A 57,512-nucleotide genomic window follows, 5' to 3' on the forward strand; every position below is an offset into this window, starting at 1 on the left:
GGTCAGGATCGGGTCGAGCAGCGCGTACATGGTGAGGACCACGACCAGCGCCGGGAAGAGCATCCGTTCCGGCGCGCGGGCCAGCAGTTCGGAGCCGCCGACACCGAGCAGCACGAACCCGACGCCGAGCGCGGCGGCGACGGTGCCGCTGAGCAGGAAACCGCCCACCACGAGCGAGCGGGTGCGGCTGCCCGCGACCGGGAGGAAGCGCTGGTAGCTGCCGCCCAGCGAGAGGCAGGCCAGCGAGCTGAGCACGGTCGCCGTCGAGATGAACGCCGAGGCCCGCCCGACCTCCACCGTCGGGTAGAGCCGGCCGGCCACCACCCAGTAGCAGATGCCGAGCGCGCCGGTGGCGACCGACGACGCCATCAGCGTGACCGCGCTCGCCGCCATGCCGGGGCGCGCGCGACCCCGTGTCACGAGGGGTAGCACCGTCATGGTCAGCCGGCGAACTGGTAGGACCGGTCGTCGTGCCCGTCCCTGGTGGTGGGACGCCAGCGCCACTCGGTGAGGATCGTGCGCAGCACCCGGACGCCGTCGCGTACCGCGTGCAGGTTGCTCACGCCGTGGATCCGCCGCCGCTCGTGGCTCGGCACCTCGCGCACGGCCAGGCGGGCGGCCGCGGCCCGGCAGTTGAGGACGGTCTCGATCTCGAAGCCGTCGCCCCAGACCGCGGTGCCCGGCGGATCCGGTTCGGGGAGCCGCAGTCGCGGTAGGACGTCGGCCCAGAACGCGTTGTACCCGTAGCACAGGTCGCTGTAGCGGGTGCGGAAGAGCAGGTTCGTCAGGACCGTCAGGGCCCGGTTGCCGAGGTCGCGCAGCCGGGTCAGGTCGTCGCTCCCGCCGCCGGGCCGGACCCGGCTGCCCTTGGCGAAGTCGGCGCCGTCGCGTAGCGCGGCCACGAAGCGCGGGATCTCGGTGGGATCGGCGCTGCCGTCGGCGTCGAACATGACGATCACGTCGCCGGTCGCCGCGGCGAAGCCACAGACGAGGGCGTTGCCCTTGCCGTACCGGGTCTGGCAGATCACCCGGGCCGACGGCAGCACCCGGCGGACGGTGCGGTGCGTGTCGTCCGGCGAGTACCCGTCGACGACGATCACCTCGTGCACGGACGGTAGCGACGGCAGCACCTGGGCCAGGTTGCGGGCCTCGTTGAGGGCCGGGATCACGACGGTGACCCGGGGTTCGCGCGAGCGGTTGCGGCTGGACCCCAACAGACAACTCCGTTCTCGATCCGGCCCCCGCGCCGGTCATCAGACATCTGATAAAGGTAAGCCTTACCTTAGTTATCGGAAGCGTGGTGTCCATAGGCTGATCCGGGGATTCGGGATCGTTACTCCAGTCACACGGGCGGCGCCGGGGGCACGCGGCTATCCCGTCTCCGACCGGTACAGCCGGGCGACCATCTCCAGGTCGGGGCGGAGATCGCGGGCGGTGCCGGCGCCGGTCACGACACCGGCGGCCAGCCGTTCGGCCAGCAGCGCGAGCACCCGCCCGACATCGGCCGACACGTCGGGGTCGGTGGAGTCCACGGTGCACTCCGGCAGGCCCACGACGGAGACCCGACGGATCCAGCCGCCGACGGCCGGGATCGAGACGATCTCCACGGTGTGTCCCACCGGCCGGCCGTCCACCGTCACCGCCCAGCCGGCGGCGCGGACCCCGCCGCCTCGCCCTGCGCCAACCCACGCACCTCGTGCCACCCGGTCTCCTCGTCGACCAGCATCGACGGGTACGGGCAGGCCTGGCGCTGGTCCTCGACGAGCACGCCGGGCGGCCGGATCGTGGCGTCCTTCTCCAGCGCCGTCGCGGCGGCGAGCAGGACCCGGCGGGTCGCGACCACCCCGGCGTCGGCCGAGCCGAGACGCTCACTGCTGCGGTCCATCCGCGACCCGAGGGCCGCGAGGGTGCCCGGCATGTGCGGCCCCATGTTCTCCTGCACCGCGGCGTCCTGCATGCCGACGTTGGAGATGCCGGTCATCGAGGCGCTCGCCTGGAGATCCCGGTTGACCAGGTAGTCGTTGTCGCGGTTCATGGTCGGGGTCAGGGTGCCCGGGATCAACGGCGCGTGCAGCCCGCCACCGGCCCGCCAGCGGGCCACCTCCTGCCCGTCCAGCGGCCGGTCGGCACGGAAGCTGAACGTCCAGGTGTACGTCCGATGCTCGTCCACCGGCACCCAGGCGTGCCCGGAGCCGGGCGCGTCCGGCTCCTGGCTCAGCACCACGTACCACGGGAGCACGACCTGCGTGAACCGCCAGTACGCCTGCCCGCCCGCCATCCGCCGCCGCGCGCCGATGGTCAACCCGAAGTCGGTCTGCTCCACATAGAAGCGCGGGGCCTTGTCCACCGCGATGCCGCCACGCACCCGCTTGAACTCGTCTCCGGCGTCCCACAGCCCGATGTCGCTGTGCAGGATGCCGACGTGGCTGGCGTCCACCGCCCCCTCGAACGCCTGGATCGAGTTGCAGAGCTGCAACCGCACCGAGGCGTACACGTGCTCCGCGGGCAGGATCGTCCACGGCAGTTGGGGCGCGTCCGGGCGCAACCGCGGATCCCCGAGGTACGCCCAGATCACGCCGGCCAGTTCCCGGCAGGGATACGCGGCACGGGCGCGCACCCGGTTACGGAACGTCGACTCCTCCGGCTCGTTGGGCATGTCCAGGCAGGAGCCGTCGACGTCGAACTTCCAGCCGTGGTACACGCACCGCAGCCCGGGACCGGTCGGCGAGTCGGCGCGCTCGTTGCGCCCGAAGTAGAGCGACGCGCCGCGGTGCGGACACCACTCGGAAAGCAGTCCCGGCCGCCCGGCCCCGTCCCGGAAGAGCACCAGGTCCTCGCCGAGCAGCCGCCGACGGATCGGTGGGCCGCCGGCCAGCGGCACCTCCTGCGACAACGCGACCGGGATCCAGTGCCGCCGGTACATCGCGCCCATCGGGGTCCCCTGGGCGGAGGCGGTCAGGGTCTGGTTGCGTTCGGCGCTGAGCATCGGCTACCCCCGCACGCTGACATGGACCAGGTCGCTCCGGCCGGCGGCCGAGGCGAGTGCGACGAGGACGTCGTGCAGGCCCTCCAGCTCCACGATCCCGCTGCACATCCGGCCGAGCCGGGCGGCGTCGCGGCGGACCAGCTCGATGGCCCGCCGGATCGACGCGTCGTCCCGGCCGCGGACCGTGGTGACGGTCAGCCGCTTGCCGGCGAGCGCCGGCAGATCGACTCCGGTCCGGCCGGGCGGCCACTGCGCCAGCGCGAGCGTCCCGTCAACGCCGAGCAGGTCGACGGCGAGGTCGAGGGTCTGCGCCGTGCCGGACGCCGTCTCCACGACCGCGTTCGCCATCCGGCCGCCGGTCGCCTCGGCCACCACCCGCCGAAGGTCGGCCGGATCGGTGGTGGCGTGGTCCGCGCCGAGACGCCGCGCGAGCGCGAGCCGCGCGTCGTCGCCGTCGCGTCCGAGGACCGTGATGTGGGCGACGCCGGCGGCGCGGGCGGCCACCACGCAGGAGAGCCCCATCTGGCCCGGACCGATCACCACCACGTGGTCGCCCGGCCCCGCCCCCGCCGCCCGCACCCAGGTGATGCCGTTCGCCAGTGGGAAGACCAGGGTGGCCAGTTCGGTCGGCAGGTCCGGCGGCAGCCGGTGGGTCATCGCCCGCTCGTCCAGGTAGAGGTACTGGCTGTAGCCGCCCCAGAGGCCCGGGCCGACGGTGACCGGGGTCGAGCCGTACCGGCGGGTGTCACCGGTCGGCGCGGACGCCGGACAGAGCCGGGGCGCTCCGGAGCGGCAGGGCACGCAGACGCCGCAGGGCAGGTACTCCTCCACCATGACCCGGTCGCCGGGCGCGAGACCGAGCCGTTCCGCGGCCGGCTCGGAGATCTTCTCGACCGTGCCGACCACGTGGTGACCGAGGACGACCGGCTGCCGGGTGGGGAGGTCGTCGGCCGCGTACCAGGCGACGTCGGCTCCACAGACGCCGGACGCCTCCACCCGGAGCAGGCCACCGGCGTCGCGCACGTCGGGCAGCGGGAGACGGCGAAGCCGAGTCCTGCCGGGACCGGTCTTGACCGCCGCGAGGCACTCCCCGGCCGTCATGCCGCCTCCCGGACGCCGTCGGGACGGGCGCCGCCGGCCAGCGCGGACCAGACGTGGTCGGCGAGCGCGACGAACTCCGGCGTACGCCGCAGCGCGGTGTCACGCGGACGCTCGAACGGCACCGGCACCTGCTCGCGTACGGTGGCGCCCGGTCCGGCGGCGAGCACCACGACCCGGTCGCCGAGGAAGACCGCCTCCTCGATGTGGTGGGTGACGAAGAGGACCGAGGTGTGGCTGCCGGCCCAGATCCGCAGCAGCTCGGCCTGCATCGCGTCGCGGGTCTGGGCGTCCAGGGCGGCGAACGGCTCGTCCATCAGCAGCACCGCCGGGGCCAGCGCGAGCGCGCGGGCCAGGTTCACCCGCTGCTGCATGCCGCCGGAGAGTTCGTGCGGGTATCGCGATGCGGCGTCGGCCAGTCCGACCAGTTCGACCATTGCCGCCGCTCGGACGCGGGCCTCCCGCTTTGGTACCCGGCGCAGCTCCAGGCCGTACGCCGCGTTGCCCAGCACGGTACGCCACGGCAGCAGCGAGGCGTGCTGGAAGACCACGGCCAGCTCGCGCCCCGGGCCGGTGATCGGCTCGCCGCCGAGGCTGATCGTGCCGGCGACGGCTGGGACCAGGCCGGCGACCGCGTGCAGGAGACTGGTCTTCCCACACCCGCTCGGCCCGACGACGCTGACGAACTCCCCCGGCGCGACGGTGAAGGACACCCCGTCGACCGCGCGGAACGCCGTGCCGTGTTCGCGGTCCGGGTATTCGATCGCGACGGAATCGAGGCGCAACTCAGGCATGGCTCTCCGGCCTCCACCTGTCCAGTCGCCGTTCCACCGCGCGCACCGCGACGGTCATGAGCACACCCGCGCCGGAGACCACGAACAGGGCGACGAACATCAGGGGTGTCTGGAAGGTGTTGCCGGCGTACAGGATCGTGTGACCGAGCCCTTCGCTGGACGCGATCAGCTCGCCCACGACCATGCCGACCAGCCCCACGCCGATCGCCAGCCGGACGCCGGTGACGATCGACGGGACGGCGCCGGGCAGGATGACGGTGCGGAAGAGCTGACGCCGGTTGGCGTCGAAGGCCCGGGCGAGAGCCAGCAGGCCGGGGTCGGCGGTGCGTACCCCGGTCCGGGCGCTCAGGATGATCGGGAAGACCGCGGAGATGAAGACCACCGCGACCTTGGAGCCGAGGCCGATGCCGAACCACACGACCAGCAACGGCACCAGGGCGATCCGGGGACTGGCGTACGCGAAGCTGACCAGCGGCTCGGTGAGCTGGTCCAGCCAGCGCCACCAGCCGATCGCCAGCCCGAGCGCGAGGCCGACGACCAGCGCCAGCCCGAATCCGGCGAGGAACTCGGTGGCGCTGACCATCAGGTCTCGCCAGCCCGTGCCGGTGGTGAAGTAGGCGCGGCCGGCCACCAGGATCTCGCTCGGCCGGCTGGTGAACAGCTCGTCCACCACGCCGAGCGCGGCGCACAGCTCCCAGGACAGCAGCGCGATGGCGACGCCCAGCGCGCCGAGCGCCGCTCCCCTGCGCCGCGGCGGCACTGGGCGCCTCCGGGCGGCAGCCTTCCCCCGCGGCAGGACGATGTCGCCTCGGACGCGGGGAATGGCGTGGCCGTTGACGGCGGGCGGCGAGGTCATCTCGCCACCGGCTCGGTGCTGGCGCCTGCCTCGACGACGAGGGCGTCGTCCAGGAAGTCGGCCAGCGGGCGCGAACGGAGCTTCGCGTCCGGGCTCGCCGCCATGATGGCCTCGGCCCAGTCCCGCGGGTACGGGCTCACCTCCCAGCGTGGCGCCGCCTCCTCGAAGCTGCTGGGCACCAGGGCCACGTCCACGTCGGCGTTGGCCTTCACGAACGACGCCGCCAGCCCCTGCGGGTCGGCCCTGGCCGCCCTCGTCGCCTCGGCCATCGCGGTGGCGAACGCGAGCACCGCCGGGCGGTGTGCGGCGAGGTAGTCGTCGCGGACCGCGAACACCCCGGGTGCGGTCTGGTCCGCGATGTTCGCGACCAGGTGGAACCCGTCCTGTCGTGCCTTCACCGTGGCCGGCGGCGACAGCAGGACCGCGTCCACGTTGCCGGCCCGCAGCGCGGCGTACTGCGCGGCCACCGTCTGTAGGTACACGACCTTGACGTCCCGGGCCGGGTCGAGGCCGGCGTCCCGCAGGGTCTTCGTCAGCGCGCTGGAGAACGACGAGCCGGGCGTGGTGGACGAGATCGTCTTGCCCCGCAGCTCGGGCACGGTCAGCGGCTGGTCCGAGAAGATCGCGAAGGGCAGGCTCCCGGAGGTCATGAAGACCTTGCCGCGCCCGGCCGCCGCGACCGCGCGCATGAGTTCGTCGCCGTCGTACGCCACGTCCACGTCACCGGCCAGGAGGGCGGCCTGCGCCGCGGCCGGTGTGAGGTAGGTGATGTGGATGTCCAGCCCATTGCGCTGAAAGATCCCCTTTTCCTCGCCGTACAGAAAGACCGCGCTGGCCATGGACGACTTGGCCGCGCCGTCGGCCAGCGCAAGCCGCCACGGGCCGGTTTGGTCGACATCGCTGGTGGCTGTGCCTCGCCCGGAACATCCGGCGAGCGCGACGGACAACCCGACGACGACGGCGGCGGCGACAACGCGTCTGCTGACGCTTCCCATTCGCCTGGTCCTCTCCGTGCGTTCCGCCGGACGGAACGGCACGAGTAGCTGGTCACGAAATTCAGGCGCTGGAGGACTCCCGAACACCTCCGCAGCCCTTGAATTAGGGTAGGCTAACCATAGTCTGATCTTTCTGCAATGGGTCGCCCCGCAGGATGCGACCATGGCGCTCCAGGAATCCGGGCACGGCCGGGGCTGACCTTTCGTGTCCCGGTCGGCGTCGCCGGCACGCCAGGTGCGCCGGCGGCACCCGCGGGCAGTAAACCGGCAGAGATCCATTGATCATCGAAGTTCTCTACGCTCTGTAACCGATGGAGTCCCGCGCCTGCGCTGCCATCTCCGTTACGCGAACCCGCCCGGGTCCAGTTCACCGCGTTGTGACCCGAACAGCCCGAGTTCGACTCGGCGCATCCGTTGAGCTGCCATCGTCGACGGATCCCGGCGGGCGTAGCGGTGAGGACTTCCAGGATCTGCTGATGGGGGGCGCTGGCTATCGTCTCGTACGTCGGCAGCGCCGCCCGAATCTGCGCGATGCCCTCGCTGCGCCTGGCCACTTCGACGGACCAGGCGTCGGGGTCGCGGCGTCGACCTGTAGTTTCGCCCCTCGTGGTCAGCGCGGTGAGTTCACCGTGGGCCGCGATCGCCACCGGCCCGCGCTGTAGCCAATCAGGTGTGCGCCCCGGGCGCGCCGGCGAGTCTGCCGTGCATCTCGGTGGCAATCTGCGCCGCGTCGAGGTTCGCCAGCGCGGTCGCCAGAATGTCCGCGTCGAAGGTGCCGTGGTCGCGCGCGTCGAGCAGCGCCGACCGTTGCGCTGCGATGACCGCGAGCCGGTGTCTTTTCGCCGTCTCGAACTGCTCCGGCGTGGCGTCGCCCTCGGGATGTGGTGGCTTCGGGACCGTTTCGGCACTCGTCCTCAGGAGTTCGATGATCCGGGTCCGCTCGGCGGTGGTCTGCCTGTCGGTCGCGGTTTGGTCTGCCTTTGGCGTGATGAGGCGGAGCAGGGGGCCGATGGTGCCCCCCTGCCCGAGGAGCGACATCACCGCGACCGCGTAGGCGACGAGCACGAGCACCGATCGCTGCGGGGTGTCCTCAGGGAGCGTCTGCGCCGCGGCCACGGTGATCGCTCCGCGCATACCCGCCCACACGACAGCGGTTCCCTCGCGCCAGCCGAGCGGCTCGCGGAGGAAATACTCCATGTCCGCGAGCACCCGCGTGACCCGCACGGCGAATCGGTCGAGGTCGCGCTCGGAAACCTTGCGCCCCCGGCGGGCGTTCAGCTTGTCGAAGGCCTCTTGCTTGCCCTCCGACGAGTTCATCTTTTCCTGCACGCCCTGGAGCCAGTTCTGCAACCGCTGGGCGCGCCGGGACCGACTCTTGAGGACGCCGAGAAGCGGCGTTATGTAAGCCGCCCGGACGAGGATCGTCAGGGCGAGGGCGCCGGCCGCGACGAAAACGGCTGTCCCGACCCCGGCGTGGTCGCGCTCTACGTTCGTAACGATCGACTTGATCTGTAGACCCATCGTCAGGAACACCGCGCCCTCGAGGACGAGTTCGACGGTGCGCCAGTTTTGCGAGTCCGACAGGCGGTGCTGCGGTGAGAGATCGCGCGGGGCACGGATCCCCGTGACGAGGCCGGCGACGACGGCCGCGACAAGACCGGATGCTTCGAGGAGCTCGGCGGGCACGGATGCGAGGAAGGGCACCGTGAAGGAGATGACGGTGTTGACGGTCGGGTCGGTCACGCGCTTGCGGACCACGAGGTTGAGCCATCCGACGGCCGAGCCGATGACGACTGCGACGACGACCGAGTACGCGAACGTCCCGACCGCTCCCCAGAACGAGAACGACGCAACCGCCGCGACGATCGCGGTGCGGAGCAGCACCAGCGCGGTCGCGTCGTTGAGAAGGCTCTCGCCATCGAGCATCGCCACGACGCGCTTGGACACCGACGTCTTCTTGATGATCGACGTCGCCACCGCGTCGGTCGGGCTGATGATCGCGCCGAGGGCAACCCCCCACGCGAACCCGAGCCCCGGAATGACGAGCATGAAAAACAGGCCGAGCAGGAGCGCACTGGCGAGAACGAGGAGCACGGACAGGCCGCTGATCGCGCCGAACTCGCGGCGGAAGTTCATCGCCGGCATCGACACCGCGGCCGAGTAGAGCAGTGGCGGCAGCACGCCCGCGAGGATCCACTCCGGGTCGATGTGCGTCGACTCGAACATCGGCAGGAAGCTCGCTGCGACGCCGATCGCGACAAGCATGAGGGGCGACGCGATTCCCAGGCGCGGACCGACGACGGTCGTGGCGGCGATCACCATGAGCCCGGTCACGCTCACGACGAGCAGTTCGATCATGTGTTCATACTGGCAGCAACCTGGGTTGGATCCCGAGTTCTCCGCAAGCAGCCGTGCTTGACGTCGAGACCGCGGTGTGGCGGTTCCTGCCTGCCTCAGAGCTACGCCCTGCCGAACTGCCCGGGCAGAGTCAGAAGATCCCGGTCGTCGCCCTGTGTCTGCTGGCCGCGGCCGGTCTGGGAATGCAGCTCGCGGTAGCGGAAAGAATCGGCTCTCGTAGCCGAGCCCATAGTCGCCGTACAACGGTGAAGACAATGCAGATCTACCGTCTAACCGTTCCGCCCGAGGCGGGTGTGGTGAAACGACGTGCTGTTTCACCACACCCGCCGGTTCGGCGTCTGCGCCGCAGCAGGTCCTCGCTCGACTCGGCCTGTCCGGGATCCGCTTACCGGGGTGTATCGGGCTCCGGGACGAGTCGACGTTCCGGCCGATCCTGGCCGGTGTCGACGCCGACGGCAAGACCAACGAGCTGACCTGTTTCCAGCCACTGCTGGCACCGCTCGACCTGCCCTCGGTGGTCGTCACCGCCGACGCGCTGCACATTCAGCGCGAGCACGCCCGTTGGCTGGTCCAGCACGGCAGGCAAAGACGACCCGACGGATTATGTGACGGCACGTTTGCAGGCTGTAGGGTGGCGGGCGTCTTTCGTCGTGAGAGACGCAGCGCGGAGGTGAGGCCATGCCGATCACAGGGCAGCGCGTCGTACGTCGCACTCTGGGCCGGCGGCTGACCCGGCTCCGGGTGGCCTGCGGCAAGAGCCGGCGCGAGGTCGCCGAAGCGAAGCTGGGCATCTCCGAGCCGACGCTGCACCGGATCGAGACCGGCAAGGTCCCGGTGACCGCGGCGAACGTCCGGGCGCTCTGCTGGCTCTACGGCGCCGACCAGAGCATCACCGACGCGCTGGCCGAGCTGGCGTTGGGCACCTCTCAGCAGGAGTGGTGGGACAGCAGCCCGGTGATCCCTGACTGGTTCAAGCTCTACGTGGGTCTGGAGGCCAGCGCCAGCCAGATCTCAACCTACTACGGCGAGGTCATGCCCGGGGAACTACAGACCGAGCAGTACGCGCTGGCCGTCTTCGAGGCCGAGAAGCCAGCCGACGCCGAGGCCGCGCACCGGCATGTCAAGCTGCGGATGCAGCGGCAGAAGACGCTGTTCACGCGCACCCCGGCCCCGCGGATCGTGACCGTTCTCGGCGAGGACGTGCTCACCCGGTCCGTAGGCGGCAAAGCCGTTCTCGACGCTCAGGTCGAGCACCTGCGCCGGGTCGCGAAGCTCGACTCGGTGGACATCCGGGTGCTGCCCTTCTCAGTCGGCGCGCACGCCGCGATGGCCGGCGCGTTTCGCATCCTGGACTTCGACGACCCGGACGACCCGAACACGGTGTACCTGGAATCCCACATCGGCGCGCTCTACCTGGAGGAGCCGCGCGAGATCGACGAGTACCGACGGATCTTCGCGCTGGTCCGCGACGCCTCCGTCCCACTGGACGCCTTCCGATAAGGTGCCGCGGGTATGGTCCCCCTCGGGCCCGTCGGGGGCAGGGCCGCATGGCGACACCCATCATGGAGGGCGGCACCGGTGTCTGGTGTAGACGATGTCGGCGGAGCGAAGCCGGCGACTGCGGCGAGGATCTACGACTACCACCTCGGCGGGACACACAACTTCCCCGCCGACAGGGAAGCCGCCAAGGCGATGACACGGATGTTCCCGTTGGCACCGGTACTGGCGCGTACCAACCGGGCGTTCCTGCGGCGGGCCGTGCGCCACCTGACCGAGGCCGGGGTGCGACAGTTCCTCGACATCGGTTCGGGCATCCCGACCGAGGGCAACGTCCACGAGATCGCCCAGCAGCTCGCGCCCGACGCCCGAGTGGTCTATGTGGACATCGACACGGTCGCCGTGTCGGAGAGCCTTGAGATTCTCGACGGCAACGATCGGGCCACCGCCGTCCGGGGAGATCTGCGGGAGCCGCAGGCCATCCTGGGGCACCCCCAGGTGCGGGCGCTGCTCGACTTCGACCGGCCGGTCGGCCTGTTGTTGGGCGCGGTCCTGCACTTCGTACCCGACGACGACGTGGCGTACGACGTGGTGGGCCAGTTGCGGGCGGCGCTCGCGCCGGGCAGCTACCTTGTGGCGTCGCACGCCTCCGCCGAGGGCGGCGACGTCGACCAGGACGACGTGGAGACCGCCCAGGGACTGTACCGGCGGAACACCGCGACCCCGTTCCACCTGCGCACCCGACGGCAGTTCGAGCGGTTCTTCACCGGCCTCGACCTGGTCGAGCCGGGCGTGGTGTGGCTGCCGCAGTGGCGGCCCGCGCCCGAGGACCCGACGGATTTCGTCGACGATCCGGCCCGCAGCTCCGGCCTGGTGGCCGTCGGCCGAAAGCCGTAACCGGCTGGGCGGCGAAAGGTGGCGCCGCCCGCCGCGATCAGCCTCTACCCCATTCCAGCCCCGGCGCCCGCCGATCTGTCTCGGCGGGCGCCGGTGTCTCGTGGTCACCGCGTCGTCGAGCCGACGTCGTACCGTCGGCCACGCCGTTCAGTCAGCGAGTAGCTCGTCGAACTCCCCCCGCTTGGCGCCGAAGAGGAACGAGTCCCACTCCTCGGAGGTGAACCGTACGCTGCCGGCGGACGGGCTCTTGCTGTTGCGGACCTCGATCAGACCATCGTGGCGGCGCGCCTCGACACAGCTGCCGCCGTTGCCGGTCGACCTGCTGGACATGATCCATCCGGTGCTTTCGTGCATCGGTTACTCCTCCATGGACGGCGTGCTGGTGACCGGCTCTGTGGTCCTGGATACCGGCCGGGCGCAATCACGTCCCAGCGCGGTCACTTTCCGTTCGTGTCCGTCGACGGATAGCGAAAGCCAGCGTGCCTGAAGTCCCAGGTAGACGGCCTGAACCTCCATACCTCGCAATGACAGGACCTTTCACGATGAAATAACGGCCGACACAGCGTAACCGACAGCCGAACCCGCGCAGGATCTCGCCATGATGTTTTGTCGCCGTGAAATCTTGCACGCGCTCCCCTGCGCTGCCATGCTCTTGGTGGCACCGGCCCACCAGTGCCAGGTGATGAACCGCCGACCGCTCCGAGCAGCAACGACCGTAGCCGGTCCGCGACGAAGGGTGAGATCATGTCTGCGCCGCACCATGGCACACCGACCGTCACGACCCCGTCCGGCGAGTTCTGCCCTGGGGACCGGGTCTGGGTGCACCGTGGCACGTCCTTGCGCCCCGGCATCATCCTGCAGTCCTCGGCAGAGGCGTCGACCGTCCGCTACCGGCCGGCCGAGGCCCGGGGCACCGGCGTGGACACCGTCGTCGCCAAGAATCTGACTCCCCGCGATGACGACGACCCGCTCCTCGACCGGGCGACCGAGCCCACCCTGGCCGTTGGCATCGAGCGCGCCGCCTGATCGCTGCGGCCCACTGAACGACCTGCGACCAGCCGCACCGACGGCACCCATCCAGGCAGCGGATCATTCCGCACGCCACCTGGGAAATCCGCGTAGGCGAGACCGGGCAGGGGCGTCGACGCCCCTGCCCGGTCTCGTGTCACGTGAGGATCAAGCTGGTCAGCGCAGGCCGAACGCCCGGTCAACCGTCTGATCGATACGGTGCCCGACCGCGTCGGAGGCGACCGTGCGCAGGCTGACGTACCCAGAGGTCCGCTTCCTGGGCGGGATCACCATGGTGGTGGCGCCGTCGGCGGCCACGGCAAGTTCCGTCCAGCTGCGGCCGTCGTCGAAGGAGACCCAGGTACGGACGGACGTGATCGCCGGATCGGCGGCAGCCGTCGGGGTGGCCTGCACCGTGAAGGTGAGCGGCCTACCGGCCGCGACCGAGTTCGTCAGGTCCACCGATACGTGGTATTGGAGTCGCGGTAGTGGGATCGTCCGGTGTCCGGTGGCGGGGCCAGGGATGCCGAACGTCCACGTTGTGATGGTGTGTGGCGAGTACGCCCAGCCGTCGAAGGAGCGGGTGGCCTCCAGAACCGTGCGGTAGGTGCCGGGCGCGGCGTCGAAGTTGACCGTCGTGGTGAAGTAGCCGGCGCTGCCGATCAGCTCGTCACCCCGGTAGATCCTGATGCCGGTGACGTCGGTGGCATCGGGAATGGAGAGATGGGTGGGGTCGCTGTCCGGGAACGGTGCGGCACCCACGCTGAGGTAGTTGCCGCGCACCGACGAGTACGACTGGTAGAAGTACGTGTCCGTTCGGGTCGGGTTGGCGACCTGCTTGAACCAGTCGACGACCGGCCGTGTCCCGGGGGTGTAGGAGTGCCACGTGCGCTCGAACATCGCGAATCCGGTGTCACCGAGAGCCACGCCGCTCTGGTAACGCACGTTCGGATCCGCGGTGACCCACTGCTCGTGTGGCCGGCCAAAGGCGATGCTGGTGTCGACCGCACCGTAGAAGAACGCCCATGCGGGCTTGCTCGCCTGCTTGAACGTGCCGGTGGCGCGACCGTGGGCGTACATGTTGGCGGTGATCCTGGCCGTGTTGGTGTCGTCGGTGGTGAACCGCAGCTCACCCTCGGGCACGCTGTCGCGGAACGTGTTGACCAGGTCGTACTGGTAGGGGCTGTACGGGGTTCCGGTCAGGGTGACCCGCACGGTCCGCTGCTTCTTGACCGCGGTGGCCAGTACCGTGCCCTGCGCGCCGGTGAGGGCGAACGCTGGGACGGCCTGCGAGCCGGCGACGGCGACCAGGCGGCCCGGGGTGCGGTTGGCGACGGCGACGGCCGCCGCACCGCTCTTCGCGGCGTTCTCGATCGCGGTCGCGACGGGCACCTCCGTCGAGTGGGTGACCAGGGCCAGCTTCCCTCGCGCGTGTCGGGCCACCGCGCTGCCATCGCCCAGGTCGGCCACCTCCAGGGTGCTCGTGCCGTCGAACGGTTTCGCGCCGGCCAGGGAATCGGGGGTCAGGGTGAGGCCCCTGGCGGTGGCGGTCAGCACCGGCGCGGTCAGCGTGGTGGAGATCGCGATCTGCTGCGTGCCGTTGACCGGAGCCGGTGCCGGGAACATGTAGAGGTGCTTCACGTCGGCCGGCAGCAGCGTCGCCTGGTCGTCGGTGACGGTGGCGCTGCCCCGCTGCCACATCCGCTGGTAGAAAACGGCGCTGCCCCGCAGTTCGGTGGCCCGACCGGTGTCGATCCGTACCTCGGCGGCCTCCCGGGCGTCGTAGGTGAACGACACGTCGGCGTCGACGGCCAGGGAGGGGCGGGTGCCGGTGGCGATGTCGGCGATCCAGTTGCGGTCGGCGTCCGGCGTGAAGATCTCGGTGGTCAGGGTGTAGGTGCCGGGGCGCACCCGGGCCCGGGCGGTGCCGTCGGCGTCGAAGTAGGTGCGATAGGCGAAGTAGGAGGTGGCGGTTTCGCTCAAGAGCGTGACCCGGCTGACCCCGCCGGCCGCGATGCCGTCGCGGCCGATGCCGCTGACCGCGACCTCGTGCAGAAGCGGTTCCAGATGGATGGTGTACGGGAACCGCAGCGCCGCGTCGGCGGCGGTGGCCGTGAGGACGCCGCTGTAGTAGGTGTCGATCGGCAACACGTTCGGGTCGACGGTGAACGTGACCTGCCCGGTGCCGCCCGCCGGGACGGTCACCGAATCGGGCAGGTCGAACGCGGCGGCCGGCGTGGCTGCGCCGACGGCGTTCACCCCGGAGACGCCGAGCGTGAAGGTACGGTCGTGAGTCGCGTCGTTGTGCAGCGAGACCGTCCTGGAAATCGGTTCATAGGATCCCGACTCCCGGTACGGGACCGCGCCGAGGTTCAGTGCCGCCGGCACCCCGTACGCCTGCTGCGAGGTCACCCGCGCCACGTCAACGCGCCCCGCGCCACCCTGCGCCGCCGGATAGGTCGCGGCCCTGGCCGTCGTCACCAGCGCCGCCTTGAGCCGGGCGGCGGTCCACGACGGATGCTGCTGTTTGAGAATCGCCGCCGCGCCCGCGACGTGGGGGGTGGCCATCGAGGTTCCGCTGGCCTTCGTGTAGCGCTCGTCCACCGGTGCGCCCATCGTGGTGCCGGCTGCCCGGGCGGCGACGATGTCCACACCCGGCGCGGTGATCTCCGGCTTGACCGCGAAGTCACCGATCCGTGGTCCCCTGGTCGAGAAACCGGCGAGCGCGTCGGACCTGTCGACCGCCCCGACAGTGAGGGCCTCGGAGGCCGAGGCCGGACTGCCGATGCCCTGGACGCGGCCACTGTTGCCGGCAGCGACCACGAACAGCACCCCACTCTGCCGGGTGAGCCGGTCGACGGCGGCGCTCAGCGGGTTGCTGCCGTTGTCCGGAGTGGAGGTGCCGAGGCTCATGTTGACGATGTCGGCGCCGGTGTCGACCGCCCACTCCATGCCGTCGATGATGTCGGACAGCTGGCCGCCACCGTCGTCGCCGAGCACCTTGCCGTTGAGGATCCGCGCCTTCGGTGCCACACCTCTGACCCCGGTACCGGCGATGGTGGCCGCCACGTGCGTGCCGTGCCCGAAGTTGTCCCCGGTCCCCGGTGAGGTGCTGAAGTTCTTCGCGGCGGTCACCCGTCCGGCCAGGTCCGGGTGCTGCGCGTCGACGCCGGTGTCCAGTACGGCGACCGTGACGCCGTCGCCCTCCAGGCCGGCCGTCCACGCGGCGGGTGCGCCGATCTGCGGAACCGACTGGGTCAGGTCGGCAGTGACCTGCCGGTCCAGCCAGATCTTGTCGATCTCGACGGACTTCCGTTCGGCGGCCGTGTCGTGGCCGCGCCAGAAGTCGTGGGCGTCCTTCTTGGCGATGCTCACGGCGACCGCGTCGATGCTCTCCAGGGTGTGCTGTCGAGTCGTACGTCTCGCGGCGGTCCGGGTTCCGGACAGGATCACCGGGATGGCGGCGGCGGCCCGGTCGTCGTACCCACTGCGCAGCAGTTCGTCGACGTTGAAGAGTTGATCGTCGAGGGACCCGCTGGCGATGCCAGGCCGGGCGACCAGGGGTACGGCGTACATGTCGTCGTTCTCGCGGTAGAGGCTCACTCCGCCCCGCGACGGGCCGTTCGGGTCGGCGCTGACGGCGCGCTCACCACCCGGCAGCGTGCGAACGGTGATCGTGTCGCCGGTGATCAGAGTGATGGGGGTGGCCTGGCCGGCGTCGGCCGGGCGGGATTCGGTGACCGGTTCGGCATTGCCCGCCTGCGGCACCGCGAGAAGCGATGCCAGCGTGACGGTGACGGCGAGGGCCGCCGCGCGTATCGGAGTCCTCATGGGATCGGAGAATGTCGAAGGATGGCACTTTAGGACAAGGGATCTCCGGTTCACCTTGCGGACAGTGTCCGCTTCAGGAAATCCTGGCCGGGTGCTGACCGGAATCGACATGCCGCCCGGCGCCGAGGCCGTCTACCTCGTCCTGCTCGACCGTCGGACCGCCGCCCTCGACGAGTTGAGTGCCGCCGTCGGGCTGGCGCTGGCGGAGACGTCGGCGATGCTCGGGTGGCTACGGGAGCACCGCCTCGTGCTGCGGTCGAACGGCACCGGCGACGAGTGGGCCGCCGCCGACCCTGGTCAGGCGCTGCGCGCCCTGCTCCGGGCCCGTGAGGACGAGCTGCACGGCCTGCGCACTGCCCTGCCCGACCTCCGGGAACGATACGTGCGGTCGCGGCGGGGCGAGGGCACCGGGCAGGTGCTGGAGCATCTGTCGACCTGGGAGGTGATCGGCAACCGATATCACGAACTGCTACAGGGTGCCCGCCGGGAGGTGACGCTCTGGGATCACGCGCCCTATGTCACCGGGCCGCCCGCACCGGCCGAGCAATCCGTCCTGGACCGGGGTGTGCGGTTCCGGATCCTCTGTGATCCGGCTGACCTGCCGCCCGACTACGCGAGCGATCGGGGTGTGCAGGTACGGGTGCAACCTGAGCTGCCGTTCCGGGGTGCCGTCGTGGACCGTTCGACAGCTTTGATCATGCTGGATCGGGAGTCGCCCAACGAGCGAGGCCTGCTGGTGCGGGCGTCGCCGTTGCTGGACGCGCTGGCCCTGCTCCATGAGATCAGCTGGAGCCGGGCCGTCCCGATGGCCGGACGCCACGAAAGCCTCACCGGACCGGAACTGAAGGTGATGACGCTGATGGCGGCCGGTTTCAAGGACGAGGCCATGGCCCGCCACCTGGACGTGACGACCCGTACGGTCAGACGCCGGGTTCAGGCGGTGCTGACCGCGTTGAACGCCCGGAGCCGCTTCGAGGCCGGCGTCGAAGCGGCCCGCCGTGGCCTGGTGTGAGAGCAGAAGTAGCGGCGTCCGCCGAGAGGACGGGCAGCGGAGACGGTCGGGTTGCCGGGTCAGGGGCTAATGCAGGTGACCGTCTGTGTCGATGGGGATCCACCGGCGAGGAATCCGAACGTCGCCGTCGCGCTTGCATCCAGGGAGCCGATCCAGCTCACGTTGCGTACAGTCGCGGCGGAGCCGCTGACCACCAGCGTGCCGTTCCAGAGCTGGCTGATCGTCTGACCGCTCGCCAACGTCCAGCGTGCCGTCCAGCCGTTGATCGGAGCACCAGGTGGGGCCGAGCCGCCCCGGTCGCCAATCAGGCCGGCGGCGTTGCGGTCAGGTGTGGTCAGGTCGCGTAAGGTGAAGTTCAATTGCGACAGGCGGGTGGAAACCTGTCGAGGCGGGACCGATCGGGAGTGGGCGTGCACGGTGCCGACGAGGCCAGCAGTCGCGACGCCGACGCGGGCGGGCAGCCGCCCAGACCACTCCCGGTGTCGAACGCGTTCTCTGGCTCCGGTGCCGCAGGCGCGGTGGTGCAGGTCGGCCATCAGGTCGGCGACGTGATCGTGTCGTTGCCGCCGGTCGCGGCTGAGGTGGTGCGGGTGCCCCGGCAGGTGCCGGCGGCGGACCGGTACTTCGTCAACCGGGTCCGGGAACTGGGCCGGCTGGCCGATCTCGGGCTGCCCGTTGACACCGGCACCACGCCGGTGCGGATCTCGGTGCTCAGTGGACTACCGGGGGTGGGCAAGACAGCGTTGGCGCGGCAGGTCGCGGAGCGGGTGGGCGCCCGGTTCCCGGGTGGCGAGTTGTTCGTCGACTACGCGGCGCTGCGGTCGGCGGTGGGTGGCGAGGCGGCAGTGGCCGAGGCGCTGGCCGGGTGTCTGCGTGACCTCGGCGTGGACGGCAGCCGCCTTCCGGCGGGGGCTGCGGAGCGGGTGAATCTGTTCCGGACCTGCACGGCGGAGCGGCCGGTGCTGCTGGTCCTCGACGACGTGACCGAGCCCCGGCAGGTCCGGACGCTGCTGCCGAAGGCACCGGGCAGCGCCGTCGTGGCGACGAGCGCGCACCGGGTCGGTGAGCTGCAACTGGACGGCGCGGAGCTGCTGATGGTCGATCCTTTGGATGAGACGAGCGCCCGGGAGGTGCTGGTCGCGGTCTGCGGCGCGGATCGGCTCGGCGGCGACGCCGCTCTGGTGGACGAGCTGGTCGAGATGTGCGCCGGTCTGCCGATCGCGCTGCGGGTCGCGGCGGCACGTCTGGTGGTCGAGCCGACGTTGGGCGTGCCGGAGTTCGTCGCGGAGCTGCGCGACGGGCTGGACGCGCTGTCGCTGGACGGTCGGGCGGGTGTGTCGATGGTCTTCACCGCCGCCTATCAGGCACTGCCGCAGGACGCGACACGGTTGTACCGACTCGTCGGCCTGGCACCGGGTCTGGAGTTCGACGCAACGGTGGCCGCCGCGCTGCTCGACGTGCCCGTGCCACGGGCGCGCACGGCGGTGGCTGCGCTGCGGGCGGCGAACCTCGTCGAGGAGTTGCCACACGGCCGGTGCCGGTTCTTTGGCCTGGTCGCGCGGCACGCCGGGGAGCGGGGCCGGGCGGACGAGACGCCGGAGGCCGCGAGGGCGGCGCTGCGGGCGCTGGCCACTTTCTACCTGGTGCGGGCCGCGTTCGCCGACCGGGCCGTGATGGGTACGCGTTTCCGCCTCGCCGACCACGGCCGGCTCCTCGCCACGACGGTCGACCCGTTCGCCGCCGACGCGGCAACAGCGCAGGAGTGGTTCTCCCGCGAGCGCACCAACCTGATGGCGGTGCTGCGGCTGTGCGCGGAGCGGGGCTGGCCGGAGTGGGTGTGGCAGTTGGCCGAGTCGTCGGCCGCCCTGCACCTCAACGAACGACGTCCGGGTGAGCTGGTCGACGTCTGCAGACTCGGCGCGCTGGCCGCGCAACACCTGGGCCGGATCGACGTCGAGGCGCGGATGCGGACGATGGCCTCCCGAGGGCTGCTGGACCTCGGTCAACTGGACCGGGCCCGGGACGAGTTGGTCCTGGCGCTGGCGCTGGCGGAACGCAGCGGCAATCCGGTGTTGCTGGCCTCGGCGTGGGAATTCTGGGGCCGCTACCTGGACCGGACCGATCCGCCGCGGGCCATCGCCGCCTACCAGCGGTCGATCGAGGCGAACCAGCAGATCGGTGGCGCGGACGGCCGGCGGGGCGCGGCTCTGGCGACCTACTTCCTCGGCTGCTCGCTCGACGCCACCGGCCAGCACGAGCAGGCGCTTACGCCGCTGACAACGGCGCTCAACGAGCTGCGTGCGATAGGCGACGTGCGGATGTCGGCGCGGGCGCTGGCGAGCCTCGGCGCCACCTACGCGCATCTCGGCCGCGACCTACAGGCGGCCGGGGCGCTGACCGACGCGGTCCAGACACTCGCCGCCCGAGGAGCGACCCACTACGAGGCGCAGGCGCTGGAGACGCTGGCCGCCGTCGCGGAGCGGCTCGGCGATCGGGAAACCGCCCAACGGTCGCTCACCCGGGCCGCGCAGATCCTGGTAGCAACCCACGACCCGCGCGCGGCGGAGCTACGCGCCAGGCTCACCCGTCAGGCCGATCCGGCGGACCCGTGAACAGCCCCGTTCCGGTCCCACGGGGAGTTGGTCGAGTCGCCTTCAGACCGGATGTACGCGCAGCAGGAAGGATCGCTCGTCGCCGCCAACGCGAACCGTGACCGCGCCGTCGCGGAGCCTCCCGATACGAAGCAGGGTATAGATGGCCGTTGCCGGCACCATCGGATCATGCGACTCGACCGATGTCGCGGTGATCCGGCGGTTGTCGTCGAGGACGGCGACGCAGGTGTGGCCGGAGGAGGCGGCGGTGAGCCGTACGCCCGGGTTGCTGCTCAACTCGGCCGTGGCCCAGGCCGTGGCGGTCGCCTCGTCGCAGGTGTCCCGGCGCACGATGACCGAGGCGTTCTCCACCGAGCGTAGATCCGGCTCGTCGTCGTAGACCGCACGGTGCCGTAGCAGCCGCTCCGTCTCCTCCTCCGGGTACGGCGCGACCGCCGCCGGATACCGCCGCAGCACCACCACTGCGGCGTCCAGCTGGCTGTAGACGACGAACGAGGCGACCGGCGCATGTTCCGGGACCGGAACCGGCCACGCGCGTACCGGCGGCGGGCCGGGAAGGGGCGGCAGCCTCAACCGCTCGTACAGCAGGTCCCGTAGCGTTGCGCCGGCCTGCCCGACCAACGTGAACGCCTCCCCGGCCAGGCCGGCGAGACGGCCCGGCCGGTGGCCGGCCATCGCCTCGTCGAGCTGCTGTCTCACCGGCAGTCCCGGATCGAACCGGCTGGCGAGACGCCGCAGGTCGGCCATTGCCGTTCCCGGAGCCACCTCGTCTCCGAAGGTCGCCAGCAGCAGTGGCGTATCCAGGGCGGCGGCGTAGAAGGCCACCGAGCCGTGGTCGCCCACCACCACGTCCGCAGCGATCACCGTCGCCTGCCACCCGGCCGTCGGCGGCACCACCATCAGCCCGGCCTCCCGCTCCCGGGCAAGCCACGTCCGGACCTGCCACGGGCCGTGCCCGAACCAGACGTTCGGATGCAGGACCATCGCCACCTGGTACTGGTCGGCCGGAAGCGCCGCGAGGAGCTGCGCCGGCAGGTCCCGCCACCGCCCCCACAACGACTGCCCGCGCCAGGTGGAGGTCAACACCACCAACCGACGACCCTCCTCGATCCCCAGGCTCCGCCGGTACCGATCCCGCCACCGCCTGCTCGCCATCAAGCGGTCGTACGTGAGGTCACCGGCCACCACGGCCTGCGCCGCGGCCAGCGGCGACACCTGCTTCAACTGCGCGACCTGCGCCGGATGTGACACCACCAGCACGACGTCGCCCCGCGCCGCCACCCGATCCGGGACCACCCCCGAGACGCGGAGACCGCCGTCTCGGCCGGGAACCAGCTTGTGGAACCCCACCCCGTGGGGAACCACCACCATCGGCGCCATCACCCCGGCAAGCGCCACGTTCTCGCTCGCCGTGACCACCAGGCTGGCACCGACCGTCGCCGCCCGGTCCCACGAGACGATCTTCGCCCCCGTCGACACGAGCAACTCGTGTACGCCATCGCGGAACACCGAACCCGGATCCACCGCGAAGACGACCTGAACCCGAACGTCGTCGCGGAACAGCTCCAGGACCTCGAGCAGACGGACCGTCGACGTGACCGTCCGACCCACCGCCAACACCGTCCGGACGCTCGACACCGTCGCCCACCGCTGGGCGTCTGCCCCCACCGGTACCCCGACATCCGACTCACCCGACACGGCGGCCTACCACCGGCGGGGAGTTCGATCCATAGTGGGCTGCCGGACGGGCCGCAGCGCTACCGACCTGTGGACTCTCTCGGCGCCGCGGGCGGGGTGCCGAAGGTCACCGGACCGTTGATGGTGTGGGCCTGGACGAGACCGCCGGTGATCTCCGCCTGTTCTCCGATCACGTTCAGGACGTCGGCGTGCTGGTGTGGCAGGGATGCGGCGTCGCGGGCCCACTCACTGAGCCACTCGGCAAACCCGGCATCGTGCTCGGCGAGGCGAACCACCTCGCCCATGACCGACTCGACGTGCCCGGCGTCGCCGGTTGCCACCGCACTCTCGATCGCCGCCGCGTCGCGTCCGAACCGTCTACGGACTGCGCTGAGCAACGAGTTCCATGCCTGCTTGCCGGCCTCACCTGCCGCCCCACTGGCCAGGGGAACCACCGTCGCCGCCAAGACGGTAGCCGTCACCGGATCCATGGCTCTCCCTCGTCGACGCACTCTGGTCTGGTCCACGGTAACGACCGGCGTCCCTCCACCGCCATCCGCCCACCTTGTCCCGCTCATGGCCTTGCCAGCCCGAGCCCGGCAGGCCGGTTGCGAAGTCTATTAATCTAATATCGTGCCCGCTCACCCTCCAGTGAAGCCACGCAGATCCGTCCGCGGCCTGTTTGGCCAAGGAGCTGCGCCGTTTTGGACTGCTTTGGCGGGTATCTGCGCGGTCATCTCGTTGATCGCGGGCGGATGGGGTTACTTCGCCAGTCGAGCTTCCGACGGCGCGCGGCCAGGCCCGACCGCCAGCGGCCCGCCGCTGGACGCATCGGCCACGGCCACGACCACGACCACGGCCACCGACGTCGCCACGACCACGCCGTCGGCCGGCCCTCTGCTCTTCACGAGCATCGAGCCCGCGACCGCCCAGTTGGGTCGGGGGCTGTTCGGATCCGACTCGTGGTCGACCGACTCGGTGTCGGTGGAAACCGTCACCTATGACGAAGCTATCGTCGCCGTTATGATCGACTGTGGGTCGTTCGACCCACGCACCGTCGACTACGTTCTCGGCCGCAAGTATCGTCGCTTGACCGGCAGAGTCATGCTGGCCGACGACTCGCCGCTCACGAAGCCGTTGCCCATGGCAATCGTGCTGGACGAAAAGAAAAAGTGGAGCAGGGACATCACCACCTCGCCCCTGAAACTCGACGTCAATCTCGACGGTGTCAACCGGCTCCGATTTGAGATCAGGACACCGGGCGGTCTGTGCTGGGGAGAGTACAGCAAGCTGGCGTTCCTGAACCTGGTAGCAAGGTGAGCCGTTCCGCGCGACGAGGACGGCCGGAATCAGCGCTTGTACAGGTCGGGCTGGTCGGCGAGCGACACCTCCTGGCGGGTCCCGGTCTCCAGCGCGGCGACGCAGACCTGCGCGATGGCCGTCGCGGCGTAGCCGTCCCAGGCGTCCGCCCCGCCGAGGGTCGGCTTCTTGTGCAGGCCGTCGACCCAGTCCTGCAACTCGCGCCGGTACGCCTCGGCGAAGCGCGGCCGCCAGTCCCCCGGCAACGCGCGCCCGGCCACCCCGGCGCGGCGCAGTTCGGTCGCGGGCGGTGTGTCGAGCGCCACGCTGCCCTCCTCGCCGACGAGTTCGCACCGGACGTCGTAGCCGTAGCCGGCGTTGACGAACACCTCGATGTCGGCCAGGGCGCCGCTCGCCGTCTCCAGGACGAGGAGCTGCGGATCCTGCGTGCCGCCCGCGATGCGCGCCGGCCGGGGGCGGTGCACCGTCGCGGCGACGATCTCCTCGTGCAGCAGCCAGCGCGTCACGTCGATGTCGTGTACCGCCGAGTTGGTGATGATGTTGGCGCTCGGCTGGCCGGCCTGCGCTGACCGGTTGCGGTGGACACAGTGCAGCAGCAGCGCCGCGCCGATCTCGCCGGACTCCAGGACCGTCTTCATGGCCACGTAGCCCGGATCGTAGCGGCGCATGAACCCGACGGTGACGAGCTTGGCGCCGTACGCCGCCTCGGCGTCGAGGATCCGCAGGCAGCCCTCGGCCGTCGGGGCGAGCGGCTTCTCGCACAGCACCGGCTTGCCGGCGGCGATGCCGGCCAGGACGAACGCCTCGTGCGTCGGGTCCGACGAGGCGACCACGACGGCGTCCACCTCCTCGTCGCCGATCAGCTCGAACGGATCGGCCAGCGCACGCGCCCACCCGACGGACTCGGCGACCGCCGCCGCCCGCTGCCGGTCGAGGTCGAAGACGGCGGTCAGCGCGGCGCCGGAGACCGCGCCGGAGAGCAGCCGCGCATGGTCGGCGCCCATCACGCCGGTGCCGATGATGCCCACCCGTACGGTCATCTCGCCACTCCGACCCATCCGCCGGTACGCACCGACTCGGTGATCGCGTCGAGCGCCTGCGCGCTGCGTACCGCGTCGTCGATCGTGACGCCGTGCGCCGTGCCCTCGGCGATCGAGCGGAGGAAGCGCGCCGCCTCGATCACCTTCAGGTCGTCGTAACCCATGGCGATGCCGGCGCCGGGCTGGAACGCCGCGAAGTCGCCGTCGCCCGGCCCCACGTAGGCGGTGTCGACGCTCTGGTTCTGGTAGGCCGCACCCGCATCGCCCACGCTGACCGCCAGCTCACCCATCCGGCGGAAGTCCCACGACACCAGACCCTTCGTACCGTGGATCTCGAAGCCGTAGTTGTTCTGGTCCCCCACGCTCACCCGGCTGGCCTCCAGCACGCCGCGCGCACCATTGGCGAAGCGCAGCAGGCAGCTGACGTAGTCCTCGTTCTCCACCGCGCCCAGTTCGCCGCCGACGGCGAGATCGAAGTGGCTGCCGGCACCGGTCGGCTGCGGGCGTTGCGGGATGACCACGGCGGTCTCCCCGATCAGCGCGTCGATCTCGCCCAGCAGGTAGCGGGCCAGATCGACGCCGTGGGAGGCCAGGTCGCCGAGCACGCCGTTGCCGCCGCGTCCGCGCTCGAACCGCCACGACAGCGCGCCCTGCGGATGGGCGGCGTAGTCGCTGAACAGGCGGAACCGGGCGTGGGTGATGGCGCCCAGCCCGCCGCGTTGGATGAGTGCCCGCGCGGCGGTCACGGCGGGCGCGTTGCGGTAGTTGAAGCCCACCGTGCACTGCACGCCGGCCCCGGCCACGGCGGCGGCGACCGCCTGCGCGTCCGCGGCGGTCAGTCCGACCGGCTTCTCGATCCAGAGGTGCTTGCCGGCCTCGGCCACCGCGACGCCGATCTCGCGGTGCAGGAAGTTCGGCGCGGTCACGCTGACCGCCTGCACGTCGGGGTCGTCCAGCAGGTCCCGCCAGTCCGTGGTGAAGCGACGGAAGTGGTACTGCCGCGCCGCCGCCTCTGCCCGGCCCGGCTCCGGATCGGCGACCGCGACCAGCGCCGGTTCCACCGGCAGCTCGGGATAGTGGTGCCGCACCCGCAGGTGGGACGTGGTGTGCACGCGGCCCATCCAGCCGACACCGATCACGCCGATGCCGAGCCGGCGCGCGGCCGGTCCGTCCGGCGCGCTCACCGCGCCACCTCGGCCCGCGCCAGCGTGGACAGGAAGTCGATGCTGCGCCGGACGTCGTGGATCGGGCCGCCGCCCGGCCCTGGCGGCCCGTGCAGCGCCGCGTCCTGTTCGAGGACGTACCAGCCCCGGTAGCCGGCGGTTTCCAGCGCCCGCACGATCGCCGCGATGTCGAGGTCGCCGCCGCCGAGCGGGGTGTAGAGCCCGGCCCGTACCGCCTCGATGTAGCTGGTGTCCCCGGCCGCGACGACGGCCGCGACGGAGGTGCGGACGTCCTTGAGGTGGACGTGGGCGATCCGGTTCGCCGCCAGCCCCACCAGTTCGAGGGGATCCATGCCGCCGATGAGCAGGTGGCCGGTGTCCAGGCAGAGCAGCACGTCGCTGGAGTCGAGCAGCCGCAGGACCGCGGCCCGGTCCTCGATGGCCGTCCCGACATGCGGGTGCAGCGTCGGGGTCAGGCCGTGCTCGGCGGCGATCCGTTGCAGCCGGCCCAGGGTGGCCAGCAGGGCGGTCCAGTCGTCGTCGCCGAGCGGCACCTTGTGGTCGTAGCTGCCGTCGGCCGACCGCGCGGCGAGCACGACCACCTCCGCGCCGGCCGCGGCCAGGGTCTGGATCGCCTCGGTCGCCTCGGCGATGTCGGCTGCCGTGCTGACGTGCATCGGCACCGGCAGGAAGCCGCCGATGAGCCGCAGTCCCCGGCGTTCCAGCCGCGCCCGCACGTCGGCCGGGTCGGTGCCCAGGTAGCCGGTGGGGCCGAGCTCGGTGGCCCGCAGCCCCAGCTCGCGCATCTCACGCAGGACGAGATCCGCGGGTAGTTCGTGGCCCCAGCCCGGCGCCTCGCAGACGCCCCACGAGATCGGCGCTCCCCCGGTGCGCTCCGCGATGGTGGTCATGTGCCCTCTCCTCACTGGAAGCTCTGGCTCTCTTCGCGGAGGTGCCGCCCGACGTCCGCGGCGTCGCCGCCGCGTTCCAGCTCGTGGGCGAGTTGCTCCAGTTCCGCGCCGCCGGCCATGAGCCGGGTCAGTTCGGCCAGGGGAATCTCGGACTTGGCGAAGTCGCCGAGGCTCCGGCCGCGGTTGAGCAGCAGGAACCGGTCGCCGACCGGATAGGCGTGGTGCGGGTTGTGGGTGATGAAGATGACCCCGAGACCGCGGTCGCGGGCCTGCACGATGTACCGCAGCACGACCCCGGCCTGTTTGACGCCGAGCGCGGAGGTCGGCTCGTCGAGGATCAGCAACCGCGCGCCGAAGTGGACCGCGCGGGCGATGGCCACCGACTGCCGCTCACCGCCGGAGAGCGTCCCCACCGGCTGGTCGGGGTCGCGGATGTCGATGCCCATGTCGAGCAGTTCCCGGCGGGTGATCCGCTTGGCCTCCTTCCGGTCGAAGCGGCGGAACGGCCCCCAACCCTTCGTCGGCTCCGAGCCGAGGAAGAAGTTCCGCCAGATCGCCATCAGCGGCACCATCGCCAGGTCCTGGTAGACGGTGGCGATACCGGCGTCCAGCGCGGCCCGGGGCGTACCGAGCGTGACGGGCTTGCCGTCGATGAGCAGCTCGCCGTGGTCGGGCTGGTGCACGCCGGAGAGAATCTTGATGAACGTCGACTTGCCCGCGCCGTTGTCGCCCAGCACGCAGGTGACCTGCCCGGCCCGCACGGTGGTCGAGATGTCGGAGAGCGAGATGACGTTGCCGAAGGTCTTGCCGATGTTGCGGATCTCCAGCAGTGGGGCGGAATCTGCCATGGCCGCTACCTCCTCGATTGGGCGAAGCGCCCGACGAACTGATTGGCGAGTACGGCGAGCAGCAGCATCGCGCCGAGGAAGAACTTGAACCAGTCGGCGTCCCAACCGGCGTAGACGATGCCCTGTGAGGTCATGCCGAAGATCAGTGCGCCGAGCGACGCGCCGACCGCGGAGCCGTACCCGCCGGTGAGCAGGCACCCGCCGATCACCGCGGCGACGATGAAGATGAGCTCCTGACCGAAGCCGGCCTGGGCCTGGATCGAGGTGAGCCGGACGATCTGCGTGTTGCCCACGAACCACGCGGCCAGCGACGTGATCATGAACAGGGTCACCGTGGTGCGCATGACCGGCACGCCCACGTTGGTGCTCGCGTTCTTCTCACCGCCGACGGCGAAGATCCAGTTGCCGAACCGGGTACGGAGCAACAGGTACGATCCGGCGATCGTGGCGACGATCCACCACACGATGGCGATCTGGAACTCGGTGCCACCGACGTTGATCGTGCTGGCCATGATCGCGTGGAGGATCGGGTACCCGGCCACCTGGTCGAAGTTGTTCACCTGCACCGTGTTGGTCACGATCTTCGTGACACCGAGGTTGAGCCCCTGCAACATGAGGAACGTGCCGAGCGTGACGATGAAGCTGGGCAGTCCCGTGCGCACCACGAGATAGCCGTTGGCGAGACCGATCGCGAGCACCAGGGCCAGCGATGCCAGCAGCGCCATCCACGTGTTGAGGCCGTAGTAGGTGGTGAGCAGCCCGGTCGTGATGCCGGCGGTACCGATCTGCACGCCCGCCGACAGGTCGAAGTGCCCGCCGATCATGAGCAGCGCGACCGCGACGGCCATGATGCCGAGCGTGGACGCGGGGTCCAGCCAGTTCGCGACACCTGGCAGCGAGCGGAAGACGTCGGAGAGCGATGAGAAGAAGACGAAGATGATCAGCGCGCCGACCAGCGAACCGAGCTCGGGCTTGACGAGCAGCCGGCGCAACAGGCCGACCCGGGCCACCCGCTCGTCCGCCGCGGCGACCTCGGCGATTGTTCCGGCCATTGGGGGGTGCCTCCAAGCGAGGTGGACGGTGCGGGGAGGGCTGGCAGTCCCTCCCGGCATCGGTCAGCGGGTGCCCGCCGCCGCGAGCTTCTCGATCTGGGCCGCGTTGTCCTTGGTGACGAGCGTCGGGCCGGTCAGCACCGTCTGGCCGCCGCCGAGGACGTTGAGATTCGACTTGTACAGCGTGAGCATCTGCACGGCGAGATAGCCCTGCAGGAACGGTTGCTGGTCGACGGCGAAGAGAATCGTGCCGCTCTGCACCGCCTTCGCCACGTCCGCGTTGAGGTCGAACGTCGCCAGCTTCGCCGACGAGCCGGCCTCACCGATCGCGTTCGCGGCGACCACCGCCACCTGCCCACCGAGGGTGACCACGCCGTCGATCGACGTGTCGGTCTGCAACTTGGCCTTGATCGTGGCCTGTGCGGCCGGCAGGTTGTTGTTGTCGATCTGGAGGTTCGTCGTCGTGCCGCCCAGCGCTTCCTTGACCGCCGCGCAGCGCTGTTCTAGCCCGACGTTGCCGGCCTCGTGGATGACGCAGATGACGTTCTTCGCGCCGGCGGTCTTGAGCTGCGCGCCGACCGCGGCACCGGCGACCGACTCGTCCTGGCCGATGTGGCTCAACGCGCCGAACGCCTTGGAGTCGGCGGCGCCGGAGTTGATGGTGATGACCGGGATGCCCGCCGCCACGGCCTTCTGGATCGAGGCCTTCAGCGCGCCCGGGTTGGCCATCGACACGACCAGCCCGTCCACCTTCTGGTTCACCGCGGCGTCGATGAGCTGCGCCTGCTTCGCCGGGTCGCCGTCGCTGTCGTAGGTGACGTCGTCGCCCAGGTCTCCGCCGGCCTTCTCCACGCCGGCCTTCACGATGCTCCAGAACGCGTCGCCGGTCGCGCCGTGCGTGACCACGGCGATCTTGTGCCCGTACTTGCCGGCGCCACCGGGAGCGCCCGCGCTGCTGGTGTCGGTCTGCCGGTTCACGGCGTTGTCGTTGCTGCACGCGCCGAGGGCGAGGGCGGGGGCGAGAAGGGCGGCAACCACCCATGCCCGTCGTCTGCTGATCACGTTGTTCTCTCCCTGACTTGCGGATGTGCCGCCATCAACTGGCGGTCGGGAAGTGGTAGCTGGCCGCCACCGGGCGCGCAACCTGCGGCCACCGTGAGGTGACGACCTTGGCCCGCGTGTAGAAGCGGACGCCTTCGGGCCCGTGGATGTGGGATTCGCCGAAGAGCGAGTCCTTCCATCCGCCGAAGGAGTGGTATGCCATCGGCACCGGGATCGGGACGTTGACCCCGATCATCCCGACGGTGACCTCGCGCTGGAACCGGCGCGCCGATTCCCCGCTGGAGGTGAAGACCGCCGTGCCGTTGCCGTAGGGATTGGTGTTGATCAGTGCGATCGCCTCGTCGAGGGTGTCCACCCGGGTGACGACGAGGACGGGGCCGAAGATCTCCGCGCGGTAGGCGTCCATCTCGGCGGTGACGTGGTCCAGGACGGTGGGCCCCACGAAGAATCCGTCCTCGTGGCCGGGCACCACCAGGTCCCGCCCGTCGACCACGAGCGTCGCGCCCTGCGCCGCGCCCGAGTCGATGTAGCCGACGACGCGCTCCCGGGCCTCCCGGGTGACCAGCGGACCCATCTCGCTCGCCCCGTCGCGGCCCGGCCCGACCCGGACGGTGGCGGCCCGGTCCCGGAGGATCTCGATCAGGGCGTCTCCCGCCGTGCCGACGGCGACGGCCGCGGAGATCGCCATGCAGCGCTGGCCGGCCGAGCCGAACGCGGCGGCGGTCAGGTGGTTGGCGGCGAACTCCAGGTCGGCGTCGGGCAGGACGACCGCGTGGTTCTTGGCGCCGCCGAGGGCCTGGACCCGCTTGCCGGCCGCCGAGGCGCGGCCGTGGATGTACCGCGCGATCGGGGTGGAGCCCACGAACGACACGGCGGCCACCTGCTCGGCGTCGAGCAGCGCGTCGACGGCCGTCCGGTCGCCGTGCACGACGTTGAACACGCCGCCGGGCAGCCCGGCCTCCGCCCACAGCTCGGCGACGAGCATCGACGCGGACGGGTCACGCTCGGAGGGTTTGAGCACGAAGGTGTTTCCGCAGGCGATCGCCACCGGGTGCATCCAGCACGGCACCATCACCGGGAAGTTGAACGGGGTGATGCCGGCGACCACGCCGAGGGGCTGGCGGAAGCTGTACGAGTCCACACCGGTCGACACCTGGTCGGAGTAGTCGCCCTTGAGCAGCTGCGGGATGCCGCAGGCGAACTCGATGACCTCCAGCCCCCGCTGGACCTCGCCGCGAGCGTCGGAGAGCACCTTGCCGTGTTCGTCGGAGACGATCGCGGCCAGGTCGTCCATGCGGGCGTTGACGAGTTCGCGGAACGCGAACAGCACCGAGGTTCGCTTCGACAGCGACGCCTCGCTCCACTCCTCGAACGCGGTCGCCGCCACGGACACCGCGCGTTGCACGTCGGCGGCGTCGGCGAGCAGCACCCGGGCCTGTTGCCGGCCGGTCGCCGGGTCCCACACCGCGGCGGTCCGGGTGGCGGAGCCGGGGGTCGCGGCGCCGCCGATCCAATGCGGGATGGTCTTCATCTCTGCCTTCTTCACAGGTAGCCGCGCTGGGCCTGCTTGGCCCGCGCGTACTCGGCTCGGGCCTCGCGGGTGCTCTCCAGGGCAGCGGTCTCGGCGACCGGCACGTCCCACCACGCCTCGCTCTCCGGCGCGCCGGCGAGCGGGTCGACGTCCACGTGCACGACGGTGGTGTGCTCCGACGCTCGGGCCTCGACCAGCGCCGCGCGCAGCTCGTCGACGGTACGGGCGCGCAGCACCCGGGCCCCGAGGCTCTCGGCGTTCGCGGCGAGGTCGACCGGCAGGACGTCGCCGTCGAGCCGACCGGACTCGCCGCGGTAGCGGTACGCCGTGCCGAAGCGCTGCGAACCGAGCGACTCCGAGAGCCGGCCGATCGAGGCGAACCCGTGGTTCTGCACCAGCACCACGACCAGCTTGATCCGCTCCTGCACCGCGGTCACCAGCTCCTGCGCCATCATCAGGTAGGAGCCGTCGCCGACGAGCACGAACACCTCGCGGTCCGGTGCGGCGAGCTTGACCCCGAGCCCACCGGCGATCTCGTACCCCATGCACGAGAAGCCGTACTCCACGTGGTAGCCCTTGGGGTCGCGGGTCCGCCACAGCTTGTGCAGATCGCCTGGCATCGAGCCGGCCGCGCAGACCACCACGTCGCGCGGCGCGGAGACCTCGTTGACCGCGCCCAGCACCTCCGACTGCGCCGGCAGCGGGCCGTTGCCGGCGTGGTAGGCGCGCTCGACCGTGTCGTCCCAGCGCCGCGCCAGTTTCCCGGCCCGCTCGCGGTAGCCGGCCCCGGCGCCCCAGCCGCGCAGCGCCGCGGTGAGCGCGTCGAGCGCCGAGCGGGCGTCGGCGACGACCGCGACGCCGGCATGCTTGGCCGCGTCGAAGGCGGCGACGTTGACGTTCACGAACCGCACGCCGGGGGCGGCGAACGCGGTACGCGACGCGGTGGTGAAGTCGCTCCAGCGGGTGCCGACGCCGAGGACGACGTCCGCCTCCCGGGCCAACGCGTTCGCCGCGGTGCTGCCGGTGGCGCCGAGGGCACCGACGCTCAGCGGGTGGTCGTAGCGCAGCGAGCCCTTGCCCGCCTGCGTCTCCGCGACCGGGATGCCGGTCGCCTCGGCGAAGCGCCGCAACGCCTCGGTCGCCTCGGCGTAGATCACGCCGCCACCCGCGACGATCAGCGGTCGCCGCGCCGCGCGCAGCACCTGCGCGGCGCGGGCGATCGCGGCCGGTTCGGGCGCCGGGCGGGCGACGTGCCAGACCCGGGTCGCGAAGAGTTCGTCCGGCCAGTCGAACGCCTGGGCCTGGACATCCTGCGGCAGCGCGAGCGTCACCGCGCCGGTCTCGGCCGGGTCGGTCAGCACACGCATCGCGCCGAGCAGCGCGGCCGGCAACTGCTCGGGACGCCAGATCCGGTCGAAGAACCGCGACACCGGGCGGAACGCGTCGTTGACGCTGATGTCGTAGCCGCGCGGGTCCTCCAGCTCCTGGAGCACGGGGCTGGCGACCCGGGTGGCGAAGACGTCGCCGGGCAGCAGCAGCACCGGCAGGCGGTTGACGGTGGCGAGCGCGGCGCCGGTGACCATGTTGGTCGCTCCGGGGCCGATCGACGACGTGCAGGCCAGCGCCGACAGCCGGTTGCGCATGCGGGCGAAGCCGGCGGCGGCGTGCACCATGCCCTGTTCGTTGCGGGCCTGGTGATAGGGCAGCGCGCCCGGCGTGGCCAGCTCGGCTTCGAGCAGCGCCTGCCCGATGCCGGCGACGTTGCCGTGGCCGAAGATGCCGAAGCAGCCCTCGACGAGCTTGTGCTCGACGCCGTCGCGCTCGCTGCGCTGGGCGGCGAGGAACCGCACGATCGCCTGTCCGACGGTCAGTCTCATGATGCCCCTCCCATCGGGAGTCGTGGGTCGACGGGCTGGTCGGCCCAGGTGCCGCGGATCCACGCGTGCGCCGGGTCGTCGCAGATCAGCCAGGCGCGGTCACCCGGGCCGGCCATCACGTTGAGGTAGTAGAGGTCGTAGCCGGGCACGGCCATCGAGGGTCCGTGCCAGCCGTGCGGGATCAGCACGACGTCGCCGGTGCGCACCTCGGCGAGCACCTCGATCGGGCGCTCCGGTGTGCCGTACACCCGCTGGTAGGCCATGCCGTCATCGCGTACCTCGAAGTAGTAGATCTCTTCCAGGACCGACTCGCCGGGCCGTTCCTGGTCGTGCTTGTGCGGCGGGTACGACGACCAGTTGCCCGACGGGGTCAGCACCTCGCAGGCGATCAGCCGGTCCGCGTCGAGCACGCCGGGTGTCGCGAAGTTGTGCACCTGGCGCGAGGCGGCGCCCGCGCCGCGCAGTTCGACCGGGATCTCCGTCGCCGGCACGTGGCGGAACGGCAGGCGGCGTCCGGCCCGAGCCGAGGCGAGGGCGAAGCGGCCCCCCGGCCCGCTGGCGATGGTCAGCGCGGTGTCCCGCGGCACGTAGGCGACGTCGCTCGGGCCGGCGAAGACGTCCGGCCGGCCGGCGAGGTCGGCCCGTTCGTCGTCGGCGGTGACGGTGCACGAGCCGGACAGCGGCAGGACCACCAGCTCGTCCGGGCCGGTGTCGCACTGCCAGCGCTCGCCGGCGGCCAGCCGGACGACCCGCAGTCCGGAGAAGCCCCAGCCGGCCGATTCCGGTGAGATGTCCACGAGCAGCCGGTCGCCGGCGGGGCCGGCCGGCCGATGGCACGTGTTCATGCGGCCTCCGCGCGGCTCTCGGCCCGGACCAGCGACACGGCGGCGTCGACCGCGCCGGCCACGTCGCCGTCCTGCGGGTAGAGCAGGGCCCGGCCGACGACCAGGCCACGCACGCCCGGCAGGGCGAGCGCGGCGCGCCATCTCGCGTACGTCTCGTCGGGGTGGCCCGCCGGGTCGCCGCCGAGCAGCAGCGACGGCAGGGTGGTCGCCGCCATCACGGTCGCCATGTCCTCCACGACCGGGAGTTTCAGCCAGGTGTACGCGCTGGTGACGCCGAGCCCGCCGGCGATCGCGACCGACCGCACCACCGCGGCCGCGCTCAGATCGTTGACGACCCGGCCGTCGACCCGGCCCGCCAGGAACGGCTCGACCATCGCCATCACCTTGTGCGCGGCCAACTCGCTCACCGCCCGCCCGCTGGCCTCCAGTGTCGCCACGGTCCCCGGGTCGGCGGGGTCGATGCGGGTCAGCATCTTGCCGCCGTCGAAGCCCATCGCCGCGATGGTGGCCGCGTCGTACGCGGTGAAGCGGTCGTCCAGTTCGAACGCGGCACCCTGTAGGCCGCCCCGGTTCATCGATCCGATGACGATCTTGTCGTCCAGCGCGCCGAGCAGGAGCAGGTCTTCGAGGATGTCCGGCGTGCCGAGCACCCCGTCGACGCCCGGCCGGTCGAGCGCGACGACCAGCCGGCGGAGCAGGTCACCACGGTCGCCCATCGCATCGGTCACCGCCCGCACGCCCAGCGCGCCCCGTGCGGGATGGTCGGCGGCGACGAGCATCAGGCGCCCGTCGGGACCGAGCAGCGGCCGGCGTCGGCGCGCGGCGGCGGCCTCGGCGATCGCCTCGGGGCGACCCGCACGCAGGTCACGGATCCGGTCCAGATTCAGCTCAGGCATGACTCACCTCGAGAAACCTCTCCACCTCGGCGGTGGTCGGCATCGCGGTGGAGCACTCCAGCCGCGAGGCGACGATGGCTCCGGCCGCGTTGGCGAAGCGCAGGATGCGGTCGAGCGGCCAACCGGCGAGCAGCCCGTGGCAGAGGGCGCCACCGAACCCGTCGCCGGCGCCGAGCCCGTTGAGCACGTCGATCTTCGCCGGGGTCACCTCCACGGTTTCGGTGCGGCTGCGGCCGAGCACGCCCTTGGGGCCCCGCTTGACGACGGCCAGCTCGACGCCCGCGTCGAGGAGGGCCTCGGCGGCCCGGTGCGGGTCGCGTTCACCGGTGGCCACCGCGCACTCGTCCAGGTTGCCGACCGCGACGGTGACGGCCCGCAGCGCCCGCCGGACCTCGGTGCGCGCGGCGTTCTCGGACGGCCAGAACATCGGCCGGTAGTCCAGGTCCAGGACGGTCAGCGGGACCCGGCCGCGGGCCGCCCAGGCGGCGTGGTGCGCCGCCCGGCTGGGTTCCTGCGACAGGCCGGTGACGGTGGCCCAGAAGACCGCGGCGGCGCTGATCGCCGCGGGGTCGAGCTCCTCCGGCGCGATGGCCAGATCGGGCGCGGTGGGCTGGCGGTAGAAGTACAGCGGGAAGTCGTCGGGCGGGAAGATCTCGCAGAAGGTCACCGGCGTCGGCAGCCCGGCGACGGCGGTGACGAAGCGGTCGTCCACCCCCAGCTCGCCGAGGGCACGGTGGACGAACCGGCCGAACGGGTCGTCGCCGGTGCGCGTGATCACCGCCGTACGGCGTCCGTGCCGGGCGGCGGCGACGGCCACATTGGTCGCGCTGCCGCCGAGGAACTTGCCGAACGTGGTCACGTCCGCAAGGCCGACCCCGACCTGGAGCGGGTAGATGTCCACCCCCACCCGGCCCATCGTGATCACGTCAAATGCGTCCACTGCCTGCCTCGACCTCCCTCGCCGGTGCTCGCCACCGCGCCGTCGGAACGTTGCCGGCATGTTGCCCCCGTGTGTCCCGGCGGTGCCAGAAAGCGTGAGCGCCGCCGGGCGCGAAGTCAACAGTTTGTCTTGACATTAAGTTCAAGCCGGTGACAAACTGCGGCGATTGTCAGCACACATCGCCGGGGAGGTGCACCGTGCCCGTGCCGCGCATCGAGATCGACAGGTCAAGCCCGGTGCCGTTGTACTTCCAGATCAGCCGCCGCCTCGAAGAGGCGGTCGACGACGGCGATCTCACCCCGGGCGAACGACTGCCGAACGAGATCGAGTTCGCGGAGCTGCTCGCCATCTCACGGCCGACCATGCGCCGGGCCCTCGACGAGCTGGTCGAGAAGGGCCTGCTGACCCGCAAGCAGGGCGTCGGCACCAGGGTCGCCAACGCCCAGGTCCGCCGCCGCGTCGCGCTCACCAGCCTGCACGACGACCTCACCACCGCCGGCCGCCACCCACAGACGCAGGTGCTGGCCTTCGATACCGCCTGCGTCGACCGGCACGCCGCCCGCTCGCTCGGCCTGCCCGGCGACGAGCCCGTCGTGCACTGCGAACGCCTGCGGCTGGCCGACGGCCGTCCGCTCGCCATCCTGCGCAACTGGCTGCCCGCCCGGTTCGACGACATCACCGCCGGCGAGCTGGAGACCACCGGGTTGTATCAGTTGCTGGGCCAGCGCAACGGCCGCCCCGCGGTGGCGAAGCAGCGCATCACCGCCGTCCCGGCCGGCGCCCCGGAGGCGAAGCTGCTCGGCACCAAGCGCAACGCGCCGCTCATCAGCATGCAGCGGACCGCGTTCGACGCCGCGGGGCACGCGGTCGAGTTCGCCGACAACCTCTACCGCGCGGACCTCTACGCGATCGAGGTGACCGTCTACAACCGCTGACGTCCACCGGACCCGATCCCCGTCCCGACCAGCAGTCGCCTGCGGTTGCTGGTCAGCTGACACGCCGCGTCTTCTCGTAGGCTGAACCCATCGCGTGACGGCCAGGAGGTTTGAGGTGGCGGAGACGACGGTGGCCGAGGTGATGGCCGAACTGGCCGCACTGGAGGACCCGAGGACGCGCGAGGTGAACCGGAGGCACGGCGACGACCACGGGGTGAACCTCGGCATGCTGCGCGCGCTCGCGAAGCGGCTCAAGACGCAGCAGGAGCTGGCGGGGCAGCTCTGGCGGACGGATGACGCCGCGGCGAGACTGCTGGCGATCCTGATCTGCCGCCCGAAGGCGTTCGAGCGTCAGGAGCTGGACGTCATGCTGCGCGAGGCACGCACCCCCAAGGTGCACGACTGGCTCGTGAACTACGTGGTGAAGAAGAGCCCGCACGCCGAGGAGCTGCGCCGGGCCTGGTTCGCCGATCCGGATCCGGTGGTCGCGAGCGCCGGCTGGGCGCTGACCACCGAACGTGTCGCCAGGAGGCCCGAGGGCCTCGACCTGGCGGGGCTGCTGGACATCATCGAGGCGCAGATGAAGGACGCCCCGGATCGCCTCCAGTGGGCGATGAACCACTGCCTGGCTCAGATCGGGATCGAGCACACCGGGCACCGCGACCGCGCGATCGACATCGGTGAGCGCCTGGAGGTGTTGAAGGACTACCCGACTTCCCCGGGCTGCACGTCCCCCTTCGCGCCCACCTGGATCAACGAGATCGTGCGCCGGCAACAGGGCAGATAGAACGCCGCCACGCCGGGCGGTCCCCTGCGACGGGACCGCCCGGCGTGGCGATGTCAGCTTCCGCGTACCTCGGCGGCGGCTGCCACCAGGTGCCGCAGGGACGCCTCGACCTCGGAGTAGCCGCGGGTCTTCAGGCCGCAGTCCGGGTTCACCCAGAGCCGCCGGGCCGGCACGGCCGCGACGGCCCGGCGCAGCGCCTCGACCACCTCGTCACGCGGCGGGACCCGGGGCGAGTGGATGTCCCACACCCCGGGGCCGACACCCCGGCCGTAGCCGATCGCGGCGAGGTCGTCGAGGACCTCCATCTTGGAGCGGGACGCTTCGATGCTGGTGACGTCGGCGTCGAGGGCGTCGATGGCGGTGATCACCTCGCCGAACTCGGAGTAGCACAGGTGGGTGTGGATCTGGGTGTCGTCGGCGACGCCGCTGGTGGCCAGCCGGAACGCGCCGACGGCCCAGTCCAGGTACGCCTCCTGGTCGGCCCGACGCAGCGGCAGCGTCTCCCGCAGCGCCGGCTCGTCGACCTGAATGACCCGGATCCCGGCGGACTCCAGGTCGTGGCACTCGTCGCGCAGGGCGAGCGCGACCTGGTCGGCGGTGTCCGCCAGCGGCTGGTCGGCGCGGACGAACGACCAGGCCAGGATGGTGACCGGGCCGGTGAGCATGCCCTTGACCGGCTTGCTGGTCAGCGACTGCGCGTAGGTGGACCAGTCGACCGTCATCGGCGCCCTGCGCGCCACGTCGCCGTAGATGATCGGCGGGCGTACGCAGCGGGAGCCGTAGGACTGCACCCAGCCGTGTTCGGTGGCGGCGAAGCCGTCGAGCTGCTCCCCGAAGTACTGCACCATGTCGTTGCGTTCCGGCTCGCCGTGCACCAGCACATCCAGGCCCAGCTCCTCCTGGAGCCGGATGACGTGCTCCACCTCGGCCCGCATCCTCGACGTGTAGCCGGCCTCGTCGAGGCTGCCCGCGCGGTGTGCGGCGCGGGCCCGGCGCAGCTCGGTGGTCTGCGGGAACGACCCGATAGTGGTGGTCGGCAGCTCCGGCAGTCCCAGCCGGTCCTGCTGGCGGGCGGCCCGGGTGGGGTAGTCGCCGCGTTGCCGGTCGGTGGGGCGCAGCGCGGCGAGGCGTCCACGGACGTCGTCGTGACGCCAGGCCGCCGGGGTGGCCGGCAGTGGTGCGGGCAGCACGGTGGTGCCGTCGCGCAGCGCGCGGCCGAGCAGGACGACCTCGTCGACCTTCTGCCGGGCGAACGCGAGCCGCTCGGACAACTCGGGGTCGAGGCGGGTCTCGGCGGTCAGGTCGACCGGGACGTGCAGCAGCGAACAGGAGGTGGCGACGGCGACCTGGTCGGCGAGCCCGGCGACCGTCGCGCCGGCCGCCACGGCGGCCCGCAGGTCGGTGCGCCAGATGTTGCGGCCGTCGACCAGGCCGGCGACGATGACCTTGCTCCCCAGCGGGCCGGCGGCGGCGAGCCGGTTGAGGTTGCCCGATCCGGCGACCAGGTCCAGGCCGATGGCCTCGACCGGGGTGTCCAGCAGGGCCGGCAGCGCGTCACCGAGTTCACCGAAATAGGTGGCGACGAAGATCTGCGGCCGGTGCGCCAGCTCACCGAGCCGGGTGTAGGCGCGGCGCAGCGCGTCGATCTCGGCCGGGCTGCGGTCGGCCACGTAGGCGGGCTCGTCCAGCTGCACCCAGGCCACTCCCGCCTCGGCCAGCGCGGTGAGAATCTGGGCGTACGTCCCGACCAGGTCGTCGAGGCGGGCGAACGGGTCGTCGCCCTTGGCCAGCAGCAGGAAGGTGGCCGGCCCGACCAGCACCGGCCGGGTGGCGATGCCCAGGTCGCGGGCCTCGGCGTACTCGCCCAGCGCCTTCGCGGGGTTCGCGGCGAAGACGGTGTCGGCGGCGATCTCCGGCACCAGGTAGTGGTAGTTGGTGTCGAACCACTTCGTCAGTTCCAGCGCCGGTTCGGCGTCGACACCGCGCGCCATCGCGAAGTAGGTGTCCAGCGCGGGCAGGCCCAGCCGGGCGAACCGGGTGGGGATCGCGCCGACCGCGACGGCGGTGTCGAGCACATGGTCGTAGTAGGAGAAGGTGTTCGACGGGATCGCGTCGAGGCGGGCGTCGCGCAGCGTCCGCCAGACCTCGGCCCGGAGCCCGGCGGCGGTGCGCTCCAGACCGTCGGCGTCGACGGTGCCGGCCCAGTACGCCTCGACGGCCTTCTTCAGCTCACGACTGGCGCCGATGCGCGGGTAACCGAGCACGGTGCTCTGACCAAATGCGGTGTTCACCAGGGGGTCCTTCCCTCGAAGCGCCCGGCGGCACGGGAGGGAAGGCGGGTACACCACGGGGTACCGGCTTCCGCCCTGGCCCTCCCGAGAGGCCGCCGGCGGCGCACACCGGCGGTGTGCGCAGCACTGGCAGGTCTTCGGACTCGTGGGCGTGACACCTGGTCGCCTACTGGCCGTCGCTTCCCAGACCTCGCGGTCCAGTGCTCTGTTGACGGCGGTCGTTCCCACTCACCGCTGCGGGGCAGTCCCGGTCTCGCACCGGGGTTCCCTCTTACGACGCCCCGCCCTCACGGACGGGACGAACCAGCACCACCGGCCATCGTACGGCCCCGGTGTGGGTTTCCGGGCCGGGTGTCCGCGAAGCGGGATCGCTGCTGTCCCGGACGGCCGGGCCGTCCGGGACAGCAGCCGGTCAGAAGTCGTCGTCGAAGCTGACCGAGCCGGTCACCCCGACCTGGTAGGCCGACACCCGCCGTTCGAAGAAGTTCGACAGCTCCTGCACGTCCTGCAACTCCATGAACGCGAACGGGTTCTTCGAGCCGTACACCGGCGCGATGCCGAGCATGGCCAGCCGCCGGTCGGCCACGTGCTGGAGGTACTCCCGCATGTCGGTCAGCGACATCCCGGAGACACCCTGTTCGAGCAGGTCGGCGGCGAACTGGACCTCGCACTCCACCGCCTCGGCCAGCATGTCCCTGACCTGCTGCTCCATCTCGGCGTCGAAGAGGTCCGGCTCCTCGGCGCGCACGGTGTCCACCACGTCGAAGGCGAAGGCCATGTGCATGGACTCGTCACGGAACACCCAGTTGGTGCCCGAGGCGAGGCCGTGCAGCACGCCCCGGGAACGCAGGAAGTACACGTACGCGAAGGCGCCGTAGAAGAACAGACCTTCGATGCAGGCGGCGAAGCAGATCAGGTTGAGCAGGAACGCCCGCCGCTCCTCCCGCGTCGTCAACTCCCGCAGCTCGAAGACCGAGTCGATCCACTTGAAGCAGAACTCGGCCTTGCGGGCGATCGACGGGATGTTCTCCACCGCCGCGAACGCCTCGAACCGTTCCCGCTCGTCCGGCACGTAGGTGTCCAGCAGGTTCAGGTAGAACTGGACGTGCACCGCCTCCTCGAAGAGTTGCCGGGAAAGATAGAGCCGGCCCTCCGGGGAGTTGATGTGCTGGTAGAGGTTGAGCACGAGGTTGTTGGCGACGATGGTGTCACCGGTGGCGAAGAACGCGACCAGCCGGGACACCAGATGCTGCTCGGCCGGGGAGAGCTTGGCCAGGTCGGCGAGGTCGGAGTGCAGGTCGACCTCCTCGACGGTCCAGGTGTTCTTGATCGCGTCCTTGAACCGGTCGAAGAACTGCGGGTAGCGCATCGGCCGCAGGGTCAGGTCCATCCCGGGGTCGAGCAGCATCCGCCGCTCCCCCGTGCTGACGCCGGTGCTGGTGCTGGATTCGGAAACGGTGGTCACTGGCATGCCTCGCAGCTTTCGGGGTTCTCCAGGGAGCAGGCCAGCGCCTCGTCGGCGCTGACCGCGACGATCGGCCTGACGGCCGGGGTGACCGCGACGGTGGCCTGCTGGATGCGGGTCGCGGGACGCGAGCGCAGGTAGTAGGTGGTCTTCAGCCCGGACTTCCAGGCGTACAGGTACATCGAGGAGAGCTTGCCGATGGTCGGCGCGCTCATGAACAGGTTCAGCGACTGCGACTGGTCGATGAACGGGGCGCGGGCCGCCGCCAGGTCGATCAGCGACCGCTGCGGCAGCTCCCAGGCGGTGCGGAACAGCTCCCGCACGTCCGCGGGCAGTTCGGCGATCGCCTGCACCGACCCCTCGGCACGCTTGATCTGCTCGCGGATCGGCGCCGTCCAGAGCCCTCGCGCCTTCAGCTCACGGACCAGATAGGTGTTGATCTGAAGGAACTCCCCCGACATCGTCTCCCGCTTGAACAGGTTGGACACCTGCGGCTCGATGCACTCGTAGCAGCCGGCGATCGAGGCGATCGTGGCGGTCGGCGCGATCGCGACCAGCAGCGAGTTCCGCAGGCCGTGGGTGGCGATCGTCTCGCGCAGCGCGGCCCACCGCTGCGCCTGCGTCACCTCCGCGCCCCAGAGGTCGGGGTGCAGCTCACCCTTTGCGGCGCGGGTTTCGGCGTACCCGGGATGCGGGCCGAACCGCTCGGCCAGCCCGGCCGAGGTCTCCAGCGCGGTCAGGAAGATCTCCTCCTGCACCCGGGTGGAGAGTTCCCGGGCCGGCGCCGAGTCGAAGGGCAGGCGCAGGGTGAACAGGGCGTCCTGCAACCCCATCAGTCCGAGCCCGACCGGCCGCCAGCGCGGGTTCGACACCGCCGTCTGCTCGGCCGGGTAGTAGTTGATGTCGATCACCCGGTCGAGGAAGACCACGGCGGTGCGTACGGTCGCGCGCAGCCGCTCCCAGTCGACGCCGTCGGCGCTGACGTGCGCCCCGAGGTTGATCGACCCGAGGTTGCAGACCGCGGTCTCGGTGTCGTTGTTGACCTCCAGGATCTCGGTGCACAGGTTCGACAGGTGGATGGTGTTGCCCGGCGCGCCGGTCTGGTTGGAGAGCCGGTTGGAGGCGTCCTTGAACGTCATCCACCCGTTGCCGGTCTGGGCGAGCGTGCGCATCATCCGCCCGTACAGGTCGCGGGCCTTGACCGTCTTGACGGCCTTCTTCTCGGCCGCCCGGTACGCCTCGTCGAACGCCTCGCCGAACAGGTCGGGCAGCTCGGGCGCGTCCGAGGGGTCGATCAGCGACCAGTCGCCGTCCGCCTCGACCCGCCGCATGAACTCGTCCGGAATCCAGTTGGCCAGGTTCAGGTTGTGCGTACGCCGGGAGTCCTCGCCGGTGTTGTCCCGCAGCTCCAGGAACTCCTCGATGTCCGGGTGCCACGGTTCCAGGTAGACGCAGGCCGCGCCCTTGCGACGGCCGCCCTGGTTGACCGCCGCCACCCCGGCGTCGAGCGTCTTGAGGAACGGCACGATCCCGTTCGACCTGCCGTTGGTGCCCCGGATCAGCGCGCCCCGGCCCCGCACCCGGGACCAGGAGATGCCGATCCCGCCGGAGAACTTCGACAGCTTCGCCACCTGGTGGTAGCGCTCGTAGATCGAGTCGAGTTCGTCGCGCGGCGAGTCGACCAGGAAGCACGACGACATCTGGGTGTGCCGGGTGCCGGAGTTGAACAGCGTCGGCGAGCTGGGCAGGTACGCCAGGCTGGACATCAGCCGGTAGAAGCCGATCGCCTCGCCGGGCGTCTGGGACAGGCCACACGCGACCCGCAGCAGCCAGTACTGCGGCGTCTCCACCACCAGGCGGGTCTCCGGGTGGCGCAGCAGGTACCGGTCCGCGACCGTCCGCAGCCCGAAGTACTCGAACCGCAGGTCACCCTCCGGGTCGATGGCGTCGTCCAGCTTGCGGGCGTTGCGGGCCACGAACGCCGCGGTGTCGTCGCCGATCAGGCCCAGTCCGTGCGCGTACCGGATGGACTGGCTGAAGCTCGCCACCTGCTGCCCGCGGACCTCCTTGTCCACGAACGCGGTCAGCAGCCGCGCCGCCAGCTTCGAGTACTGCGGCTCCTCGCCGATCAGCTCGGCCGCGGTCTGGATCGACAGCTTGTCCATCTCGGCGGTGGTGGCCCCGTCGTACAGGCCGCTGATCGTCTTCGTCGCCACCCGCAGCGGGTCGATCTCGTCCAGGTCGGCGACCCAGCGCTCCACCGCCTTGACGATCTTGTTGACGTCCACCGGCTCGGTGTCACCGTTGCGCTTGCGGACCTGCATGACGTGCCGGCGCTGCTCCGGCACCGCCTGCTCCTGGATCACCGTCATGTTCCCCCTCCTCACGCCTGTCCCCCAAGGTCGAGGGGAGCGCGGGAGGACGCCGCCGGCCACCCGGCAGCCGAGCTGCCGCAACTGACCAGCTGATGGCGTCGGCCGTCCCGCGCGGCCTTCGACCGCCGCACGCGACGCGTGCGGCGCGCTGGCAGGTCTTCGGACTCGTGGGCGTCCTGCTCGTGCCTACTGGCCGTCGCTTCCCGGACCTTGCCGGCCCAGTGCTCGTTGACGGCGGTCGTTCCCACTCACCGCTGCGGGGCAGCCCCGGATTCGCACCGGGTTCCCTCTTGCCTCGGCCGCCGTGGCTTGGCGGCCGAACCAGCTACGACCAACACCATATATGGGCACGGCACAGAGTTCGCAACACCAGATAATGTGTCGGGCGTGTCGCAGCTCAGGGTCACTCCGAACTAGCGTCAGGTGAGCGGGAAACGTGGCGAAGCCCACTGTGGCCCCGACGTCCCAGGTGGTCCAGCGGGGCCGCCGTGGTGCGCAGCGTCCAGCGCCCGGAGTCGCCGCGCAGCACGGTCCCGGTGAGCGGAGCGATGTCGATCCGCCAGAACGACGCCGGTCCGGCGCCGAGCGCGTTCACGACCAGGGCGCGGATCACCATCGGATGGGTGACCGCGACGAGCGCGCGGACGCTGCCGGGCACCTCGCGCAACCACCGGCCGCTCCGGTCGAGCAGGTCGTGCAGCGACTCGCCGCCGTGCGGGGCCGCCCCGCCGTCGGTCAGCCAACGCGCGACCTCGGCCGGCCGCTCGGCCACCAGGTCGTCCAGCGTACGACCGGCCCAGCGGCCGAGATCGGCGTCGCGCAACCCCTGGTCGACCGTCGGGGCGAGCCCGAGCGCGGCGGCGGTCTGCACACACCGCAACGCCGGTCCGCAGCGGACCTCGTCGGCCCGGGGCAGCAGGTGTGCCAGCGCGGTGGCGTCGGCCAGCCCGTGCGCGTCGAGCGGCTCGTCCCGGGGGAAGGCGACGGCCCGGGTGGCCGCGGTGGGCGCGTGGCTGACCAGCACCAGTCGCGTCCTCATGCCATCGGCCTCCGCCCGTCGGTGCCGGCCGGTTCCTGCCGCGCAGTCTGCGGATGGTGATCGTCGCGTTGACACTCCTGGCCAGCAGCCGTAGCGTCCGGGGCACAGCGACGGTAGGAGGAAGCCGGTGAGAATCCGGCACGGTCGCGCCACTGTAACCGGTCATGGGGTTCCGATCACATGTCCGCGAGTCAGACCCTCCCCCGTCGCCGAACCCGCTATGGGACGCGTGATCCCGAGGAGGTCGCTGTCATGGCTGACGTGTCACTACCCACCCCCGCCGCCGTACCGTTGCCGGCCGCCATCCCGTTGCGCCAGATCGCGCCCTGGGCCATCTTCGGCACGGTCCTCGCGGCCGTGCTGCTGTACTTCGTCGGCGTCGAACAGGGCGTGCTCGCCGTCTTCTCCGGCGAGACCGTGCACGAGTTCGTGCACGACGGCCGCCACCTGCTCGGCTTCCCGTGCCACTGAACGGGGCGACAGCAACCATGATGTCCGCACGCACGCTTCTCGTCCGGGGCATGCTCGTCGGTCTCGCCGCCGGTGCCGCCGCCTTCGTCTTCGCCATCCTCTTCGGTGAGGGCCCGGTCGGGCAGGCCATCGACTTCGAGTCCACCCAGGCCGCCGCCCACAGCCACGGCGAGGGCGACGAGCCCGAACTGGTCAGCCGCGCGATGCAGAGCACGGTCGGCCTGGCCACCGCCAGCCTGGTGTACGGTGTCGCGCTCGGCGGCCTGTTCGCCCTCGCCTTCGCGGTCGCGTACGGCCGGATCGGCCGCTTCACCCCCCGGGCGACCGCCGCGCTCGTCGCGCTCGGCGGCTTCGTGGCCGTCGCGCTCGTGCCGTTCCTCAAATATCCGGCCAACCCGCCGGCAACCGGTGACCCGGACACCCTCGGCCAGCGGACCGGGCTCTACTTCCTCATGATCGTCATCGGGGTGGCCGGCGCTCTCCTCGCCCTCCACCTCGGGCGTTGGCTCCGCCCCCGGCTCGGTGTCTGGAACGCCACCATCGCCGCCGTCGGCGGCTACGCGGTGCTCGTCGCCGTCATCCAGCTCGCCCTGCCGACGATCAGCGAGGTCCCGGACGGCTTCCCCGCCCTGGTGCTCTGGGAGTTCCGGCTCGCCTCGCTCGGCACCCAACTCGTCACCTGGACCGTGCTGGGGCTGCTCTTCGGCGCTCTCGTCGATCCCGGCACGAAGGCCCGTGCCGTCCCGGCGCAGCGGACCCCGGTCGCCGCCGACCGGTCCTAGGTGTCGAAGTCCCTGGCCGGCCGGCGGCGGGTGCTCATCCTCGGTGGTACCGCCGAGGCGCGTGCCCTCGCCGCCCGGCTCGCCGACCAGCCGGCGGTCGCGGTGGTCTCCTCGCTGGCCGGGCGGGTCGCCGATCCCCGCCTGCCGGTGGGCGAGGTACGCGTCGGTGGGTTCGGCGGCGTCGACGGCCTGGCCCGGTGGCTCAGCGCGCAGCACATCGACGTGGTGGTGGACGCCACCCACCCGTACGCGGCCCGGATGCGGGTCGCCGCCGTCGCTGCCGCCGACACCGCCGGCCTCGCCCATCTGCGTCTGGAGCGGCCGGGTTGGACGGCGCAGCCGGGCGACCGCTGGCACCGGGTACCCGACGTGCCGGCCGCGACCCGGACGCTGCCGGCGCTCGGGCGGCGGGTGCTGCTGACCACCGGCCGGCAGAGCCTTTCGGCGTTCCTGCCGCTGAGCGGGCTGTGGATCCTCGCGCGGGTCGTCGACGAGCCGCCCGAGCCGATTCCCGCCCACGTCCGGCTGCTGCGCAGTCGCGGCCCCTACACCCTGCGGGGCGAGCTGGACCTGATGCGGACCCATCGGATCGACGTGCTGGTGACCAAGAACAGCGGTGGCCCGCTGACCGAGGCCAAACTCGACGCCGCGCGGCGGCTCGGGCTTCCGGTGCTGATGATCGACCGGCCGGCCCCGGTCGCCTCCTCGACGACGGTCACCACCGTCGAGGAGGCGTTGCGCTGGCTCTCCGCGCTCCCGGCTCAGCCGGGATAGGTACGCGGGGTCCAGACCGCCACCGACCCGTCGCCTCTGCTGCTGACCCGGGTCGTCGACGAGCCGACGATGAGCAGGCAGCGCATGTCCACCGTGGCCGGGTCGAGATCGGCCAGCGTGGCGACGGTGACGGTCTCGCCGGCCCGGCCCACGTCCCGGGCGACCACCACGGGCGTCTTGGGGTCGCGGTGGCGCAGCAGCACGTCGCGGGCGACGCCGACCTGCCAGCGACGGCTGGCCGACGCCGGGTTGTACAGGGCCAGGACCAGGTCGGCCGCGGCGGCTGCGGCGAGCCGGGCCTCGATCACCGGCCACGGTTTGAGCCGGTCGGACAGGGACAGCACCGCGAAGTCGTGCCCGAGCGGAGCGCCGATCCGGCTCGCCGCGGCCTGCGCCGCGGTGAGGCCGGGCAGGACCCGCACCGGCACACCCGCGAAGCGGGACTCGGCGGTGGCCACCTCGTAGACGGCGCTGGCCATCGCGAAGACTCCGGGATCGCCGGAGGAGACGACCGCCACGCGGGCCCCGGCGAGCGCGAGTTCCAGGGCGTGGGCGGCCCGTTCGGTCTCCACCTGGTTGCCGGAGGTGTGCCGCTGCTGGCCGGGGCGCACCGGCACCCGGTCGACGTAGGGGCCGTAGCCCACCAGGTGCTCGGCCTCGCGCAGGGCACGGGCCACCTCCGGGGTGAGCCATCGTGGTCCGGCCGGGCCGAGCCCCACCACCACGACCTCCCCCACCGGCACCGGGTCCGGCCGCGGCGACGCGCCCCGGGCCGCGGCGCTGGTCGGGCTCGGCAGCAGGGCCAGGGAGAAGTACGGCACATCCTCGGCCGGCACCTCGGCCAGCGGAGTCTGCCGTCCCTGCGGCGAGGTGGCCCGCTCCACGTACCACGTCTCGGGTAGCCGGCCGGCGTCGAGCAGGGCGGCGCGCACGGTGTCGAAGGTCCGGCCCAGCTTGAGCACGGCGGCGGCGTCGGTGTCGGCGAGCCGCCGGGCGAGTTCCTCGGCCGGCAGCGTCCCGGGAAGGATGGTCAGCACCTCGTCGCGTTCGACCAGCGGCCGGCCGAGGACGGCGGAGGCGGCGCTGACCGAGGTGACACCGGGCACCACCTGGGCGGGGAACCGGTGCGCGAGGCGTTCGTGCAGGTACATGTAGGAGCCGTAGAACATCGGGTCGCCGGCGCAGAGCACCACCACGTCGCGGCCGGCGGCCAGATGCACGGCCAGCCGTTGCGCGCTGTCGTCGTAGAACTGGCGGATGACGCCCTCGTAGCCGGCCGGGTCGTCGGTGCCCTCGGTGGTGACCGGGTACACCAGCGGCTCGTGCAGATGGTCTTCGCGCAGCAGCCCGGCCGCGATGGAGCGGGCGATGCTGCGGCCGTGCCGGGCCGAGTAGTAGGCGATCACCTCGGTCTCGGCGATCAGGCGGGCGGCCTTGACCGTCAGCAGTTCCGGGTCGCCCGGTCCGACGCCGACGCCGTAGAGGGTGCCGGGCTGCGTCATCGTCACTCCACCTCGCTCGCGATGCCGTTCACCGCCGCCGCGGTGACGGCGCTGCCGCCCCGACGCCCGTGCACGACCAGATACGGGATGCCCGCCGGATGCGCGGCCAGCGCCTGTTTGGACTCGGCCGCCCCGATGAACCCGACGGGCACCCCGACGATGGCCGCCGGCCGCCCGGCGCCCTCGTCGATCATCTCCAGCAGCCGGAACAGCGACGTGGGGGCGTTGCCGATCGCCACCACCGCCCCGTCGAGCCGGCCCCGCCACAGCTGCATGGCGGCGGCGCTGCGGGTGGTGCCCAGTTGCCGGGCCAACTCCGGCACCGCCGGGTCGCGCAGCGTGCAGAGCACCTCGTTGCCGGCGGGCAGCCGGCTGCGGGTGATCCCGGCCGCGACCATCGCCGCGTCGCAGAGCAGCGGCGCGCCGGCCGCCAGCGCCGCGTGGCCGGCCGCCACCACCTCCGGGTGGGCGTCCACGTCGTCGGCCAGGTCGACCATGCCGCAGGCGTGGATCATCCGGACCACCACCCGGGAGACGTCGGCGGGAAACCGGGCCAGGTCGGCCTCGGCCCGGATGGTGGCGAACGAGCGACGGTAGATCTCCGCGCCGTCGCGGACATATTCGTAACTCATGCCGCCGCTCCGCTCGTTCATGCCCGGCTCCGTGCCTGTGCCACCCGCTTCGGCAGCGGGCCGTGGTGCTCCTCCCGGTGGCCGGCGACCCGGTAGCCGGCAGCGGTGGCCACCACGATGGCGGCCGGCGCGGCGGGCCGGCCGCAGCAGCGGTCGCAGCCGGCCCAGTGCAGCGGCAGCGCGCCAGCGGCGGAGGGGCCGGCGGCGGCCAGCGCGGCCGTGGCGTCGGCCCGGACGTCGGCCAGCGCGCTGCCACAGCCGGGCCGGCCGGTGCAGGCGGTCACCCCGATCCAGGGCGACGCCGGATCGACGATCAGCCCGGTCTCGACCAGCCCGGGCATGGTCACCGCGGGCAGTCCGACCACCACGATCGTGCGCCACGGGGTCACCACCACGGGCCCGCCGGCCAGCTCCGCGACGGCCTCGGCCTGGGTGGCGGTGAGCCGGCCCAGCGGCGCCGCCGCGACCACGAACCCGGCCGGATGCGGACCGACCCGCGGCGGACCGACCGGGCCGGCGTGCCGCCCGGCTCGCGGCGGACCAACCGGGCCGGCATGCGGCCCTCGCGGAGGATTGACCGGGTCTGCGTGCGGCCCTCGCGGATCGGCCGGTTCGGTGTGCGGCCCGCCGAGGGCGGCGACGATGGCCCCGACGGCCTCCGGCAGGTCGGCGATGCGCCACACGTCCCGCCGGCCGGCGCGCCGGTGCAGGAACGCCCGCGCGGCGGCGACCATCGCGGCGGCCACCTCGTCGCCGGCGACCCGGAGCCCGACGTCCCGGCCGGCCAGCAGCAGCGCGCCGGTGCCGGCGGTCCAGCAGAGGTCGGCGCCGAGGGCGGCGACGTCGCCCCGGCCGTCGTCGAGGGCGACCAGGAACCGGCCGCTCAGCTCGGCGAGGTCGGCCGTGGCGCAGAGCGCGGCGTCGACGGCCGTCACCAGGGGCCGGACGTCGAGGTGCCCGCCGGAGTCCAGGCCGCTCAGCGGCGAGGCGACGATGTTGCGGACCGTCTCGTGGGTGGCGCTGGGCAGCAGCCCCGACGCCACCAGGACGGCGGCGACCCGGTTGACCTCGTCGGCGGCGGGGATGCCCCGCAACTGCACGTTGCCCCGCGAGGTCAGCTCCAGGGTGCCGTCGGCGTGCTGCCGGGCGGCGGCAGCCAGCCGGCGCAGTTGCGGGACGTCCAGCCGGCCGCCGGGGATCCGGACGCGCACCAGCAGGCCGTCGGCGGCCTGGTGGGCCCGCAGCGCCCCGGGACACCGGTCGTCGCCGGAGCGACCGGACGGGGAGGAGACAGCGGGCACGCCCTCATCGTAGAGTCGGGCTCTCGGCGCGGATCCGCGCCGAGATCAGCATCACGCGGTCGGCGTGGAGGAACCCGGTGCGAGTCCGGGGCGGTCCCGCCACTGTCACCGAGCCGGCGCAGCCAGCGTCCGGCCGGGAGCCAGACACTCCGGTCGACCGCGACCGACGGCCACGGGCGCGGACCCGGGGAGGAGTCAACATGCCTGGTCCGGTGACCGCATGATCCTGCTGCTGTCCACCTCGGACACCGACCTGCTCAGCGCCCGGGCCAGCGGCGCCGCGTACCGGCTGGCCAACCCGGCGCGCGTCGGCGAGGAACCCGAGGCGTTGGCCGCCCTGCTCGCCGGGGTCGATCTCGTGGTGGTACGCATCCTCGGCGGCTACCGGATGTGGCAACGCGGCCTCGACACGCTGCTCGCCGGTGACCTGCCGGTGGTCGCCCTCGGCGGTGAGCAGCTACCGGACGCCGACCTGATGGCCCGTTCCACGGTGACCCGGGGCATCGCCGCGCAGGCGCACACCTACCTGGCCCAGGGTGGCCCGGAGAATCTCCGGGAGTTGCACGCCTTCCTCAGCGACACGGTGCTGCTGACCGGCCACGGTTTCGCGCCGCCGGTCGAGCAGCCCAGCTGGGGGGTGATGCCACGCCCGGCGGCCACCGCCTCCCGGCCGACGATCGGGATCCTCTACTACCGGGCGCACCAGCTCAGCGGCAACACCGCCTTCGTGGCGGGGCTCTGCGCGGCCGTCGAGGAGGCCGGCGGGGTGCCGCTGCCGATGTTCTGCGCCAGCCTGCGTACCCCGGATCCGGGGCTGCTGGAGACGCTCGGCCGCGCCGACGCGCTGCTGGTCACGGTCCTCGCCGCCGGGGGGACCCGGCCGGCGGAGGCCGCCGCCGGGGGAGCCGACGAATCCTGGGATGTCGGCGCGTTGGCCGCGCTGGACGTGCCCATCCTCCAGGCGCTGGCGTTGACCCAGGAGCGGGCGACCTGGGTGGAGAGCGACGACGGGCTCAGCCCGCTGGACGCCGCGACCCAGGTGGCCGTGCCGGAGTTCGACGGCCGGCTGATCACCGTGCCGTTCTCGTTCAAGGAGACCGACGCCGACGGGTTGCCGCACTACGTCGCCGACCCGGAGCGGGCCCGCCGGGTCGCCGGCATCGCGGTGCGCCACGCCCGGCTGCGGCACGTGCCGCCGGCGCAGCGGCGGCTCGCGGTGGTGCTGTCGGCGTACCCGACCAAGCACGCCCGGGTCGGCAACGCCGTCGGCCTGGACACCCCGGCCAGCACGGTACGGCTGCTGCGGGCATTGCGCGAGCGCGGCTACGACGTCGGTCCGGTCGAGGGCCCCGGCGCGCTGCCCGGCCTGGTGCCCGGCGGCGACGGCGCGGACGCCGACGGCGACCGGCTCATCCACGCCCTGATCGCCGCCGGTGGCCAGGACCCGGAGTGGCTCACCGAGGAGAAGCTGGCCGGCAACCCGGTACGCGTGCCGGCCGCCACCTACCGCCGCTGGTTCGACGCGCTGCCGGCGGCGCTGCGCGACGCGATGACCCGGCACTGGGGTCCCCCGCCCGGCGAGCTTTTCGTCGACCGCTCCGGCGACCCGGACGGCGAGATCGTCCTCGCCGGCCTGCGCGCCGGCAACCTGCTGCTGATGATCCAGCCGCCGCGCGGGTTCGGCGAGAACCCGGTGGCCATCTACCACGATCCGGACCTACCACCGACCCACCACTATCTAGCCGCGTACCGCTGGCTGGACGAGGAGTTCGGCGCGCACGCCGTGGTGCACCTGGGCAAGCACGGGTCGCTGGAGTGGCTGCCCGGCAAGAACCTGGGCCTCTCCGCGAGCTGCGGCCCGGACGCGGTCCTCGGCGAGCTGCCGCTGGTCTATCCGTTCCTGGTCAACGACCCGGGTGAGGGCGCGCAGGCCAAGCGGCGGGCGCACGCCACCATCGTGGACCACCTGGTGCCGCCGATGGCGCGGGCCGAGAGCTACGGCGACATCGCGCGGCTGGAACAACTGCTCGACGAGCACGCCAACATCGCCACCATGGACCCGGCCAAGCTGCCCGCCATCCGGGGGCAGATCTGGACGCTGATCCAGGCCGCGCGGCTCGACCACGACCTGGGGTTGGCGCAGCGGCCCCACGACGCCGAGTTCGACGACTTCCTGCTGCACGTCGACGGCTGGCTCTGCGAGGTCAAGGACGCCCAGATCCGCGACGGCCTGCACGTGCTCGGCCACGCCCCCACCGGCGAGGCGCGGGTCAACCTGATGCTGGCCATCCTGCGGGCCCGTCAGGTCTTCGGCGGGCAGGCCGACGCCGTACCCGGGCTACGCGCCGCGCTCGGCCTCGACGAGTCCGTGGCGGAGCAGTCCGCCGAGGTGGACCGGATCGAGGCGGTGGCCCGGCGGCTGGCCGAGGAGATGGAACGTCACGACTGGGCCGCCGACGCCGTGGACGGGGCCGTCGCCGAGGTGCTCGGCGAGGGCCACCCGCACGGCGACGCCGTACGGCGGGTGCTCGCCTTCGCCGCGACCGAGGTCGCGCCCCGGCTGGCCGGCACCACCGGGGAACTCGACGCGGTCCTGCACGCCCTCGACGGCGGTTACGTGCCGGCCGGGCCGAGCGGCTCGCCGCTGCGCGGACTGGTCAACGTGCTGCCGACCGGCCGCAACTTCTACACCGTCGACCCGAAGGCGATCCCGAGCCGGCTGGCCTGGGAGACCGGGCAGGCCATGGCGACCTCGCTGCTGGAGCGCTACCGCCGCGACACCGGCGACTGGCCCCGCTCGGTCGGGCTGTCGGCGTGGGGCACGTCGGCGATGCGTACCGCCGGTGACGACATCGCCGAGGTGCTCGCGCTCATCGGCGCGCAGCCGGTCTGGGATCCCGCGTCCCGGCGGGTCACCGGCGTCGAGATCGTCCCGCTGGCCGACCTGGGCCGCCCCCGCATCGACGTCACGCTGCGCATCAGTGGCTTCTTCCGGGACGCCTTCCCGCACGTGGTGCTGCTGCTGGACGACGCGATCCGCGCCGTGGCCGCCCTCGACGAGCCGGACGAGGAGAACTACCTCGCCGCGCACGCCCGCGCCGACGCCGCCCGGCACGGCGACGAGCGCCGCGCCACCACCCGCATCTTCGGCTCCAAGCCCGGCGCGTACGGCGCCGGGCTGTTGCCGCTGATCGACAGCGGCAACTGGCGCGACGACGCCGACCTGGCCGAGGTCTACACCGTCTGGGGTGGCTTCGCCTACGGCCGTGACCTGGACGGGCGTCCCGCCCGCGACGACATGGAGTCGGCGTACCGGCGGATCGCGGTGGCGGCGAAGAACACCGACACCCGCGAGCACGACATCGCCGACTCCGACGACTACTTCCAGTACCACGGCGGGATGATCGCCACGGTGCGGGCGTTGACCGGGCAGGCGCCCCGGGCGTACATCGGCGACAGCACCAACCCGGACGCGGCCCGGACCCGGTCGCTGACCGAGGAGACCGCGCGGGTGTTCCGCGCCCGGGTGGTCAACCCCCGGTGGATCGCCGCGATGCGCCGGCACGGCTACAAGGGCGCGTTCGAGATGACCGCCACGGTGGACTACCTCTTCGGCTACGACGCCACCGCCGGGGTGGTCGCCGATTGGATGTACGAGCAACTGGCCCAGAGCTACGTGCTGGACCCGGAGAACCAGGAGTTCCTGCGCCGGTCGAACCCGTGGGCGCTGCGCGGCATCGTGGAGCGGCTGACCGAGGCCGCCGACCGGGGCCTGTGGGCCAAACCCGACCCGGCGGTGATGGACGCGCTCCGGCAGGCGTACCTGGAGGTGGAGGGCGACCTGGAGGACGCCGGCTGAACCGAGCCAGGCCCTTGATTCACCGACATAGATTTTTTGTAGTGATGGTGACATCCTGGCTGCTATGGAGGTGCGCGCCGGCCGTGTGGCATTACGTTTGTCGACGGTGTTTCGGAGTGCTGGTTTTGCCTACGACTCGACGGATACGTGTGTCGTGACGGTCGTGCACGACGGCGTCACCAGTTGGGGAGAGGGGACTCCGGCGTGGGCTCATGGCGAGACGGTCGAGGAGGTCATCGCGGCGGTCGAGGCGCAGGGGCGGGAAGTTCTCGGCTCTGATTTGTCTGATCCAGGCAGGGTGCTGGATCGGGTGGCGGAGTGGGCCGCGCCCGTCGGCGCCCGAATGGCTCTTGACGGCGCGGTGCATGACTGGATCGGCAGGTCCGCAGGCGTACCGACATGGCAGCTTCTTGGCGTGCCTCGCACCTTCGTCAAGCCGACGGGGTACACGATCGGGATCGGCAGCGTCGCGCAGAGCCTGACGGCGGTAGCGGCTGCTCCGCCGGTGGGCGCGTACAAGATGAAGGTGCGGGGCGCCGAGGACATCGACCGGCTGGTCGCCGTCCGGGCCGTGACGAATCTGCCGATCCGGATCGATGCCAACGAGGCGTGGGATTTCGAGACAGCCCGGGATCTGACGCCACGGTTACGGGGCCTCGATATTCAGCTCGTTGAGCAGCCTTTCCCGAGGGAGACGGTAGACGCCTATCTCCGGTACCGGAAGGTGCCGGGCCGGCTGCCGGTGTTCCTGGATGAGGGTTGCACCGATGTGGCCAGTGTTCACGCCGCGCGAGGGCTTGCCGATGGGGTGGTGGTGAAGCTGGCAAAGTCGGGGGGTGTGCACGCCACCCGACGGGTGATAGACGCCGCGCGGCAGGTGGGCTTGTCGGTGATGTTGAGCTGCAACTGTGAGTCGGAGTTGGCGCTCAGCCAGGCGGCTTTGCTGGCGCCGCTGGCCGATGAGATCGACATCGACAGTCAGTTTCTTCTGCGTGATCCGCCGTTTCGTGGGTTGGGGCTCGATCGGGGTCGGATCGTCCTTGGGGATGCGCCCGGCTTGGGTGTGGTGGCCACCGAATCTGGCCGCTTGGCTTCTGGGGCGCGATCCGGGCCGGCGGGGTCCTGACGCCGTCCCGTGTGCGAGCGGAGCGTTTGGCTTACATTGCGGACAAGCGGGTGCGATCTTCGTCGATGGTTTGCTGCTGAGGACAGGGACGCGGTGGACGTGGTTCTGGTCGGAGGCCGCGGTGGACCTGAGTTGGCCTGAGGGGACGAAACGGCGTTTCGCCGAATTTACCCGGTCCGGTTGTCACAGGTCGGCCGGGTGATGGCGGTGCCGATCTCGTCTCAGGCGGGGGCTCGGGAGCGCCGGGGGCTCGGTGGGGGCGCTTTCACGCGCGCTCAGGTCGCGGTGTTGGCCGGCGGCTTCCTGGTCAATGTTGGCTCTTTCTCGATCTATCCGTACATGGCGGTGCTGCTGCGTGAGCGGATGGGCGTGGGGATGGCGCAGGTCGGAGTGGTGCTCGGCGCAGCGACCCTGGTGCAGTTCGCCAGCGCTCCGGCGACTGCGGCGGTGGCCGAGCGGCTGGGGTTGAAGCGGTCGCTGGTCGCCGCGTTGGTCTTGTACAGCCTCGGGGGTTCGGCGTTTTTTCTGGGGACGGGCAGCCCACTGTTCACGATCGCGGGTCTGTTGCTCATCTCTGGCGGCGGGTCGCTGTATTCGCCGGCATACCGCAGCTATCTGGTGCACGGGGTCGGTGGTGAGCAGCGGCCCCGGCTGGTGTCAGCGGGCAACGCGGCCGGCAACCTCGGTATCGCCGTCGGGCCGGTCGTGGGGGCGCTGCTCGTCCAACGACCGGATGAGATGTTCACCATCGTCACGGCGGTCTACACCAGCGTGGCACTCGGTCATGTGTTCCTTCGTCGGGAGCGGCGGACCGCCGATGCCCCGCCGGTGGAACCGTTCCGCCGGATGATGCACGGGGTGGCGGTGTTGCCGTTCGTCGTCACTGCCCTGTCCTTCTACGTTCACATGCAGTTCTATCAATATCTCTCCAGCTATGCGCAGGGTCGGGTGGCCACCCTGCTGTTCGGGGCGGCCATGATGGGCTACTCCCTTGGCTTGGTGGTCGTGCAGCCCCTGATGGCACAACGGGTCGAGAAGATGAGCTATCCGACCGCGATGGCGATCGGGTTCGGCTGTCTGACGACGGGGATGGTCGCGTTCACCGGCGGTAATGGTCCGGCGATCGTAGTCGGGGTCGCCGCGATCAGTGTCGGCAGCGCGGTGTTGTTCCTCAAGAACGACCTCGAAGCGTTGGCGCGATCGAAAAGGTCGGCGACCGTGGTCTTCGGCCAGCAGCGGCTGGCCGTCGGCGTCGGTTCGTTCCTCAGCGGCGTGGTCGGCGGCACCGTGTACGAGGTGTTCGAACGCGGCGGGTTCCTCCCCGGATTCTGGCTGGTCGTGGCCGCACAATGTGTCGTCTTGCCGATCTTTGTACTGGTGGTGGGGCGATGGCGGGTCCGCTGCCTGCCGTGGGACCGCCACGTTCAGCGCGATTGAGACGAGGGCCGGGGTGCGATGCCGCCTGCCTGGGCTTGATATGCAGTCGGGCCAGGGTGGGTTTCACCGAGGCAGCCATTGGCGAGGACTCCTGGCGGTCGACGTCGGCCTTTCCGGGGCGTCTTCGCCAGGAGGGGCGACGCTTTCATCCGGTGGCCGCAGGACGGCCGGTTGGCGGCTGCGGTCGTGGAGAGCCGGACGCAGCGGCGCTGAGCTGGTCGGAACCGACCCCCGGCGGGTAGTCGCGTCGCGCCCACGGCATGGTCGACCAGGGCGGAGACAGATCGTCGAGGGAGTTGATCTCGACGGGCTCCAGCGTGTTCGCGTCGGCGGCCTCGCGGTGACGAGCGAAGACCTTGTCGACGTACCGGTGGCCGGTGTCCGCACCGATCAGCAGGTGCACCCGTTCCGGATGGTGCCGGACTTCCCATCGGGCGGCGAGATATGCCGCGCCGGTGGAGAGGCCGGCGAAGATCGCGTGAGAGCGCATGAGCGCGATTGTGCCGGCCATGGCGTGGCGGAAGGTAAGCCAATGCACCTGGTCGTAGAGTCCGTGGCGGACGTTGTCGAAGGGGATGGCGCTGCCGATGCCGGCGATGATGGCCTCCGGGTCCAGGAAGCGTTCGCTGCCGAAGCTCACACTGCCGAAGGGCTGGACACCCACCAGCCGGGTTGAGGGGTCCTGCTCGCGGATCGGCTGGATCAGGCCGGCGCTTGACGCGCCGGTGCCGACGGCGGCGACCACGGCGAGCGGGGCTTGCGGGATGGCGGCCCGCACGAGCGTCGCCAGTTCGGCGTAGCCAAGGCGGTGCACCGGGTCGTGGTACTGCCGCATCCAGTGCATGCCGGGATTGGCGCGCAAAAGCTCTTGGACCCGCGCCACGCGCCGGTTCTGGTCGAGCCGCAGGTCGCTCTCGGTGGGCATCTGGTCCACGGTGGCGCCGAGGATCTCCAATTGCGACCGGATGGTCGGGGTCACGGTGGTCGAGGCGACGATGTGGCATCGTAGGCCGTAGCGGTGACAGGCCAGGGCCAGAGCCAACGCATAGATGCCGCTGGAACTGTCGATCAGAGTGTCGCCGGGGCGGATGGTGCCCGCGGCCAGTAGCGCCCGGACCGCGCCGAGGGCGGCATAGACCTTCAGTGTCTCGAAGCGGGCGAGAACCATGGTCTCCGACAGACGGATGAGGCTCGGTGTCTTGATGGCGTCGGTGACATGGGAGTGCAGCGGCGGGGTCGTCGGTGCGCCCGTGAACGGCATGGGATGATCGCTCCTCGGCGTGGACAGCGGGTCGCGGTGGGTCGGTGGCCGACCGCCCGGATGGATCCTTGACCACGACAGACTTGTTGCATTGTCGTTTGTGGATGTAGGCGGTCAGCGGATATCCGGCGCTCGTCGGATGGAGGCGTGACTTCTGCCGGCTTCGGCTGTCAGCTTGGTCGCTCCGCCGGATAGATTAGTTCCGGACTTCCACACGATGCCCTTCGGCTTGATCTTGGTATTTGAGTTTGCCCTGCATCGATAGCCGGCGCACATTCGCCAACGGTTGTCAAGTGCGGCGGGGGAACTAATTCTTTCGCTCGTGACAGGGAACTTCCGCGCACTGCCTGGCGACCTGTAGTGCGTCGG

General features: G+C 71.5%; 47 protein-coding genes and 4 riboswitches (1 of these 51 running past the window's edge). Of the genes, 14 read left to right on the plus strand and 33 right to left on the minus strand.

Going from position 1 to position 57,512, the window contains the following annotated elements; translation table 11 throughout:
* From ACQPYA_RS18305 to ACQPYA_RS18345, 9 genes are all read right to left on the minus strand, one after another.
* Positions 1 to 420, minus strand: partial view of a lipopolysaccharide biosynthesis protein gene (locus ACQPYA_RS18305; RefSeq protein ID WP_433528302.1) — the start only. 861 nt of this gene lie to the left of the window's left edge; only the first 420 of its 1,281 coding nucleotides appear in the window; the start codon lies at positions 418 to 420; its stop codon lies beyond the left edge, outside the window.
* A 20-nt stretch (positions 421 to 440) separates the two neighbouring features.
* The gene (locus ACQPYA_RS18310) at positions 441 to 1,214 is read right to left on the minus strand and encodes a glycosyltransferase family 2 protein (protein WP_433528303.1); all 774 of its coding nucleotides are present in this window, start codon (positions 1,212 to 1,214) and stop codon (positions 441 to 443) included.
* A gap of 156 nt (positions 1,215 to 1,370) precedes the next feature.
* On the minus strand, positions 1,371 to 1,607 hold the full coding sequence (locus tag ACQPYA_RS18315; protein WP_433528304.1) for a hypothetical protein: 237 nt from the start codon (positions 1,605 to 1,607) through the stop codon (positions 1,371 to 1,373).
* A 29-nt stretch (positions 1,608 to 1,636) separates the two neighbouring features.
* On the minus strand, positions 1,637 to 2,986 hold the full coding sequence (locus ACQPYA_RS18320) for a Rieske 2Fe-2S domain-containing protein (protein ID WP_433528305.1): 1,350 nt from the start codon (positions 2,984 to 2,986) through the stop codon (positions 1,637 to 1,639).
* 3 nt (positions 2,987 to 2,989) lie between these two features.
* Positions 2,990 to 4,087, minus strand: a complete 1,098-nt coding sequence (locus ACQPYA_RS18325; protein WP_433528306.1) for a zinc-dependent alcohol dehydrogenase — start codon at positions 4,085 to 4,087, stop codon at positions 2,990 to 2,992.
* Entirely contained in the window at positions 4,084 to 4,878 is a 795-nt protein-coding gene (locus ACQPYA_RS18330; protein ID WP_433528307.1) for an ABC transporter ATP-binding protein, read from the minus strand. The genes ACQPYA_RS18325 and ACQPYA_RS18330 overlap by 4 nt, the downstream gene beginning before the upstream one ends.
* Complete coding sequence (locus ACQPYA_RS18335) at positions 4,871 to 5,638, minus strand: ABC transporter permease (protein ID WP_433528308.1); 768 nt, start codon at positions 5,636 to 5,638, stop codon at positions 4,871 to 4,873. The genes ACQPYA_RS18330 and ACQPYA_RS18335 overlap by 8 nt, the downstream gene beginning before the upstream one ends.
* A gap of 92 nt (positions 5,639 to 5,730) precedes the next feature.
* Positions 5,731 to 6,729 carry an ABC transporter substrate-binding protein gene (locus tag ACQPYA_RS18340; protein WP_433528309.1) on the minus strand — a complete coding sequence of 333 codons (999 nt, stop codon included), beginning with the start codon at positions 6,727 to 6,729 and terminating at the stop codon, positions 5,731 to 5,733.
* A gap of 666 nt (positions 6,730 to 7,395) precedes the next feature.
* Complete coding sequence (locus ACQPYA_RS18345; RefSeq protein ID WP_433528310.1) at positions 7,396 to 9,087, minus strand: cation:proton antiporter; 1,692 nt, start codon at positions 9,085 to 9,087, stop codon at positions 7,396 to 7,398.
* Positions 9,088 to 9,765: 678 nt separating this feature from the next.
* Between ACQPYA_RS18345 and ACQPYA_RS18350 the strand changes: the two genes are divergently transcribed.
* Complete coding sequence (locus tag ACQPYA_RS18350; protein WP_433528311.1) at positions 9,766 to 10,587, plus strand: helix-turn-helix domain-containing protein; 822 nt, start codon at positions 9,766 to 9,768, stop codon at positions 10,585 to 10,587.
* 12 nt (positions 10,588 to 10,599) lie between these two features.
* A complete protein-coding gene (locus tag ACQPYA_RS18355; RefSeq protein WP_433528312.1) occupies positions 10,600 to 11,481 on the plus strand; it encodes an SAM-dependent methyltransferase in 882 nt (293 codons plus the stop codon).
* Between the two features lie 147 nt (positions 11,482 to 11,628).
* Here the strand turns inward: ACQPYA_RS18355 and ACQPYA_RS18360 are convergent, their stop codons facing one another.
* Positions 11,629 to 11,835 (minus strand): DUF397 domain-containing protein, encoded by a 207-nt coding sequence (locus ACQPYA_RS18360; RefSeq protein ID WP_433528313.1) that lies wholly within the window; start codon positions 11,833 to 11,835, stop codon positions 11,629 to 11,631.
* A 390-nt stretch (positions 11,836 to 12,225) separates the two neighbouring features.
* On the opposite strand from ACQPYA_RS18360, the gene ACQPYA_RS18365 reads away from it, so the two are divergent.
* On the plus strand, positions 12,226 to 12,507 hold the full coding sequence (locus ACQPYA_RS18365) for a hypothetical protein (protein WP_433528314.1): 282 nt from the start codon (positions 12,226 to 12,228) through the stop codon (positions 12,505 to 12,507).
* A 159-nt stretch (positions 12,508 to 12,666) separates the two neighbouring features.
* Here ACQPYA_RS18365 and ACQPYA_RS18370 read toward each other — a convergent pair whose 3' ends face one another.
* A complete protein-coding gene (locus ACQPYA_RS18370; protein ID WP_433528315.1) occupies positions 12,667 to 16,320 on the minus strand; it encodes a S8 family peptidase in 3,654 nt (1,217 codons plus the stop codon).
* 91 nt (positions 16,321 to 16,411) lie between these two features.
* Between ACQPYA_RS18370 and ACQPYA_RS18375 the strand changes: the two genes are divergently transcribed.
* Positions 16,412 to 17,332, plus strand: coding sequence for a TrmB family transcriptional regulator (locus tag ACQPYA_RS18375; RefSeq protein WP_433528316.1), 921 nt, complete (start codon positions 16,412 to 16,414; stop codon positions 17,330 to 17,332).
* Between the two features lie 59 nt (positions 17,333 to 17,391).
* Here the strand turns inward: ACQPYA_RS18375 and ACQPYA_RS18380 are convergent, their stop codons facing one another.
* Positions 17,392 to 17,868, minus strand: a complete 477-nt coding sequence (locus tag ACQPYA_RS18380) for a cellulose binding domain-containing protein (RefSeq protein ID WP_433528317.1) — start codon at positions 17,866 to 17,868, stop codon at positions 17,392 to 17,394.
* Here ACQPYA_RS18380 and ACQPYA_RS18385 point away from each other — a divergent pair.
* Complete coding sequence (locus tag ACQPYA_RS18385) at positions 17,854 to 19,944, plus strand: AAA family ATPase (RefSeq protein WP_433528318.1); 2,091 nt, start codon at positions 17,854 to 17,856, stop codon at positions 19,942 to 19,944. The two genes, ACQPYA_RS18380 and ACQPYA_RS18385, sit on opposite strands and share 15 nt — an antisense overlap.
* 42 nt (positions 19,945 to 19,986) lie before the next feature.
* On the opposite strand, the gene ACQPYA_RS18390 is transcribed toward ACQPYA_RS18385, so the two are convergent.
* Both ACQPYA_RS18390 and ACQPYA_RS18395 read right to left on the minus strand, forming a co-directional pair.
* Positions 19,987 to 21,582 carry a hypothetical protein gene (locus ACQPYA_RS18390; RefSeq protein ID WP_433528319.1) on the minus strand — a complete coding sequence of 532 codons (1,596 nt, stop codon included), beginning with the start codon at positions 21,580 to 21,582 and terminating at the stop codon, positions 19,987 to 19,989.
* A gap of 119 nt (positions 21,583 to 21,701) precedes the next feature.
* Entirely contained in the window at positions 21,702 to 22,103 is a 402-nt protein-coding gene (locus tag ACQPYA_RS18395; RefSeq protein WP_433528320.1) for a hypothetical protein, read from the minus strand.
* A gap of 169 nt (positions 22,104 to 22,272) precedes the next feature.
* Here ACQPYA_RS18395 and ACQPYA_RS18400 point away from each other — a divergent pair, with 169 nt between their 5' ends.
* Positions 22,273 to 22,941: a hypothetical protein gene (locus tag ACQPYA_RS18400; protein ID WP_433528321.1), complete on the plus strand. Its 669-nt coding sequence runs from the start codon at positions 22,273 to 22,275 to the stop codon at positions 22,939 to 22,941.
* Between the two features lie 29 nt (positions 22,942 to 22,970).
* On the opposite strand, the gene ACQPYA_RS18405 is transcribed toward ACQPYA_RS18400, so the two are convergent.
* From ACQPYA_RS18405 to iolC, 11 genes are all read right to left on the minus strand, one after another.
* Positions 22,971 to 23,981, minus strand: a complete 1,011-nt coding sequence (locus tag ACQPYA_RS18405) for a Gfo/Idh/MocA family protein (RefSeq protein WP_433528322.1) — start codon at positions 23,979 to 23,981, stop codon at positions 22,971 to 22,973.
* Complete coding sequence (locus tag ACQPYA_RS18410) at positions 23,978 to 25,165, minus strand: Gfo/Idh/MocA family protein (RefSeq protein WP_433528323.1); 1,188 nt, start codon at positions 25,163 to 25,165, stop codon at positions 23,978 to 23,980. Before ACQPYA_RS18410 ends, ACQPYA_RS18405 begins: the two co-directional genes overlap by 4 nt.
* Positions 25,162 to 26,055, minus strand: coding sequence for a TIM barrel protein (locus ACQPYA_RS18415; RefSeq protein WP_433528324.1), 894 nt, complete (start codon positions 26,053 to 26,055; stop codon positions 25,162 to 25,164). The genes ACQPYA_RS18410 and ACQPYA_RS18415 overlap by 4 nt, the downstream gene beginning before the upstream one ends.
* An 11-nt stretch (positions 26,056 to 26,066) precedes the next feature.
* The gene (locus ACQPYA_RS18420; protein WP_433528325.1) at positions 26,067 to 26,903 is read right to left on the minus strand and encodes an ATP-binding cassette domain-containing protein; all 837 of its coding nucleotides are present in this window, start codon (positions 26,901 to 26,903) and stop codon (positions 26,067 to 26,069) included.
* A gap of 5 nt (positions 26,904 to 26,908) precedes the next feature.
* Entirely contained in the window at positions 26,909 to 27,955 is a 1,047-nt protein-coding gene (locus ACQPYA_RS18425) for an ABC transporter permease (protein ID WP_433528326.1), read from the minus strand.
* Positions 27,956 to 28,018: 63 nt separating this feature from the next.
* Positions 28,019 to 29,017, minus strand: coding sequence for a sugar ABC transporter substrate-binding protein (locus ACQPYA_RS18430; RefSeq protein WP_433528327.1), 999 nt, complete (start codon positions 29,015 to 29,017; stop codon positions 28,019 to 28,021).
* Positions 29,018 to 29,051: 34 nt separating this feature from the next.
* A complete protein-coding gene (locus ACQPYA_RS18435) occupies positions 29,052 to 30,548 on the minus strand; it encodes a CoA-acylating methylmalonate-semialdehyde dehydrogenase (RefSeq protein ID WP_433528328.1) in 1,497 nt (498 codons plus the stop codon).
* 11 nt (positions 30,549 to 30,559) lie between these two features.
* Positions 30,560 to 32,425: a 3D-(3,5/4)-trihydroxycyclohexane-1,2-dione acylhydrolase (decyclizing) gene (iolD, locus tag ACQPYA_RS18440; RefSeq protein WP_433528329.1), complete on the minus strand. Its 1,866-nt coding sequence runs from the start codon at positions 32,423 to 32,425 to the stop codon at positions 30,560 to 30,562.
* Positions 32,422 to 33,270 carry a 5-deoxy-glucuronate isomerase gene (gene iolB, locus ACQPYA_RS18445; RefSeq protein ID WP_433528330.1) on the minus strand — a complete coding sequence of 283 codons (849 nt, stop codon included), beginning with the start codon at positions 33,268 to 33,270 and terminating at the stop codon, positions 32,422 to 32,424. Before iolB ends, iolD begins: the two co-directional genes overlap by 4 nt.
* The gene (locus ACQPYA_RS18450; protein WP_433528331.1) at positions 33,267 to 34,166 is read right to left on the minus strand and encodes a Cgl0159 family (beta/alpha)8-fold protein; all 900 of its coding nucleotides are present in this window, start codon (positions 34,164 to 34,166) and stop codon (positions 33,267 to 33,269) included. The genes iolB and ACQPYA_RS18450 overlap by 4 nt, the downstream gene beginning before the upstream one ends.
* Complete coding sequence (gene iolC, locus ACQPYA_RS18455; RefSeq protein WP_433528332.1) at positions 34,159 to 35,106, minus strand: 5-dehydro-2-deoxygluconokinase; 948 nt, start codon at positions 35,104 to 35,106, stop codon at positions 34,159 to 34,161. The genes ACQPYA_RS18450 and iolC overlap by 8 nt, the downstream gene beginning before the upstream one ends.
* Positions 35,107 to 35,303: 197 nt before the next feature.
* On the opposite strand from iolC, the gene ACQPYA_RS18460 reads away from it, so the two are divergent.
* Both ACQPYA_RS18460 and ACQPYA_RS18465 read left to right on the plus strand, forming a co-directional pair.
* Positions 35,304 to 36,041, plus strand: a complete 738-nt coding sequence (locus ACQPYA_RS18460; protein ID WP_433528333.1) for a GntR family transcriptional regulator — start codon at positions 35,304 to 35,306, stop codon at positions 36,039 to 36,041.
* Between the two features lie 115 nt (positions 36,042 to 36,156).
* Positions 36,157 to 36,828: a DNA alkylation repair protein gene (locus ACQPYA_RS18465; protein WP_433528334.1), complete on the plus strand. Its 672-nt coding sequence runs from the start codon at positions 36,157 to 36,159 to the stop codon at positions 36,826 to 36,828.
* Between the two features lie 53 nt (positions 36,829 to 36,881).
* Here ACQPYA_RS18465 and metE read toward each other — a convergent pair whose 3' ends face one another.
* From metE to ACQPYA_RS18485, 4 genes are all read right to left on the minus strand, one after another.
* Positions 36,882 to 39,119 (minus strand): 5-methyltetrahydropteroyltriglutamate--homocysteine S-methyltransferase, encoded by a 2,238-nt coding sequence (gene metE, locus ACQPYA_RS18470; protein WP_433528335.1) that lies wholly within the window; start codon positions 39,117 to 39,119, stop codon positions 36,882 to 36,884.
* A 111-nt stretch (positions 39,120 to 39,230) separates the two neighbouring features.
* Positions 39,231 to 39,442, minus strand: a riboswitch (cobalamin riboswitch).
* Between the two features lie 89 nt (positions 39,443 to 39,531).
* Positions 39,532 to 40,590 carry a ribonucleotide-diphosphate reductase subunit beta gene (locus ACQPYA_RS18475; RefSeq protein ID WP_433528336.1) on the minus strand — a complete coding sequence of 353 codons (1,059 nt, stop codon included), beginning with the start codon at positions 40,588 to 40,590 and terminating at the stop codon, positions 39,532 to 39,534.
* Positions 40,581 to 42,956, minus strand: a complete 2,376-nt coding sequence (locus ACQPYA_RS18480; protein WP_433528337.1) for a ribonucleoside-diphosphate reductase subunit alpha — start codon at positions 42,954 to 42,956, stop codon at positions 40,581 to 40,583. Before ACQPYA_RS18480 ends, ACQPYA_RS18475 begins: the two co-directional genes overlap by 10 nt.
* 136 nt (positions 42,957 to 43,092) lie before the next feature.
* Positions 43,093 to 43,300, minus strand: a riboswitch (cobalamin riboswitch).
* Positions 43,301 to 43,362: 62 nt separating this feature from the next.
* Complete coding sequence (locus ACQPYA_RS18485) at positions 43,363 to 43,998, minus strand: histidine phosphatase family protein (protein ID WP_433528338.1); 636 nt, start codon at positions 43,996 to 43,998, stop codon at positions 43,363 to 43,365.
* An 81-nt stretch (positions 43,999 to 44,079) separates the two neighbouring features.
* A riboswitch (cobalamin riboswitch) is annotated at positions 44,080 to 44,219 on the plus strand.
* 31 nt (positions 44,220 to 44,250) lie between these two features.
* Here ACQPYA_RS18485 and ACQPYA_RS18490 point away from each other — a divergent pair.
* Genes ACQPYA_RS18490 through ACQPYA_RS18500 form a run of 3 tightly spaced genes read left to right on the plus strand, consistent with a single transcriptional unit; the run spans position 44,251 to position 46,025 of the window.
* A complete protein-coding gene (locus ACQPYA_RS18490) occupies positions 44,251 to 44,469 on the plus strand; it encodes a CbtB domain-containing protein (protein WP_433528339.1) in 219 nt (72 codons plus the stop codon).
* A gap of 17 nt (positions 44,470 to 44,486) precedes the next feature.
* Entirely contained in the window at positions 44,487 to 45,251 is a 765-nt protein-coding gene (locus tag ACQPYA_RS18495; RefSeq protein WP_433528340.1) for a CbtA family protein, read from the plus strand.
* On the plus strand, positions 45,252 to 46,025 hold the full coding sequence (locus ACQPYA_RS18500; protein ID WP_433528341.1) for a cobalt-precorrin-6A reductase: 774 nt from the start codon (positions 45,252 to 45,254) through the stop codon (positions 46,023 to 46,025). It abuts the gene before it with no gap.
* Here ACQPYA_RS18500 and ACQPYA_RS18505 read toward each other — a convergent pair.
* Genes ACQPYA_RS18505 through ACQPYA_RS18515 form a run of 3 tightly spaced genes read right to left on the minus strand, consistent with a single transcriptional unit; the run spans position 46,013 to position 49,460 of the window.
* Positions 46,013 to 47,527: a precorrin-2 C(20)-methyltransferase gene (locus ACQPYA_RS18505; protein WP_433528342.1), complete on the minus strand. Its 1,515-nt coding sequence runs from the start codon at positions 47,525 to 47,527 to the stop codon at positions 46,013 to 46,015. The genes ACQPYA_RS18500 and ACQPYA_RS18505 overlap by 13 nt on opposite strands.
* Positions 47,528 to 47,529: 2 nt before the next feature.
* Positions 47,530 to 48,159: a precorrin-8X methylmutase gene (locus tag ACQPYA_RS18510; RefSeq protein WP_433528343.1), complete on the minus strand. Its 630-nt coding sequence runs from the start codon at positions 48,157 to 48,159 to the stop codon at positions 47,530 to 47,532.
* Between the two features lie 17 nt (positions 48,160 to 48,176).
* A complete protein-coding gene (locus ACQPYA_RS18515; protein WP_433528344.1) occupies positions 48,177 to 49,460 on the minus strand; it encodes a precorrin-3B synthase in 1,284 nt (427 codons plus the stop codon).
* 67 nt (positions 49,461 to 49,527) lie between these two features.
* Positions 49,528 to 49,610: riboswitch (cobalamin riboswitch) on the plus strand.
* A 70-nt stretch (positions 49,611 to 49,680) separates the two neighbouring features.
* On the opposite strand from ACQPYA_RS18515, the gene cobN reads away from it, so the two are divergent.
* The 3 genes from cobN to ACQPYA_RS18530 all read left to right on the plus strand — a co-directional run bounded on the left by cobN (position 49,681) and on the right by ACQPYA_RS18530 (position 55,882).
* Entirely contained in the window at positions 49,681 to 53,319 is a 3,639-nt protein-coding gene (gene cobN / locus ACQPYA_RS18520; protein ID WP_433528345.1) for a cobaltochelatase subunit CobN, read from the plus strand.
* A 64-nt stretch (positions 53,320 to 53,383) separates the two neighbouring features.
* Positions 53,384 to 54,445 (plus strand): enolase C-terminal domain-like protein, encoded by a 1,062-nt coding sequence (locus tag ACQPYA_RS18525; RefSeq protein ID WP_433528346.1) that lies wholly within the window; start codon positions 53,384 to 53,386, stop codon positions 54,443 to 54,445.
* A 201-nt stretch (positions 54,446 to 54,646) separates the two neighbouring features.
* Complete coding sequence (locus ACQPYA_RS18530; protein WP_433528347.1) at positions 54,647 to 55,882, plus strand: MFS transporter; 1,236 nt, start codon at positions 54,647 to 54,649, stop codon at positions 55,880 to 55,882.
* Positions 55,883 to 56,027: 145 nt separating this feature from the next.
* Here the strand turns inward: ACQPYA_RS18530 and ACQPYA_RS18535 are convergent, their stop codons facing one another.
* Positions 56,028 to 57,143 (minus strand): pyridoxal-phosphate dependent enzyme, encoded by a 1,116-nt coding sequence (locus ACQPYA_RS18535; protein ID WP_433528348.1) that lies wholly within the window; start codon positions 57,141 to 57,143, stop codon positions 56,028 to 56,030.
* Between the last annotated feature and the right edge of the window lie 369 nt (positions 57,144 to 57,512).

The sequence above is a fragment of the Micromonospora sp. CA-263727 genome (assembly GCF_050942455.1).
Taxonomy (GTDB): domain Bacteria; phylum Actinomycetota; class Actinomycetes; order Mycobacteriales; family Micromonosporaceae; genus Micromonospora.

Excerpts from the sequence above, each read along its gene's own strand:
- ACQPYA_RS18505 (WP_433528342.1), bottom strand. The coding sequence starts at position 47,527 with ATGACGCAGCCCGGCACCCTCTACGGCGTCGGCGTCGGACCGGGCGAC.
- ACQPYA_RS18340 (WP_433528309.1), bottom strand. The coding sequence starts at position 6,729 with ATGGGAAGCGTCAGCAGACGCGTTGTCGCCGCCGCCGTCGTCGTCGGG.
- ACQPYA_RS18360 (WP_433528313.1), bottom strand. The coding sequence starts at position 11,835 with ATGCACGAAAGCACCGGATGGATCATGTCCAGCAGGTCGACCGGCAAC.
- cobN (WP_433528345.1), top strand. The coding sequence starts at position 49,681 with ATGATCCTGCTGCTGTCCACCTCGGACACCGACCTGCTCAGCGCCCGG.
- ACQPYA_RS18485 (WP_433528338.1), bottom strand. The coding sequence starts at position 43,998 with ATGAGGACGCGACTGGTGCTGGTCAGCCACGCGCCCACCGCGGCCACC.
- ACQPYA_RS18435 (WP_433528328.1), bottom strand. The coding sequence starts at position 30,548 with ATGAAGACCATCCCGCATTGGATCGGCGGCGCCGCGACCCCCGGCTCC.
- ACQPYA_RS18370 (WP_433528315.1), bottom strand. The coding sequence starts at position 16,320 with ATGAGGACTCCGATACGCGCGGCGGCCCTCGCCGTCACCGTCACGCTG.
- ACQPYA_RS18475 (WP_433528336.1), bottom strand. The coding sequence starts at position 40,590 with ATGCCAGTGACCACCGTTTCCGAATCCAGCACCAGCACCGGCGTCAGC.
- ACQPYA_RS18530 (WP_433528347.1), top strand. The coding sequence starts at position 54,647 with ATGGCGGTGCCGATCTCGTCTCAGGCGGGGGCTCGGGAGCGCCGGGGG.
- ACQPYA_RS18345 (WP_433528310.1), bottom strand. The coding sequence starts at position 9,087 with ATGATCGAACTGCTCGTCGTGAGCGTGACCGGGCTCATGGTGATCGCC.
- ACQPYA_RS18420 (WP_433528325.1), bottom strand. The coding sequence starts at position 26,903 with ATGGCAGATTCCGCCCCACTGCTGGAGATCCGCAACATCGGCAAGACC.
- ACQPYA_RS18490 (WP_433528339.1), top strand. The coding sequence starts at position 44,251 with ATGGCTGACGTGTCACTACCCACCCCCGCCGCCGTACCGTTGCCGGCC.
- ACQPYA_RS18350 (WP_433528311.1), top strand. The coding sequence starts at position 9,766 with ATGCCGATCACAGGGCAGCGCGTCGTACGTCGCACTCTGGGCCGGCGG.
- ACQPYA_RS18415 (WP_433528324.1), bottom strand. The coding sequence starts at position 26,055 with ATGACCACCATCGCGGAGCGCACCGGGGGAGCGCCGATCTCGTGGGGC.
- ACQPYA_RS18365 (WP_433528314.1), top strand. The coding sequence starts at position 12,226 with ATGTCTGCGCCGCACCATGGCACACCGACCGTCACGACCCCGTCCGGC.
- ACQPYA_RS18355 (WP_433528312.1), top strand. The coding sequence starts at position 10,600 with ATGGTCCCCCTCGGGCCCGTCGGGGGCAGGGCCGCATGGCGACACCCA.
- ACQPYA_RS18425 (WP_433528326.1), bottom strand. The coding sequence starts at position 27,955 with ATGGCCGGAACAATCGCCGAGGTCGCCGCGGCGGACGAGCGGGTGGCC.
- ACQPYA_RS18495 (WP_433528340.1), top strand. The coding sequence starts at position 44,487 with ATGATGTCCGCACGCACGCTTCTCGTCCGGGGCATGCTCGTCGGTCTC.
- ACQPYA_RS18480 (WP_433528337.1), bottom strand. The coding sequence starts at position 42,956 with ATGACGGTGATCCAGGAGCAGGCGGTGCCGGAGCAGCGCCGGCACGTC.
- ACQPYA_RS18330 (WP_433528307.1), bottom strand. The coding sequence starts at position 4,878 with ATGCCTGAGTTGCGCCTCGATTCCGTCGCGATCGAATACCCGGACCGC.
- ACQPYA_RS18510 (WP_433528343.1), bottom strand. The coding sequence starts at position 48,159 with ATGAGTTACGAATATGTCCGCGACGGCGCGGAGATCTACCGTCGCTCG.
- ACQPYA_RS18325 (WP_433528306.1), bottom strand. The coding sequence starts at position 4,087 with ATGACGGCCGGGGAGTGCCTCGCGGCGGTCAAGACCGGTCCCGGCAGG.
- ACQPYA_RS18535 (WP_433528348.1), bottom strand. The coding sequence starts at position 57,143 with ATGCCGTTCACGGGCGCACCGACGACCCCGCCGCTGCACTCCCATGTC.
- ACQPYA_RS18405 (WP_433528322.1), bottom strand. The coding sequence starts at position 23,981 with ATGACCGTACGGGTGGGCATCATCGGCACCGGCGTGATGGGCGCCGAC.
- ACQPYA_RS18525 (WP_433528346.1), top strand. The coding sequence starts at position 53,384 with ATGGAGGTGCGCGCCGGCCGTGTGGCATTACGTTTGTCGACGGTGTTT.
- ACQPYA_RS18380 (WP_433528317.1), bottom strand. The coding sequence starts at position 17,868 with ATGGCCGACCTGCACCACCGCGCCTGCGGCACCGGAGCCAGAGAACGC.
- iolD (WP_433528329.1), bottom strand. The coding sequence starts at position 32,425 with ATGAGACTGACCGTCGGACAGGCGATCGTGCGGTTCCTCGCCGCCCAG.
- ACQPYA_RS18320 (WP_433528305.1), bottom strand. The coding sequence starts at position 2,986 with ATGCTCAGCGCCGAACGCAACCAGACCCTGACCGCCTCCGCCCAGGGG.
- iolB (WP_433528330.1), bottom strand. The coding sequence starts at position 33,270 with ATGAACACGTGCCATCGGCCGGCCGGCCCCGCCGGCGACCGGCTGCTC.
- ACQPYA_RS18450 (WP_433528331.1), bottom strand. The coding sequence starts at position 34,166 with ATGCCTGAGCTGAATCTGGACCGGATCCGTGACCTGCGTGCGGGTCGC.